The sequence below is a fragment of the Microbispora sp. H10830 genome (genome assembly GCF_014161375.1).
Classification (GTDB): domain Bacteria; phylum Actinomycetota; class Actinomycetes; order Streptosporangiales; family Streptosporangiaceae; genus Microbispora; species Microbispora catharanthi.
In genome coordinates this window covers 1-57,671 of record NZ_JABBWX010000028.1, presented here as the reverse complement: position 1 = coordinate 57,671, position 57,671 = coordinate 1, and the positions used below count along the sequence as shown (strand labels likewise).

The 57,671-nt window shown below is 70.1% G+C and carries 38 protein-coding genes (1 of these 38 running past the window's edge); 15 read left to right on the top strand and 23 right to left on the bottom strand.

Features of this window, described 5'->3' with window-relative positions; genetic code table 11:
* Positions 1 to 2,898: the 3' portion of a discoidin domain-containing protein gene (locus HHX35_RS44295; RefSeq protein WP_182903878.1), read on the top strand. The gene continues 579 nt to the left of window position 1, outside the view; only the last 2,898 of its 3,477 coding nucleotides appear in the window; its start codon lies beyond the left edge, outside the window; it ends in the stop codon at positions 2,896 to 2,898.
* Between the two features lie 8 nt (positions 2,899 to 2,906).
* Here the strand turns inward: HHX35_RS44295 and HHX35_RS40390 are convergent, their stop codons facing one another.
* A complete protein-coding gene (locus tag HHX35_RS40390) occupies positions 2,907 to 3,809 on the bottom strand; it encodes an MBL fold metallo-hydrolase (RefSeq protein WP_182903877.1) in 903 nt (300 codons plus the stop codon).
* Positions 3,810 to 4,090: 281 nt separating this feature from the next.
* Positions 4,091 to 5,092 carry a zinc-dependent alcohol dehydrogenase family protein gene (locus tag HHX35_RS40385; protein ID WP_182903876.1) on the bottom strand — a complete coding sequence of 334 codons (1,002 nt, stop codon included), beginning with the start codon at positions 5,090 to 5,092 and terminating at the stop codon, positions 4,091 to 4,093.
* Positions 5,093 to 5,182: 90 nt separating this feature from the next.
* On the opposite strand from HHX35_RS40385, the gene HHX35_RS40380 reads away from it, so the two are divergent.
* Complete coding sequence (locus tag HHX35_RS40380) at positions 5,183 to 5,500, top strand: helix-turn-helix transcriptional regulator (protein ID WP_182903875.1); 318 nt, start codon at positions 5,183 to 5,185, stop codon at positions 5,498 to 5,500.
* Here the strand turns inward: HHX35_RS40380 and HHX35_RS40375 are convergent.
* Both HHX35_RS40375 and HHX35_RS40370 read right to left on the bottom strand, forming a co-directional pair.
* Positions 5,479 to 6,369: a MurR/RpiR family transcriptional regulator gene (locus tag HHX35_RS40375; protein WP_182903874.1), complete on the bottom strand. Its 891-nt coding sequence runs from the start codon at positions 6,367 to 6,369 to the stop codon at positions 5,479 to 5,481. The two genes, HHX35_RS40380 and HHX35_RS40375, sit on opposite strands and share 22 nt — an antisense overlap.
* A 146-nt stretch (positions 6,370 to 6,515) precedes the next feature.
* On the bottom strand, positions 6,516 to 7,976 hold the full coding sequence (locus HHX35_RS40370) for a M14 family zinc carboxypeptidase (RefSeq protein ID WP_182903873.1): 1,461 nt from the start codon (positions 7,974 to 7,976) through the stop codon (positions 6,516 to 6,518).
* 880 nt (positions 7,977 to 8,856) lie between these two features.
* Between HHX35_RS40370 and HHX35_RS40365 the strand changes: the two genes are divergently transcribed.
* From HHX35_RS40365 to HHX35_RS40355, 3 genes are read left to right on the top strand one after another with little or no spacing between them, the layout of a single operon-like run.
* Positions 8,857 to 9,462, top strand: coding sequence for a DUF4956 domain-containing protein (locus HHX35_RS40365; protein ID WP_310739641.1), 606 nt, complete (start codon positions 8,857 to 8,859; stop codon positions 9,460 to 9,462).
* Positions 9,459 to 10,289 carry a polyphosphate polymerase domain-containing protein gene (locus HHX35_RS40360; protein WP_182903871.1) on the top strand — a complete coding sequence of 277 codons (831 nt, stop codon included), beginning with the start codon at positions 9,459 to 9,461 and terminating at the stop codon, positions 10,287 to 10,289. Before HHX35_RS40365 ends, HHX35_RS40360 begins: the two co-directional genes overlap by 4 nt.
* Positions 10,280 to 12,469: a CotH kinase family protein gene (locus tag HHX35_RS40355; RefSeq protein ID WP_220506459.1), complete on the top strand. Its 2,190-nt coding sequence runs from the start codon at positions 10,280 to 10,282 to the stop codon at positions 12,467 to 12,469. The genes HHX35_RS40360 and HHX35_RS40355 overlap by 10 nt, the downstream gene beginning before the upstream one ends.
* A 222-nt stretch (positions 12,470 to 12,691) precedes the next feature.
* Here HHX35_RS40355 and HHX35_RS40350 read toward each other — a convergent pair whose 3' ends face one another.
* Positions 12,692 to 14,731, bottom strand: a complete 2,040-nt coding sequence (locus HHX35_RS40350; RefSeq protein WP_182903870.1) for a PQQ-binding-like beta-propeller repeat protein — start codon at positions 14,729 to 14,731, stop codon at positions 12,692 to 12,694.
* A 13-nt stretch (positions 14,732 to 14,744) separates the two neighbouring features.
* A complete protein-coding gene (locus tag HHX35_RS40345; RefSeq protein WP_182903869.1) occupies positions 14,745 to 16,088 on the bottom strand; it encodes a hypothetical protein in 1,344 nt (447 codons plus the stop codon).
* A gap of 469 nt (positions 16,089 to 16,557) precedes the next feature.
* On the opposite strand from HHX35_RS40345, the gene HHX35_RS40340 reads away from it, so the two are divergent.
* Positions 16,558 to 16,827 carry a hypothetical protein gene (locus HHX35_RS40340; RefSeq protein ID WP_182903868.1) on the top strand — a complete coding sequence of 90 codons (270 nt, stop codon included), beginning with the start codon at positions 16,558 to 16,560 and terminating at the stop codon, positions 16,825 to 16,827.
* Here the strand turns inward: HHX35_RS40340 and HHX35_RS40335 are convergent.
* The gene (locus HHX35_RS40335) at positions 16,818 to 17,354 is read right to left on the bottom strand and encodes a hemerythrin domain-containing protein (protein WP_182903867.1); all 537 of its coding nucleotides are present in this window, start codon (positions 17,352 to 17,354) and stop codon (positions 16,818 to 16,820) included. The genes HHX35_RS40340 and HHX35_RS40335 overlap by 10 nt on opposite strands.
* A gap of 300 nt (positions 17,355 to 17,654) precedes the next feature.
* On the opposite strand from HHX35_RS40335, the gene HHX35_RS40330 reads away from it, so the two are divergent.
* Both HHX35_RS40330 and HHX35_RS40325 read left to right on the top strand, forming a co-directional pair.
* A complete protein-coding gene (locus HHX35_RS40330) occupies positions 17,655 to 20,282 on the top strand; it encodes a multicopper oxidase domain-containing protein (protein WP_182903866.1) in 2,628 nt (875 codons plus the stop codon).
* On the top strand, positions 20,279 to 20,716 hold the full coding sequence (locus HHX35_RS40325) for a hypothetical protein (RefSeq protein WP_182903865.1): 438 nt from the start codon (positions 20,279 to 20,281) through the stop codon (positions 20,714 to 20,716). The genes HHX35_RS40330 and HHX35_RS40325 overlap by 4 nt, the downstream gene beginning before the upstream one ends.
* 16 nt (positions 20,717 to 20,732) lie before the next feature.
* Here the strand turns inward: HHX35_RS40325 and HHX35_RS40320 are convergent, their stop codons facing one another.
* Positions 20,733 to 21,749 (bottom strand): LacI family DNA-binding transcriptional regulator, encoded by a 1,017-nt coding sequence (locus HHX35_RS40320; RefSeq protein WP_310739638.1) that lies wholly within the window; start codon positions 21,747 to 21,749, stop codon positions 20,733 to 20,735.
* A 485-nt stretch (positions 21,750 to 22,234) separates the two neighbouring features.
* On the opposite strand from HHX35_RS40320, the gene HHX35_RS40315 reads away from it, so the two are divergent.
* Positions 22,235 to 23,827: a cellulase family glycosylhydrolase gene (locus tag HHX35_RS40315; RefSeq protein WP_182903863.1), complete on the top strand. Its 1,593-nt coding sequence runs from the start codon at positions 22,235 to 22,237 to the stop codon at positions 23,825 to 23,827.
* Here the strand turns inward: HHX35_RS40315 and HHX35_RS40310 are convergent.
* From HHX35_RS40310 to HHX35_RS40285, 6 genes are all read right to left on the bottom strand, one after another.
* Positions 23,818 to 25,449 carry a nitronate monooxygenase gene (locus HHX35_RS40310; RefSeq protein WP_259405848.1) on the bottom strand — a complete coding sequence of 544 codons (1,632 nt, stop codon included), beginning with the start codon at positions 25,447 to 25,449 and terminating at the stop codon, positions 23,818 to 23,820. The genes HHX35_RS40315 and HHX35_RS40310 overlap by 10 nt on opposite strands.
* A complete protein-coding gene (gene narI / locus HHX35_RS40305; RefSeq protein WP_182903862.1) occupies positions 25,446 to 26,198 on the bottom strand; it encodes a respiratory nitrate reductase subunit gamma in 753 nt (250 codons plus the stop codon). Before narI ends, HHX35_RS40310 begins: the two co-directional genes overlap by 4 nt.
* The gene (narJ, locus tag HHX35_RS40300; RefSeq protein WP_310739637.1) at positions 26,195 to 26,902 is read right to left on the bottom strand and encodes a nitrate reductase molybdenum cofactor assembly chaperone; all 708 of its coding nucleotides are present in this window, start codon (positions 26,900 to 26,902) and stop codon (positions 26,195 to 26,197) included. Before narJ ends, narI begins: the two co-directional genes overlap by 4 nt.
* Positions 26,899 to 28,536, bottom strand: coding sequence for a nitrate reductase subunit beta (gene narH / locus HHX35_RS40295; RefSeq protein WP_182903861.1), 1,638 nt, complete (start codon positions 28,534 to 28,536; stop codon positions 26,899 to 26,901). Before narH ends, narJ begins: the two co-directional genes overlap by 4 nt.
* On the bottom strand, positions 28,536 to 32,267 hold the full coding sequence (locus tag HHX35_RS40290) for a nitrate reductase subunit alpha (RefSeq protein ID WP_310739636.1): 3,732 nt from the start codon (positions 32,265 to 32,267) through the stop codon (positions 28,536 to 28,538). The genes narH and HHX35_RS40290 overlap by 1 nt, the downstream gene beginning before the upstream one ends.
* Positions 32,268 to 32,383: 116 nt before the next feature.
* Positions 32,384 to 33,667: an MFS transporter gene (locus HHX35_RS40285; RefSeq protein ID WP_220506458.1), complete on the bottom strand. Its 1,284-nt coding sequence runs from the start codon at positions 33,665 to 33,667 to the stop codon at positions 32,384 to 32,386.
* 604 nt (positions 33,668 to 34,271) lie between these two features.
* Here HHX35_RS40285 and HHX35_RS40280 point away from each other — a divergent pair.
* Positions 34,272 to 34,730 (top strand): hypothetical protein, encoded by a 459-nt coding sequence (locus HHX35_RS40280; RefSeq protein ID WP_182903860.1) that lies wholly within the window; start codon positions 34,272 to 34,274, stop codon positions 34,728 to 34,730.
* Between the two features lie 222 nt (positions 34,731 to 34,952).
* On the opposite strand, the gene HHX35_RS40275 is transcribed toward HHX35_RS40280, so the two are convergent.
* From HHX35_RS40275 to HHX35_RS40265, 3 genes are all read right to left on the bottom strand, one after another.
* Positions 34,953 to 35,975, bottom strand: coding sequence for a DUF4331 family protein (locus tag HHX35_RS40275; protein WP_182903859.1), 1,023 nt, complete (start codon positions 35,973 to 35,975; stop codon positions 34,953 to 34,955).
* Between the two features lie 63 nt (positions 35,976 to 36,038).
* Positions 36,039 to 36,944 carry an SDR family oxidoreductase gene (locus HHX35_RS40270; protein ID WP_182903858.1) on the bottom strand — a complete coding sequence of 302 codons (906 nt, stop codon included), beginning with the start codon at positions 36,942 to 36,944 and terminating at the stop codon, positions 36,039 to 36,041.
* Between the two features lie 52 nt (positions 36,945 to 36,996).
* A complete protein-coding gene (locus HHX35_RS40265; protein WP_182903857.1) occupies positions 36,997 to 37,752 on the bottom strand; it encodes an SDR family oxidoreductase in 756 nt (251 codons plus the stop codon).
* 454 nt (positions 37,753 to 38,206) lie between these two features.
* Between HHX35_RS40265 and HHX35_RS40260 the strand changes: the two genes are divergently transcribed.
* Entirely contained in the window at positions 38,207 to 38,962 is a 756-nt protein-coding gene (locus HHX35_RS40260) for an SDR family oxidoreductase (protein ID WP_182903856.1), read from the top strand.
* Positions 38,963 to 39,025: 63 nt separating this feature from the next.
* Here HHX35_RS40260 and HHX35_RS40255 read toward each other — a convergent pair whose 3' ends face one another.
* Entirely contained in the window at positions 39,026 to 41,758 is a 2,733-nt protein-coding gene (locus HHX35_RS40255) for a helix-turn-helix transcriptional regulator (protein ID WP_182903855.1), read from the bottom strand.
* A gap of 230 nt (positions 41,759 to 41,988) precedes the next feature.
* On the opposite strand from HHX35_RS40255, the gene HHX35_RS44980 reads away from it, so the two are divergent.
* Positions 41,989 to 44,706 (top strand): AAA family ATPase, encoded by a 2,718-nt coding sequence (locus HHX35_RS44980; protein ID WP_182903854.1) that lies wholly within the window; start codon positions 41,989 to 41,991, stop codon positions 44,704 to 44,706.
* Positions 44,707 to 44,873: 167 nt separating this feature from the next.
* On the opposite strand, the gene HHX35_RS40245 is transcribed toward HHX35_RS44980, so the two are convergent.
* From HHX35_RS40245 to HHX35_RS40225, 5 genes are all read right to left on the bottom strand, one after another.
* Positions 44,874 to 46,346 (bottom strand): M48 family metallopeptidase, encoded by a 1,473-nt coding sequence (locus HHX35_RS40245; RefSeq protein ID WP_182903853.1) that lies wholly within the window; start codon positions 46,344 to 46,346, stop codon positions 44,874 to 44,876.
* Positions 46,347 to 46,506: 160 nt separating this feature from the next.
* Positions 46,507 to 46,959, bottom strand: a complete 453-nt coding sequence (locus tag HHX35_RS40240) for a hypothetical protein (RefSeq protein ID WP_182903852.1) — start codon at positions 46,957 to 46,959, stop codon at positions 46,507 to 46,509.
* On the bottom strand, positions 46,956 to 47,114 hold the full coding sequence (locus tag HHX35_RS40235; protein WP_182903851.1) for a hypothetical protein: 159 nt from the start codon (positions 47,112 to 47,114) through the stop codon (positions 46,956 to 46,958). The genes HHX35_RS40240 and HHX35_RS40235 overlap by 4 nt, the downstream gene beginning before the upstream one ends.
* Before the next feature lie 210 nt (positions 47,115 to 47,324).
* Positions 47,325 to 48,065, bottom strand: a complete 741-nt coding sequence (locus HHX35_RS40230) for a VOC family protein (protein ID WP_182903850.1) — start codon at positions 48,063 to 48,065, stop codon at positions 47,325 to 47,327.
* Between the two features lie 136 nt (positions 48,066 to 48,201).
* Positions 48,202 to 49,809 carry a serine/threonine-protein kinase gene (locus tag HHX35_RS40225; protein ID WP_182903849.1) on the bottom strand — a complete coding sequence of 536 codons (1,608 nt, stop codon included), beginning with the start codon at positions 49,807 to 49,809 and terminating at the stop codon, positions 48,202 to 48,204.
* Positions 49,810 to 50,459: 650 nt separating this feature from the next.
* On the opposite strand from HHX35_RS40225, the gene HHX35_RS40220 reads away from it, so the two are divergent.
* The 3 genes from HHX35_RS40220 (at position 50,460) to HHX35_RS42890 (ending at position 57,280) form a co-directional block, all read left to right on the top strand.
* Positions 50,460 to 53,351, top strand: a complete 2,892-nt coding sequence (locus HHX35_RS40220; RefSeq protein ID WP_182903848.1) for a glycosyl hydrolase family 95 catalytic domain-containing protein — start codon at positions 50,460 to 50,462, stop codon at positions 53,349 to 53,351.
* Between the two features lie 201 nt (positions 53,352 to 53,552).
* The gene (locus tag HHX35_RS44975; RefSeq protein WP_220506457.1) at positions 53,553 to 56,246 is read left to right on the top strand and encodes an RICIN domain-containing protein; all 2,694 of its coding nucleotides are present in this window, start codon (positions 53,553 to 53,555) and stop codon (positions 56,244 to 56,246) included.
* Positions 56,247 to 56,908: 662 nt separating this feature from the next.
* Entirely contained in the window at positions 56,909 to 57,280 is a 372-nt protein-coding gene (locus HHX35_RS42890; RefSeq protein ID WP_220506456.1) for a hypothetical protein, read from the top strand.
* Positions 57,281 to 57,671: the final 391 nt, after the last annotated feature.

The window sequence follows — 57,671 nt, the reverse complement described above, 5'->3', positions numbered from 1 at the left end:
GCGGCGGTGGACGGCGACCCCGGCACCCGCTGGTCGAGCGCCGCCGCCGACCCGCAGTGGCTCCAGGTCGATCTCGGCTCGGCCAAGACGATCTGCAAGGTCGTCCTGACCTGGGAGGCCGCCTACGCCACGGCCTTCAAGATCCAGGTCTCCGACAACGCCTCCACCTGGACCGACCTCTACTCCACCACCACCGGCACCGGCGGCACCCAGACCCTCGACGTCACCGGCACCGGCCGCTACGTCCGCGTGTACGGCACCGCCCGCGCCACCGGCTACGGCTACTCGCTGTGGGAGTTCGCCGTCCACACCAGCGGCGGCGGCACCACCGACCCGCCGAGCGGCTCACCCATCTCCGCGTACAAGCAGGTGACGGCCTCGTCCTGGGAGGGTGGCAACGCTCCGGCGGCGGCGCTCGACCGGCGGACGACGACTCGCTGGTCGAGCCAGTACTCCGACGACCAATGGCTGCGGGTGGACCTCGGCGGGGCCGGGCACATCTCCGGCGTCTCACTCAACTGGGAGTCCGCGTACGCCACCGGCTACCGGATCGAGGTGTCCGCGAACGGCACGTCATGGACGCCGATCTACACCACGACCACCGGCAGGGGCGGCGTCGAGAACCTGAACGTCACCGGCGACGGCCGCTACGTCCGTTTCGTCGGCACGGCGCGGGCGACGGGCTACGGCTACTCGCTCTGGGAGTTCCAGGTCTTCGGCACCGTGGACACGGCGGCCACGACCGCTCCCCTGCTGTCCGCGCCCACCAAGGCCCCGGCGACCGCCGGCCAGTTCGCGCTGTCCGCCCCCGCCGACAAGGCCATGATCACCGACACCCGGCGGCCCGCGTTCTCCTGGGCGGCCGTCTCCGGCGCGGTGCGCTACGAGGTCTGGCTGAACGTCAGCCGCACCGACTACGACTTCACCGCCTCGGGCAACCTGATCGACCTCTACACCAAGGTCGCCGAACCGAACGGCACGAGCTACACGCCCACCTGGGACATCCCCGACCGGTGGACGTACAAGTGGTATGTCGTCGCGGTGAGCGGCTCGGGCGCCAGGACGACGTCGAACATCCGCGCCTTCAGCCTCTACCTGCCCGACATCGAGCAGGTCGCCGACGGCGTCCCGATCGTCAACGGCGCCCGCGACCTCGACAGGAACGGCACGATCGAGCCGTACGAGAACTGGCGGCTGCCCGTCGAAACCCGAGTCAACGACCTTCTCGGCAGGATGACCCCCGAGGAGAAGGCGTATCAGATGTTCTACAACGCCCAGACCTACCCGCTCTCTGGCTGGCACTTCGGCCCGGCGTTGCCGAACGACCTGCACGCCGTGCTGCTGGGCGCGTCCGGAACCCGGCTCGGTATCCCGCCCGTCTCGGCGGGCGACACCATCGCCGGATACCAGACCACCTATCCGCTGCAGAGCACGCTCGCGGCGGGCAAGGACTACGCGCTCGACTACAGGCTCGGCGACATGCAGCGCCGCGAGGAGCTGGAGGTCGGGGCGCGCGGCGTGCTCGGCCCGCTCGCCGAGGTCGGCACCAAGGTCCTCTACCCGCGCATCCAGGAGGGCAACGGCGAGAACGCCGACGTCGCGGCCGCCCAGGTCCGCGCGCTGGTGGCCGGACTCCAGGGCGGCCCCGAGCTCAACCCCGCGTCCGTGCTGGCGACCGTCAAGCACTGGCCGGGCGAGGGCGCGGGCGGCGAGGCGGGGATCACCTACGACGCGGTGACGATCAAATACCACATGATCCCGTTCAGGGCCGCGATCGAGGCCGGCGCCGTCAACATCATGCCCGGCTACGCCGGGAGCTCCTACCTCGACCCGGGCGGATCGGGCGCGGGCGACAGCAAGCCGATCCTCGACTACCTGCGGACCAACCTCGGCTACACCGGTCTCATCACCACCGACTGGCTGCCGTCCTCGGTCTGGGTCAAGGCCGCGAACGCCGGCTCCGACGTGATGGGCGGAGCCGACCCCGGAGCCACCGGGTTCACCATGGCGACCTTCCTCGGAGGAGTCCCGATCGCGCGGATCGACGACGCGGTGACCCGGATCCTGCGCCTGAAGTTCACGCTCGGCGTGTTCGAGCGCCCGTACGGCGACCCGGTGAACGGTCCCTACCGCTTCCACCAGCCGTCGTACGTCGCGCTCGCCGACCAGGCCGCCCGGGAGTCCATCACGCTGCTCAAGAACAACGGCGTGCTGCCGCTGAAGCTCAAGGCGGGCGACAACGTCGTGGTCGCCGGTCCCCGGGCCACCGACGGATCGGCCTGCTGCATCTGGACGAGCTTCTTCCACCAGGAGTACGGCTCGCAGACCCTCCTCGACGCGGTCAAGGCGCGGGCGGCCACCGCGGGCGTCAACGTCTACCAGGACACCGGGCCTTCACCCAAGCTCGCGATCGTGGCGGTCGGCGAACCGACCTACACGCACGCCACCGCCTGGGTGAAGGAGCAACCCCAGGTGCCCGCCGACCAGCTGGCCGTCATCCAGAACTTCAGGAACCAGGGCATCCCGGTGGTCGTCGTGCTGACCCTCCCCCGGCCCATCGTCATCAGCGAGTGGAACGGCCTGGCCGACGCCATCGTGGTGACGTACCGGGGCGGTGAGGAGATCGGCCCGGCCACGGCGGGCCTCCTGTTCGGCGACTACACGCCGCGCGGCCGCCTGCCGTGGCAGCTCCCGCGCAGCCTCGACCAGATCCTCAAGCCGGGCGGGGGCGACGTGCTCGCCGACGCCGTCGAGGACTGGAACCTCCCCTACGACCTGGGCGCGACCGCCGCCCAGCGGTCGGAGATCCGGGCCCGCATCGACGCGGGCCAGACCGTCCCCACCACCTACGGCAACCCCCTCTACCCGTACGGAGCCGGCCTGCAGGGCTGGTCGTGACGCCCGCTTCAGACTGACGTGGGCAGCGGCCCGCCGTGCCAGGTCATGGCGTCGCCCAAGGCGGCGAGGAGATCCACCTCGCCGCCTTCGGCCTCGGCGTAGGCACGGTGCAGGTTGAGCACCAGCCGCTCGGCGTCCGCCCATCCGGCGAACTCGCCCAGGTCGGCCGCCTGCGCCGCGGCCAGCGGGGTGAGCCCGTTCTCACGTCCCGCCCGGGCGGCGTCGAGGACGAAGCGGTAGTACCGCTCGTGCGCGGCCAGGATCTCCGGCAGCTCGGAGGCGGTGGCGAGCGGCCCGTGTCCCGGCACGACGTGCTCGGGTTCGAAGGCCGCCAGCCAGTCCAGCGACCGCAACGCCCCCTCGAGCGACCCCATCAGCACCAGCGGCGTGAGCCCGTTGAACAGCAGGTCCCCGGCGAACAGCACCCGTTCGCCGGGAAGCCACGCCACCACGTCCCCGGGGGTGTGGGCGGCGTGGCCGGGATGCCGCAACTCGACGCGGCGCGCCCCGAGATGGACGGTCAGCTCGGAGGTGAACACCACCGACGGCGGGCGGCGCTTCACGTGTCCCCAGTCGGGCACCGGCGTCCACACCGGCGGGCAGCCGTCGATGATCGGATCGGCCAGCAACGCCTCTCTCATCGCCGCGTGCCCGAAGACGACCGTGTCACCCGGGAGCAGGCTGTTGCCGTAGCAGTGGTCCCCGTGCTGGTGGGTGTTCACCGCCATCCGGACGGGGGCGCCGCCGGTCGCCTCGGCCACCGCGCCGAGAAACCGCCGGGTGCGCGCCTCGGTCGCGCAGGTGTCGACGATCAGGACGCCGTCGTCGCCTGCCACGGCTCCGGCGTTGTTCACCCACCAGGTGCCGTCCGGCTGCACCCAGGCGAAGATCCCCGGCCCCACCTCGTGCAACCCTGCCTTCTGCGACCCTGCCTCTTGCGACCCTGCCCCGTCGGCCCGCTCCACCACGCGCTCACGATTCCTCTCCCCGGCGTCCTACCCAGGGGACCCTATCGACGGCCTCCGTGCCACCGTGAGCCGGCCGCGGCCGGCCGCTCCAGGCCGGCCCGCGTCAGCTCCGGCCGTACAGAGCCGCCAGGTCGATCAGGTGCACATCATCGATGTGACCGATTCCCATCGTGTCGTTCCATGTGGCTTCGCCGATGGCCAGAAGCGGCGGTTTGCCGCCGTGCTCACTGATGCACGGTGAGCACGATCTTGCCGATCTGGGCGCCGGACTCCATGTGCCGGTGGGCCTCCACGACCTCCTCCAGCGGGAACAGGCGGTCCACCACCGGGCGGAAGGCGCCCGTACGCAGGCCCGAGGTAACGAAGGCGACGCCGCGGCGCAGCCGCTCCGGGTCCCTGGTGATCTCCAGCACCGTGTACGTACGCATGTTCAGCGCGGGCATGCCCAGGTCGAACCCCGGATAGGGCGTCGGCTGCCCGCTCTGCGCACCCCACAGCAACAACGTCCCGCCGGGCGCGACCACCCTGGCCAGTTCCGCGACGCCCGGCCCGGCGACGGCGTCGAAGACGTACTCGGCACCCCTGCCGCCGGTCAGCTCGAGCACTCGCCCGGCGACGTCCTCCTCGTCGGAGACGACGACCTCGGCCGCGCCCTCCTCGATCAGCCGCCGCCGCTTGGCACGGGTGCGGGTGACGGCGATCGGCGTGGCCCCGATGCGGTCGGCCATGTGGATCGCGGCCAGGCCGACGCTGCTGGACGCCGCGTTGATCACCGCCACGTCGCCCGCCCGCATCCCGGCCACCTCCGTCATCGCGCCGTAGGCCGTGAGGTAGGGCATCCACACCGCCGCTCCGGTGACCTCGTCCATCCCGTCGGGGCGGGACAGGAGCGCGGACGCCGGCACGATCGCCTGCTCGGCGTAGACGCCATAGTCGTTCTGCGAGAAGAAACCGGGCAGGACGCTGACCGCCTGCCCCTCCGCGAACCCGGCCACCTCCGGGCCGACCGCCTCCACCACACCGGCGGCCTCGGTGCCGAGCGTGGCGGGCAGGTGCTTCACCGGCTCGATGTACCGGTCGCGCCGGAACAGGATCTCGGCCCTGTTGACGCCGATCGCCTCGACCCGGATCCGCACCTCACCGGGCCCCGGCTCGGCCGGCTCCAGGTCGTCCAGCCGCAGCACCTCGGGCCCGCCGATCTCGTGGAACCGCACCGTCTTCGCCATGTCGTCGTCCTCCGCTCGTCGGTTCGCGATCCACTGTGCGACGAAAGTACGACCGATGTCAAACTTCGACCGAAGTCGTACTATGGGGTCATGGGACGTACGCCGCCGCATCCAGAGGTGTCGCAGTTCGACCTCCAGCAGGTGCTGGAGGCCCTCGTCGATCCGGTACGCCGGAGCATCGTCGCGCAGCTCGACGCCTCCGACGCCGACATCCCCTGTGGGGGCTTCGACATTCCGGTCAGCAAGTCCACCGCCACCCACCACTTCAACGTGCTGCGCGAGGCGGGCCTGATCCGGCAGCACTACGTCGGGACGTCGCGGATGAACTCCCTGCGCCGCGCCGAGATGGACGAGGTGTTCCCCGGTCTGCTCGACGCCCTCACCCGTCAGCCGGTGAGGAAGACCTGACGCTCCGCGGCCCTATCGTCGAACGCCTCCAGCCGGGCCTGTCCCTCGGCGGCGAGGGTGTCCAGCATGGTGTGCAGCAGCGCGGTGCACAGGACCGTCGGGGCGGCGTGGGAGTCGAACGCGAAGCCCGAGCTCACCGGGGCGAGCAGGACCTCGTCCGCGAGGTCGGTGAGCCGGCCCACCGGCTGGTCGGTGACGAGGGCGACCTTGAGCCGGACCCGCCGCGCCCAGACGAGGCCCTGCTCCAGCTCACGCGGATAGCGCGGCAGGCCGATGGCGAGCACCCACGCGGCACCCGACTCCGCCGCTCTGCTCAGCCGGTCTTCCAGGATCGAGCCCGGCACGTCCAGCACGCGTACGTCCGGGAGCACCTTCTCGGCGAGGTAGCCGAACAGATGCGCCAGCGGCGCGGAGATCCGCAGGCCCATGACCAGAAGCGGGCTCGACCTGGCCAGTTGACCCGCCACCCGCCGCAGCTGGCCGGGATCGGCCAGGCCGTCGCGCAGCCTTTCGAGGTCGCGGATCTCGGAGTCGACCAGTTCCTGGATCTCGTTGTAGCGGTCATCCGTCGCGACCGGCGGCCGATCGCCGAAGACGGACGTGCGCAGCGCCTCCCGGAACTCCGGGAACCCGCGGAACCCGAGCGCGGCGGCGAAGCGGGTGACCGACGGCTGGCTGACGCCGGCGCGCGCGGCGAGGTCCGCGCTGGTGAAGAAGACGGCCTCCTGCGCGTTGTCCAGCAGGTAGCGCGCGATCCGGCGTTGTGACGGCGAGAGGCGGTGGCCGTCGAAGAGCGTCCGCAGGTTCGCGACGATCCGGGCCGCGTCCAGCACGGCGAGCGACCGGCCAGGCTCTGGGACGTGCCTCATCCTGGAACACTTCCCTTCTTCGTGGAGTGACGGACCCGGCCCCGTGGCCGGTCGCCTCACTCGTGAATCGCGAAGCGCCTGCCGGATGCAACGCCGCCGGGCGGCCCCCGTGGGGACCGCCCGGCTACGCCGCGTCGTGATGTCGGTCAGTTCTTCGGGCCGTTGCCGTCGAACCTCGTCTTGCACTCCTGCAGCCGCACGTCGACCTGCTCTCCCCGGTCGACGGTCACGTGCACCGTCTCGAGAACCTCGCCGGTCGGGCGGGCGCAGGTGAGCGTCCAGCTTTCCTTGATGAAGTTGCCCGGCCCGGTGGCGACGACGCCGGTCTCGGTGTAGGCCGGGGCCGGCCGTACGGACGGATTGACGTGCCAGGCGAACTTGCCGTTGGCCGGGGTGACCAGCGTCGACTCCAGATGGGTGGGGACCCTCTGGGGCGGATCGACCACGTTGTTCGCCTGCCGGATCGGCGCGGTCCACAGGTCGAAGTCCTTTGTGATCTTCAGGACCGCGCCCTTCGGCGCCTTGCCGGCGATGACCGAGTGCCCCGCCGGGTCGGCCGCGTACTCCAGGGCCACCATGAACGCCTCGCGGTTCGACTTGCCCTCGTAGCGACCCGTCCCGGTGTAGTCCTCGATCACCTCGGAGTAGGTGTTGTTGGTCGACTGGGTTTTCATGATCTCGAAGGTGAACCCGAGGCCGCGTGTCGCGTAGTACGACCAGTCCGGGGTCTCGCCGGTCGTCTCGTAGTCGAAGCCCGACTTCATGCCCGTGTAGCCGTTCTCGGCCGTGATCGCGTCGGTCAGGGCGGCGTAGACGGCCTCGTCCGGGGTGTCGCCCGCGCGCTTCTCCAGCGGCGGGCGGAGGACGGTGTGACCGGAGGTGTGATTCGTGATCAGGACGGTGACCTGGTTGTTCTTGGTCAGGTCCATGACGTTCTGCACTTCGGGCTCGGAGCCGGGCCCCGGGCCCCGGGTCGTCGCGTTCGAACCGGCGTTGCTGCCCCAGCCGAAGGGGTAGTTGCGGTTGATGTCGACCCCGGCGCTGCTCGCGCACGCCGGGGACAGGCCGCAGCTCGTACGCCGGTTGATGACGAATCCGTCGACGTTGACGACCGGGACGAATATGACCCGCGCCTTGTCGAGCAGGCGCGTGACCCGGGGGTCCTTGCCGTCGTTGTCGATCAGGTCGTAGGCGAACTCCATCGTGTGCTCGCCGGAGGGCCATTCGTTGCCGTGGTGGACGCCCATCATCAGCAGGACCGGCTTGCCGTCGGCGGCGCCGACGTCGTGGGTGACCTCGATGCCGTACACCTCCCGGCCCTGGCGGGTCTTGTGCGGCAGCGTGATGTGCTTGACGAGGCCGGGGTGCCGGGCGCTCAGCGCCACCATCTCGTCGTTGTAGTCCGTGATCGTCCGGTAGGTGGTGCGTCCGCTTGGCAGGCTCGGCGCCTGCTGCTGGACGATCGCCTGGGGGTCCGCAGTGGCGGCGGCACCGGCGCCGGCGGCCGGAATGCCGAAACCTCCCAGAAAACCGACGCCCAGCGCCAGCGTGAGAACGCGTTTCCCGAGGACAGAGGCAGTGGAGGGGGACGTGCCTCCTGAAGACATGCTGAAACCTTTCTCAGCCGCGGGCGAGCGGGAAACGAAAACGCATCCTTTTCTCCGGGCCGTCTTTCGGCAGTACGCGACACCCCCGAACAGCCGCTGACTGCAAAGTTTCAGTAAGTCTGCGGGGTGAATGTGAGCCTGTCAACCACTGATCGGCGGCCTTTTCCGCACATACGGAAAATGCGTCGGTGATTTTCCGCACCCGCACATGACGCCCAAGGTGCGGGGAAACCGAGTTTTCGTTTCGCGGCGCGCGCGTCCTTCGAGCAGCCGTCATCCGCGGCTCGGGCCGGCGTGCCGGGCGGTCGACGAACTCGACGCCACACGCCTATAGGTCTCGGGGAGAAAGTCCTCCGCGGGGAGAAAGGTCTTCGCGGGGCGCGGGCCGGGATCCCACGCGCACGGCGAGATCGGCCGTCTCGCTTTCCCGATGCCGGAGGCGTTCGACAACGCGGGGCCCGTCTCGCCGTTCACAGGCGCGCGCAGGGCCGGGTTCGCGGCAACGCCACCACGACCGGGTGGGCGGCGGGGAGCGGCGATCACCGTTGGACGGCCCCGACGCCGGCCATCCGGTAATCAAAGGCACCCGATTTTCCGAGCCGGGAGGGTGAAAGTTTCACTGAGATGCGTGCCCCTCCGGATCGCCCTTCACTCTCGACGAACCGACGGCCTACACGCCTTTGTCAAGGTCGACCAGGGAGCTTCTCCCGCTTCCGACACGATCGCGTGTCAGATGTTCATTGACTCGACACTTGCGATTCACCTATTGTTCCGCACGGGCTCCCGAAACTTTCTTTTCTTATTCGAAAGTTTCGATCGGCCTTGTGTGAGGAAGCGGGCGTGCCCTGCCCACCCCGGCGGCGACTCAGGAGGAACGAACGTGTCGGCACAGCTCGTCCTGTTCGCGATCGACATCTGCGCGGTGGTGTTGCTCGTCTTCGGGCTCTACTTCCCACGACACCGCCGGCGCGACCTGGTCGTCTCCTACCTCGGGGTCAACATCGGCGTCCTCGCGGTGGCGAGCGTGCTGAGCGCGGGCAACGTCGGCGCCGGGCTCGGGCTGGGAATGGCGCTGTTCGGCGTGCTGTCCATCATCCGCCTGCGCTCGACGGAACTCGACCAGCACGAGGTCGCCTACTATTTCTCGGCCCTCGCGCTGGGCATCCTCGGCGCGGTGAGCACCACCTCGGCCTGGCTCAGCGGCGGCATGATGGCGCTCATCCTCGCGGTGATGTTCCTCGGCGACCACCGGCGGCTGTTCCGGCACTACCGGCACCAGATCCTGGTGCTCGATTCGGCCTTCACGGACCATGTCGCGCTCGTCGCGCATCTGGAACAACTCCTCGACGCCCGGGTGCACGCCGTCACCGTCCAGCGGCTCGACCTGGTCAACGAGACCACCGTGGTCGACGTCCGGTACGCGCTGACCGACCGGGCGCTGACCGCCGAACCCGAGGCGCCCGCACACGCCGGAGCGCGCCGATGACCACGACGCCCATCGGGACCGCCCTGGCGCGACTGGCCCCCGTCGGACTCGACGAGCTGGTCGACCGGGCCGCGTTGCAGACCAGGGTGGACCGCAAGTACCTGGTCCCGGCGGAGGCCCTGCCCCGTCTGCTGGAACGGCTCATGCCGTACGCCCAGGTGCTGGACATCGACGGGGGACGCACCTTCCGCTACCAGTCGGTGTATTTCGACACCCCTCAGTTGGCCAGCTACCACTGCGCGGCCTATCGCAGGCGCCGGCGTTTCAAGGTGCGCACCCGCACCTATCTCGACTCCGCCCAATGCTGGCTGGAGGTCAAGATCAGCGGCGCGCGGGGCAGCGTCACCAAACACCGGCTGCCCTACGACCCGCGGGACCGCGGCACGGTGGACCCCGGGCGCGACTTCGTCGACGAGGCACTCGCCAGCGAGTCGATCGGTCCCGCCGCCAGGAGCTCCCTCGACCCGGTCCTGGTGACCGAATACCACCGCGCCACCCTGCTGCTGCCGGACACCGCGAGCCGGGTCACCCTCGACACCGGACTCGCCTGGCGGCACGGAGACTCCGCGCTGCGGCTGCCCGGCCTCGCCGTGGTCGAGACCAAGAGCGCCTCGGCCGCCACGCCGGTCGACCGCGTGCTGTGGCGGGCCGGGATGAGACCCGCCCGCATCTCCAAGTACGCCACCGGTCTGGCCGCGCTCCGCCCCGACCTGCCCGACACGCCGTGGCGGCGGACGCTGCGCCGGCACTTCCGCGGCACCGCGTCGCCGATGGACCCGGCGCCGGACCTTTCCCACCGCCCCGAACAGGAGGCATCGTGCGTCTGACGCTCCGCAGCACCGGCGTCACGGCGGCCCGCCGCGTCACGAGGACCGCGGTCACCGCCGTGCTCCTCACCGGGCTCCTCGCCGGGCCCCTCAACGCGTACCTGTCGTCGGCGGGCGCCGGATCGGCTTCCGTCACCGGGTCGGCCGGCCGCGCCGCGAGCACCGCCGCCACGACGTCCGCGACCGCCGATGCCGCGGCGGCGGCCGCCGCGGCGGACGACCTGACCGGCGACATCGCCTTCTCCACGCCGAGCGGCACCTTCCAGGGACAGGTGTCGGTGTCGCTGAGCACCGCCGTCAGCGGCGCACAGATCCGCTACACCACCGACGGAACGCCGCCCACCGCGCAGTCGGCGCTCTACGGTGGCCAGCCGCTGCAGTTCACCCGCACCACCCAGCTGCGCGCACAGGCCTTCGTCGGCGGCACGGCGTCCGGGAAGCCCGGAACGGCCATGTACGTCGCCCAAGCCACCACCACGGCCCACGACCTGCCGCTGGTCCTGATCGACTCGTACGGCAAGGGCAAGCCCGGCCGCGATTACCTCGACGCCGCCACCATGATCTTCGATCCTGGCAGCGGTGCGACGACGTCGCCGGCCGCGGCTCCGGCGGTCGCCACCCGCGCCGGAGTCCACCTGCGGGGGCAGTCGTCGGCCTCGTTCGAGAAGGCGCCGTATCGCCTCGAGTTCTGGGACAACGACAACGACGACGCCGACTACCCGGTGCTGGGGATGCCCGCCGACTCCGACTGGGTGCTGCGCGGGCCGTTTCCGGACAAGTCGCTGATCCGCGAGGCCTTGGTCTACGACCTCGGCAAGGAGATGGGACTGAAGGTTCCCCGGTATCGGTTCGTGGAGCTCTACCTCAACACCGACGCCGGTCCGGTGGGCGCCGACGACTACATGGGCGTCTACATGCTCGCCGAGACGATCAAGAACTCGAAGAACCGCCTCGACCTCAAGAAGCTGGACGAGGACGACACGACCCTGCCGAAGCTCACGGGCGGATACATCTGGAAGTTCGAGTGGATGGCCGCGGAGGAGCCGACGCTGCCGTGCAGCGGGTCGTCGGCCACCTGCTGGACCTACCTCGAAGTGGTCGACCCCTCGCCGCTGCAGCCGCAGCAGAAGGACTGGCTGCGGGGCTACATCCAGGAATTCCACAACGTGCTGCACTCGCAGAACTTCGCCGACCCGAACACCGGCTATCGGGCGTACATCGACGTGGGTTCGTTCATCGATCAGCTGATCATCTACGAGCTGAGCCGGAACATGGACGCCAACTACCGCAGCGCCTACTTCTACAAGGACCGGGACACGAAGATCTTCGCCGGCCCGCTGTGGGACTACGACCTCACTTTCGGCGTGGGCGGGTTCTTCCAGAACGACCAGACCGCGGGCTGGCAGTATCAGCAGACCCGGCAGCCGCTCGCCAACGACTGGTTCGCCCAGCTCATGCGGGACCCGGCCTTCGTCGACCAGGTCAAGGCGCGCTGGCAGGCGCTGCGCCGCGGCGTGCTGTCCGACTCCGCGCTGCAGAGCAGGATCGACGCTCTCGCCCAGCCGCTGACCAACGCCGCGCAGCGGAACTTCCAGCGCTGGCCTAACCTCACGACGCGCACCATCGGCTTCTTCAACACTCCGACCGCGTCCACCTGGCAGGGTCAGGTGCAATACCTGCGCGACTGGGCGCTGCGCCGCGCGGCCTGGCTGGACTCGACGGCGGGGTGGGGCGGTGCGGTCACCTCGCCCAGCCCCAGCCCCTCGCCCAGCCCCAGCCCCAGCCCGAGCCCCAGCCCCTCGCCGAGCCCGTCGCCCAGCGCCAGCCCGAGTCCCAGCCCCTCGCCGAGCCCGTCGCCCAGCGCGAGCCCGAGCCCATCACCATCCGGCGCGTGCTCGGCGACGTTCCGGGTGGTCAACTCCTGGCCCGACGGCTTCCAGGGTGAGGTCACGGTGCGCGCGGGCAACGCGGCGATCAACGGCTGGACCGTGAACTGGACCTGGCCCGGTTCGCAGACCGTCACCCAGCTGTGGGGAGGCGTGCGCTCGGGCTCCGGCTCGAACGTCACGGTGCGCAACGAGTCGTGGAACGGCTCGCTCACGGCCAACGCGACCACGACCTTCGGCTTCGTCGGCGGAGGATCCTCGGCCACCCCGGCGGTCACCTGCACCAGCCCGTGAGTGAAGCGAATCGACGAGGTCCCGTCCGTCGGACGGGACCTCGTGCCCTGTCGCACTCAGGAGGCATCAAGCGCCCCCTGGCCGCGTGAGGCACCACGGGCGGTGTCACCTCGTTGGCGGCCACCGCGCGGTGGACCTCGGCATGCGGGTGCGCCACCGGAGCGATGTCGGCGGCCGTCAGCAGCCCCCGCTCCGCGAGCCGCGCAGCGCTCCCCGGCCCGGTCAGCCCTCCTTGGTGTCGACGTAGACGACCGCGTGCTTCACGGCGACCGAGGTCCACGGCACGATGACGACGGCGCCGTTCCGCTCGAAGACCCGTGCGTCGTCCCCCTCGGTGCCGTACTTCTGCGGGAGCTGAGCCACCTCGGCCGCCTTGCCGGTGGCCGCGTCCAGGCGGACGAGCCGGGGAGGCAGGTCGCGCCAGTCGCCGACCTCCAGGGCGAGCAGGCCGTGGTCGTCGGCGCGGACGAGATTCAGCATCGTGGGCTGCGTGCCGGACGACTCCCACACCTTCTTGCCGGTCTTGAGGTCGAAGGCGAGCGCCTTGTCGCTCGATCGCGCCTTGTTCGGCACGTTCTCCGGGAAGGTCGTGAGGTAGAGACGGTCGCCGTGCACGGCGTAGCGGCGCTGCTCGAACATCCCGTCCACGAACGCCACCTTGTTCATGGCGAGCATGTCCACCTTGCCGGTCGTGAACTCGCTGAGCTTGCCGCCTCGATCGTCGAGAACGAGGAAGGTGCTCTTGTCGCCCTCCTCCTGCCGGACGACCAGCGGGTCGGCCGACAGCACCAGGCTCATCAGGCTGAGATCGCCCATCTTGTAGCGCCATACGGCCTTGCCGCTCTTCGGGTCGAGCACCTGCACGAAGTTGCCCGAGCCCTCGAAGCTGCAGTCGAGGAGCAGGGCCACCCGAGTGGCCGCCGTGTTCATGTCCTTGATGTGGCAGCCCTGGGGAAACTGGGCCGTCCACTGCTTCCCCCCATCGGACAGGCGGTAGCCGGACAGGACATCGTGCGCGTACACCACGGCGACATCGCCCGCGTCCATGATCCGGGGCACCGTGAGCGAGTTGGCCAGCCGGGACTTCTCCGCCGGGATCTTGATCTTCCAGGTGATCTTCCCTGTCGCGGCGTCGATCCCGGCCAGGTGGTCGCACAGCTGGTCGCTGCCGTACGCCACGGCGCCCTTGCCGTTGGCCAGGTCGGCGGTGGCGCCGCAGAGCTGGTCGCCGGGCGAGGGGGTGCCCCAGGCGCGCTTGCCCGAGGTCAGGTCGTAGGCGAGCACCCCGTCGCGCTGCACCCGGATCACCGTCTTGTCGGTCAGCCAGCCCGCGAACGAGAGCCCCTGGGTGAAGTCCATGCTGTCGGCACTCGCGAGCGGGACGGACCATTCCCCCGCGCCCCCACCGGAATCGGTGCCGGAACCGCCGCCCGCGACGAACCAGGCGGTTCCCGCGCCCACCGCCAGCAGCGCCACCAGCCCGAGCGCGACGAACAGCGCCGTCTTGCCCTTGCCGCCGGGCGCCTGCGGCTGCGGCTGCGGCTGCGGTGGAAGCCCCTGGGCGGGCTGCCCCGGAGCGCCATAGCCCTGGCCCTGGCCGGGGTAGCCCCCCTGCTGACCGGGGTAGCCCGGTTGGCCCGTGTACCCCTGCTGGCCCGGATGCCAGGGCGTCTGACCCTGCCCGGGCGGAGCGGCCTGGCCCGGCTGCGGCTGCGGCTGCGGCTGCCCCCAGGGCTGCGGGTATCCCTGACCCGGCTGACCCTGACCCGGCTGGCCCTGACCCGGCTGGCCCTGACCCGGCTGCCCATACGGCGCCGGTGCGCCGGGGGCACCCGGACCCCAGGGCGCGGCTTGGCCGGGCGGGCCGTACGCCGGGGGGGCCGGGGCCTGCGGAGCCGGCCCGGCCTGCTCACCCCACTGCCCCTGACCACCCGGCTGCCCGTACCCCGGCTGCCCGTATCCCGGCTGGGCGGGCGCGGCCTGGCCATAGGCCGACTGACCGTACCCCGGCTGAGCGGGCGCGGCCTGGCCATAGGCCGGCTGACCGTACCCCGGCTGACCGGATGCGGCCTGGCCGGGTGCGGGCTGATGGCCCCAGTTTCCGGCGTCACCCGGTTGTCCCTGGCCGAGGTAGGGCTGTTCCTGTCCGCCGTAGGGCGATCGGCCCGGGCCGTAGGGGTACGGCGAGGGCGGCGTAGGCGGAGTGGGCGGCGTAGGCGGGGTGGGCCCGCCGTACGGGTCCCTGTTGTGCTGATCCGTCATGCCTCTCCCCCGATCACGCGAGCTGGGCGCGGACGTAGCCCGCCCACTGCCGCTCGAAGTCCGCCCTCGTCACGCCGAGCGCCTGGAACAGGGCGGCTTCGCTGTCGTCGCCCGGCGCCCGGTATGCCGCGACCACGCCCTCGACCAGCTTCCGCTCGCCGTACTTCTGGGCGATGAACCGCATGGCCAGGTGCCCCATGAGGTAGTTGACGCTGGTCATCTGCTTGAAGTCCCAGAGGGCGTTGGTCGGCAGCTTCCCGTCGAACGGCATGGCGAGCTGTCCTGCCACGTAGGCGCGGCCTTCACTGACACGCCGGTTTCCGTTGATCGGCCGGCTGCGGCCGGCGACGTACTCGGCGAAGCCCTCGGTGATCCAGTTCGCCCTGCCGAACAGAGCGAACTGCGCGCTGTCGAGCCCGGCGACGAGCGAGTGCGCCAGCTCGTGCTCGGAGATCTCCATGATCCCCTGCTCGTTCCTGAAGAACTCGGACGTCGTGTCCATGACGACGCGAGTGCCGCCGATCTTCACGGTGTCGTTCCCGATCCCCCATCTCGGCATCGGGATCGAAACGCCGGCCTCGTTCGCCTTGGCCGTACGGAACAGCTTGCCGAGCTGGGCTTTCCCCTCGACCAGCGCCACCACGAACCCGGTCGGCACCGCCGCGTCCGGATCGCCGTTCTTCTCCCAGAAGGCGAGATCGCTCGCGGCGGCGGCGGAGACGGTCGGCGCGACGCGCCGGGCCAGGGCGGCGTCCTGCGGCCTGGCGAGGACGAGACTGGCGCCCGCCTTCGCCACCACGATGTCCGGCCAGATGTCCCACGGCCCGGGGAAGTACATCGTCTTCGACACCTCGCCGCTGATCGTCGGCGGCGCGCCCTGCACCTTCGTCACGACAAGGGGCGCGTTCGCCGACGCCTTCTCGATGGTCCAGCGATACCACTCGGACACCGGGCGCAGGTCGATGCCGGCGAACCGGTGGACGAACGCGACGTCCTGCGTGAACTTCACGCCCCGCCCGAAACTGTCCTGAGCCCGGCCCTGGCGCCGCAACACCTGGTAGGACTTCTCGGCCAGCGGCATCTTGCGCAGGTTGGCGAAGACTCTCGCCTGGTCGCGGACCAGAGCGGCGTTCTTCTGGTCGAAGATCGAGGTGAACGCCTTGGCGTCACCCGAGGCCAGCGCCCTGCTGTGCGACTGGACCAGCTTGCTGATCTCGTCGTCCTTCACGACGACCGTGTTCGAGTCGGTGGCGGCGTCGCCCGTGGTGTCGTCGCCTGAGCCGCCGCCCCGCAGGACCAGGCCCACCCCCGCACCCACCGCGACGACGAGGACGAGGGACAGGATCCCGAGCGTCACCCACAGCCCGGTCCTGCGTCCGGGCGCAGGAGGGGGAGGGGGAGGGGGAGTCTGCCACTGCTGTGGCGGAGGGCCGTACTGCCACTGCGGCGGAGAGGGAGGTGGAGACTGCCACTGCGGCGGCGGCTGCGGCGGATACTGCTGGTGATAACCGGGCCCCGTCGTCACTCTTGCCCCGTAAATGCTCAGAGTTACCGAAAGGCGTAAAGCGTATCAGTGGTCAAGAAGCGGGCACCGGCGCTTCCCCGAATGCGCCACACGCACTCTCGCCATGTCCTCTGAACAGGCGTTTTCGAGCCTCTCCACCGAATGCGCCGGACCCTGGCGGTCAATCCGCGGAGCCGTAGGGCCATTCGCGTGGACCGGCGTGTCAGGAACGAGCCGGGCTCGCACACCACTGGGCGGACATCACCGGCCGGCCTGAGGGAAAGACGGCGTGCCGCTCCCGGGCTGTTCGTGACCTGAGACGGTGCGCACCGGCTCCCCCGACACCCGTTTGATCGTGCTCCGCGGGAACTCCGGCTCCGGGAAGACCAGCGTCGCCCGTGCTGTGCGGGCGGCCTATGGCCGCGGTCTGGCGCTGGTCTGCCAGGACGTCGTACGGCGAGAGCTGCCGCTCCCGCACCAGATGCGGGAGTGGTATCAGGAGCGCGACCTGCTGCCGGACGGGTGCGAGACGGTCATCGGCGAGGACAGCCCGCTGGACGCGTCCGTGCGGCGGGTGCTGCGTCAGGCGTGACGCGCGCGGACGGTGCCCGCCCAGGTGAGAAGGTCCAGGTTCTTCTCCAGAGCGGCCTCGCGGATGGCGAGGATATCGAGCACGTCGTCCTGCGGCAGCGTCTCCACCATGATGGACAGGCCATCGCAGTCACTGACGTGCGGAAGGATCTGCCGGGTCAGCTCGATCCCGCGCTCGGCCTGGGCCTGATCGATCTGCCCGTGGTCGGTGAGCTGCGCGAGCTCGCGAACGTTGCGAATGGCGCCGTCGTGATCGGCGACCAGCTTTCTGACGTACTCCTCACCGAAAATGGGCACCAGCCGCGGATACATCGACTCTTCCTCGTAGCGGAAGTGCGGGCCGGTGGCCTCGGCGATGGCGGAAACGATATGGCGAGCCGTCGTCACATCCTGTGCGGTGAAGGCGTCGACCAGGGCGAACAGAAGGTTCCGGACCTCGCGGTGCTCATCACGGAACGTCTCACGGAAAACTTCGGAGATGGCCAAGGAAACCCCACCCAGCTGATAGGCGCCATAGGGCGGCACCACTTGTTCGGACCGCAGACAGTACAGTCGCGGTCCCTTCCGTCTCCCCAGTGACGAAGGTCCCGTCCTGGCGGGGCGATTGTCGGTCCTCACCCGCCAGGAACGTACTGAGGACTTTGGTCCCTTCGATCGTGGGCTTTACGGCCGTCCTCCAGACCGTGGGCGTTCCATAGCGTGCTCATGACCCGTAGTCGAGGCTCAACCATCGGCGGGTGGTCTGCTCGGAGTAGTCGCACTGCCGGCATTCGCGGGATGCGCCGTGTCCGTCGTCGCGGCCTCGATTGTGAAGGTGGGGAAACCGATATGGGGCCCGTCACGGTGGTGATCGGGGAGAAGGGCGGCACGCAGCCCCCTGCGCCGCGGGCGTCATGGCATCTGCGCGCCAACGCGATCGTCGTCGCCTGGATCGCACTGGCGATCGCGGCGGCGCTGTCGCCGGGCGTGTTGCCCGCGCCGCGGTGGCTGGTGATCCATGTCTTCCTGCTCGGCGCGGTCACCACCGCGATCGTGATCTGGAGCGAGCATTTCGCCGCGGCGCTGCTGCGCGTGGGAGCGCCCGGCCGGCGGTGGAGCATCACCCGGCTGGCCGCACTGAACGCCGCGACCGTCGCCGTGCTGTACGGCGTGGCCGCCGGGCCGTGGCCTGTAGCGGCGGCCGGGGCCGCGGCGGTGGTCGGCGTGGTCGTCTGGCATGCCACAGTGCTGGCCGGGATGCTCAAACGGGCACTGCCCGGCCCGTTCCGCCATGTCATCGGCTGGTATCTGGCCGCCGCGGGTGCGCTGGCGGTGGGTGGCGCCTTGGGGGGGCTGCTCGCCGCGCACGTGGGGAACGGCCCGATGCACGAGCGGCTGCACGCCGCGCACGCCGAGACGAACCTGTTCGGCTGGGTGGCCCTGACGGTGCTCGGCACGCTGTTCACGCTCTGGCCGACGGTCCTGCGGACGCGGCTTTCCCCGCTGACCCTGCGCTGCTCCCGCCTCGCGCTGCGGCTGGCCGTGGCGGGCCTCGGTCTGACACTGCCCGGCCTGCTGCTGGGGCTGCGCTGGGTCGCGGTGGCCGGGCTGACGGTGTATCTGGGCGCAGCGGCCGTCGCGCTGACACCCGTGGTGGAGACACTGCGACGGCGCCGCCCGCAAACGGGAGCGGCCTGGACGCTGGGCGCCGCAGTGGCCTGGTTCGGGATCGCGCTCGTCGCCGATCTCGTGGTGGTCGCCACCCATTCCGCCGACGACCTGCCGGCGGCTCTTGAGCCGCTGCTGCCGCTGGTGCTGGCCGGATTCGCCGCCCAGGTGCTGCTCGGTTCGCTCATGCACCTGCTGCCCGCGGTGCTCGGGGGCGGGCCGGTCCGCTTCAAGGAGAACGCGGCCCTGCTGGAGCGGGGCTGGCCCTACCGTCTGGCGGCGGCGAATCTCGGAGTGCCGCTTGTCGCGCTTCCGGTTCCCGAACGCGTCGGCCTGCTCGGCTGGGTGCTCGTCCTCACTCCCGCGGTCGCCTTCGTCGCGCTGGCCGTGACCGCGCTCGTGCGGGCGCGTCACCCTCGGGGCCGGGTGTCGCCCGTTCCCCTCGGCGTGGTCGCCGGCTGCCTGCTCACAGCCGCCGCCGTCGCTGCCGCCGTGTCCGGAGGTGCCGGGCCGGGCCGGCTGGAGGTCGTCCCCGGCGTACGGAGAACGGTCGAGGTGACGCTCGCCGCGATGCGCATACGGCCCGCCGTCATCAGCGCACCCTCCGGCGCCGTGCTGACGCTCCGCGTGACCAATGCCGACGCCCAGCGACATGACCTGAGGCTGTCCACCGGAGACCACACCCCGATGCTCGGCCCCGGCGAGACCGCCGTGGTGAAGCTCGCCCCGCTGGCCGGGACGGTGGACGGCTCGTGCACCGTCGCGGGGCACCAGGCGGCCGGCATGACCATGCGCATCGTGCCCGCTCCGGCGGCCGCGAGCGCCGAACTCGCGGAGACGGGGCACGCGGCCATGGGCCATTCCGGCACGCAGACGTCCGGCACACAGACAGGCGGCACACAGACAGGCGGCACACAGACAGGCGGCCGCGGCACGACCCTCGATCCCGGCGCGCCGATGTCGCCGGGGTGGAAACCGTACGACGCCGCCCTGAAGCCCGCGGCGGGAGGCAAGGAGCACCGGGTCGAGATCCGGGTGAAGGAGACCGATCTCGAGGTCGCGCCGGGAGTGCACCAGCGCATGTGGACCTTCGACGGCTCCGTTCCCGGCCCGACACTGCGCGGCAAGGTGGGAGACGTGTTCGTCGTGACGTTCGTCAACGGCGGGACCATCGGCCACGGCATCGACTTCCACGCCGGAGCCGTCGCCCCCGACGGGCCGATGCGCACCATCGACCCGGGGCAGCGGCTCACCTACCGCTTCCGCGCCGACCGGGCCGGAGCGTGGCTGTACCACTGCTCCACCATGCCCATGAGCCTGCACATCGCGAACGGCATGTACGGCGCCGTCGTCATCGATCCGCCGGACCTGCCGACGGTGGACCGTGAGTTCGTGCTCGTCCAGGGCGAGCTCTACCTCGGGCGGCCCGACCAGGACGACCTGGTCACGCGGATCCTTGAGGGCCGGCCGGACGGATGGATGTTCAACGGCACCGCCGCCGGTTACGACCACGCTCCCCTCACGGCGAAGGCCGGCGAACGGGTGCGCATCTGGGTGATCGCCGGCGGTCCCGCGTCGGGAACCGCCTTCCACCTGGTCGGCGTGCCGTTCGACACCGTCTACAAGGAAGGCGCATACCTACTCAAGAGGGGTGATCCGGGTGGCGCCCAGGTGCTGGACCTGGCCCCGGCGCAGGGCGGCTTCGCCGAGCTGGTGTTTCCCGAACCCGGGCACTACCCCTTCGTCGACCACACCATGCCGCGCGCCGAGTCCGGCGCCCACGGGATCTTCGCGGTGAGCGCGCCATGACCTGGTGGTCGGTCGTCCGCTTCCTGCACGTGCTCGGCGCGGCCCTGTGGGTCGGCGGCCAACTGGCGGTCTCGCTCGTCCTGCTGCCGCCGGCCCGCCGCCTGCTCGACGCCGAGCGGCGGGCCACCGTGCTCGGCGCTGTCGGGCGGCGGTTCGGCCTCTTCACCGTCACCGCGTTCCTTCCCGTCCAGCTCGCCACCGGGATCGCCATCGCCGCGCACAAGGGCGTCACCTGGGCCGCGCTGGCGCAGCCGGGTTACGGACGGATCCTGGCCGCGAAACTCCTGCTGTTCTGCGCGGTGATGCTGACGGCCGGGCTGCACGGCTGGGCCAGCGGCACCGGGCGGCCGGCCGCCGCGCGGGCGCTCGCCACCGCCGCGCTCGTCGGCTCGCTCGGCGTCGTACTCCTGGCCACAGCCCTGCCGGCCACATAGCTCAGGCGCCGGTCGGTCAGGCCGGCGGTGCGGTGGTGCTCGACCGGACGACCAGACGCGCCGTGCTCACCTGCCGCGAGCCGGGGGAACGGTCGTCGATCGTGTCCGCCAGCACCCGTGCGGTCTGCACGCCGTACGCCTGGATGTCCCACGAGAGCGCCGTCAGCGCCGGTCGTACCATCACGCACAGCTGCGAGTCGTCACCGGCCACGATCGACAGCTCGTCCGGCACGGCGACGCCCATTTCCTGTGCCACGTTGAGCGCGGCGGTGGCCATCACGTCGTTGTCGAAAATGATCGCGGTCGGGCGGTCGCGCCGGGACAGCAGCGTCCGCGTGGCCCGCATGCCTTCCTCCCAGGTGTAGTCGGTCTCGACGACCTGTGGTTCACCGAGGCCGTGACCGAGCACCGCCTGGCGGAAGGCCGCGATGCGTACTTGGGTGTGCTCCAGTGCGGACAACCCCGCGACGCGGGCGACGCGGCGGTGTCCGAGCGCCACGAGGTAGTCGACCGCCGAGACCACGGCTGCCGCGTCGTCGGTCCACACGGCGGGTATATCCGTGTCCGGCCGGGGCCGGCCGACCAGAACGGCCGGGATCTGGAGTTCCTCGAGCACCGGGATCCGCGCGTCCTCCGTCCACAGGTCGGTGACGACCATGCCGTCGACGCGCCGTTCCGCCCAGCAGAGCCGCATCGCGTCGATCGCGGCGCGGTGGTCCTCGACGACCTGCAGAAGCAGAGCGGTGCGCCGCCCGGACAGTTCGCGTTCCAGGCCGGCGATGAACCGCATGAAGAACGGCTCGACACCGAGCGTGTCCGCCGGGCGGGCGATGATCAGGCCGACGCTGTGCGCCCGGGACCCGGACAGGGACCTGGCCGCCACGCTCGGCCGCCAGCCGATCTCGTTGGCGATGTCGAGGATGAGTCTGCGGGTTTCCGCGGACACCCCCGGCCGGCCGTTGAGCGCGTACGACACGGCGCCGATCGAGACACCGGCCCTTGCCGCGATCTCGGCGATAGTCGGCCGCTTCACCGCATCCCCCCTCTGCATCCTGACCATTTTGTTGCCGCTGTTGGAGGAGGAACAGCACCGGATCGCTTTTCCATGTCTCTGCCGGAGAGTCGGAGACGTCCCGCAACGACACCAAGGATTCTTAAGCGCTTAAGTCACCACGTTGGCGGGGTCCTCCTGGCGGCCGCCGAGGAACACGGCGACCGTCCGGCGCGCGGCCGGCGTCCGCGGACGTACTGAAAGTTTCTCGGTACGCGCACGTCATCAAGGACGTGAGCACCGTCTGCTCCAACCCTCGGACGCTTCGGCAGCCGCTGGCGGACCAGCACGTCCGGATCGGCTTTTCGCGTGGTGTGACGACGAGGAATCGTTTCCGTCGCTTTCCGTGTCCGGCCCGCCTCGCACCCCCTGCAGGGAGACGGCCTTGACTTAAGCCCTTAAGTGACCCACCGTTCTCCCACAGCGCTGCTCTCGACGGCCGTCCGGTTCTCAGTAAGGAGGCTTCGATGCAACTTCGTGTCAAATTCGCGGCAGCCGCGGCAGCAGTGGTGGCTGCAGCAGGCGTGTCCGCGATAACCGTCCCCGCCGCGGCCGCCCCCGCAGGGTGCTCGGTGCAGTACAAGGTCGTCAGCGAGTGGCAGGGCGGCTTCCAGGGTGACATCGCGATCACCAGCCTCGGCGGCTCGCTGACCGGCTGGACGTTGGAGTTCGACTTTCCCTCGGCTGCTCAGGGCGTGAGCAACGGCTGGAACGCCGACTGGTCGCAGTCCGGCGCGCACGTCACCGCCAAGAGCCTGAGCTGGAACGGCAACGTCCCCTCCGACGGCTCGGTGTCGATCGGCTTCATCGGCAAGTGGAGCGGGAGCAATCCGGTTCCCGGCGCGTTCACCGTCAACGGCGTCACCTGTACCGGCGCGTCCCCCAGCCCCAGCCCCAGCCCCAGCCCCAGCGCAAGCCCCAGCGCAAGCCCCAGCGCAAGCCCCAGTCCAAGCCCGTCTCCGAAACAGAGCCCATCCCCATCCCCGAGCCCCTCCCCGTCTCCCAGCCCCCAGCCCGGCGGGCCGGCCCCGCAGCTGCATGTCTCGGGCAACAGGTTGGTGACTTCGGCCGGCAAGCCGTACCGGCTGCTGGGCGTCAACCGCTCCAGCGGTGAGTTCGCCTGCATCCAGGGCCGGGGCATGTGGGACGGCCCGGCGGATCAGGCCTCCGTCGACGCGATGAAGCCGTGGAACATCCACGTGGTACGGGTGCCGTTGAACGAGGAGTGCTGGCTGGGGACCGCCGACGTGCCCTCGGGCGGGACCAGCGGCGCGGCCTATCAGCAGGCGGTCAAGGACTACGTGAAGCTGCTGGTCACCAACGGGATCACTCCGATCGTGGAGATGCACTGGAACTACGGTCAGTACACGGGGGCGGGTGCGGGCTGCTCGGATGTGGCGGCGACCTGCCAGAAGCCCATGCCCGACGCGAAGTACGCGCCGACGTTCTGGACCCAGGTGGCGAACGCCTTCAAGGGCGACAACGCCGTCATCTTCGACCTGTTCAACGAGCCCTACCCGGACGCGGCCAACAACTGGTCGGACGCCACGGCGGCGTGGACCTGCCTGCGTGACGGCGGCACCTGCACCGGAATCGGCTACCAGGTCGCCGGCATGCAGGACCTGGTCGACGCGGTCCGCGCCACCGGGGCGACCAACGTCATCATGACGGCCGGTCTGACCTGGACCAACGACCTTAGCCAGTGGCTGAAGTACAAGCCGCAGGACCCGACCGGCAACCTGATGGCCTCCTGGCACTCCTACAACTTCAACGGGTGCGTGGACACCACCTGCTGGAACAACACGATCGGCGCCGTCGCCGCGCAGGTGCCGGTGGTGGCCGGCGAGATCGGCCAGAACACCTGCGCTCACGACTACATCGACAAGGTCATGAACTGGGCCGACGCGAACGGTGTGGGCTACCTCGCCTGGACCTGGAACGCCTGGGGAATCTGCGACAGCTCGGGCAACGTCCTCATCACCGACGCCAACGGCACTCCGACCAGCACCTTCGGCGAGGGATTCAAGGCCCACCTGGTGACGCAGAACCCCTACGCGTGATCCCCTGTCCCGGCCACAGGTGATTCACCCGGGCCCAGCCACCCTTCGGCTGGGCCCGTCGCCGATCCACAGGATGCGGCGGACGCGGACGTCGACGAGGCACTCGCCCCCTTCAGGATGCGGTCCACCACATCGGCGGCCGAGTAGTCGTCCGGCAGCCCGTCGAGGAAGCCGGTGTCCTGGCCGAGGGTGAGCAGCGGGGGTTCCGGATAACCGTCCGGTCGGTGCTGCCCGAGACCGATCGCGGCGAGCAGGCCGTTGCACAGGCACCGGCGCTCGGTGGTCTCCTCCGCGCGACCGCCCTTGCGGACGTAGGTCTCCACCGGTTCCGCCGGGCAGCGGTAGCCGACCCCGCCGTCCGGCTTCTGGTAGGGCGTGCGCAGGTAGCCCAGGTCGCACAGCCGGGACCGCTCCGCGTAGACGCCGGCGTCGGACAGCGTGCCGGGGATATGGGCGACCTTGAAGGGGAACCCGGCAGGGGAGGCATGAGGGTCGTTGCGGACCTCAAGTGTGCCGTCGGCGGCGCGGCGCAGCAGCCGCCGCCTGAGCTCGTCGTCCAGGCCGGACTCCCGGCAGAGCGCGAACGCCGACCCGACCTGGATCCCGGCGGCTCCCGTCTCCAGCGCTCCGGCGAGCCCGTCGGGCGTGCCGTACCCGCCTGCCAGCCAGAACGGCAGGCCGAGCGCCGCGACCTTGCCGGTGTCCACCTCGTCGCGCGGGCCGTAGACGGGTTCGCCCGCCTCGTCCAGCCGCAACCGGCCGCGCGGCGGCGCGCTGTGGCCGCCCGCCGACGGCGACTCGATCACGAATCCGTCCGGCCTGGTGGCGGCCGAGCGCGCGAGGTAGGCGGCCAGGACGTGCGAGGAGACGATCGCCAGCAGCCGGGGCCGCGCCGGAGGGGCGATCGACCGGCCGAGCAACGCCGCCGGGTCGAGGCCGACCGTGTGCGGCGTCTCACCTCCGGCCACGGTCACCGAGATCTCCGCCGCGCGATGCGCCGCGAGATCGTCGAGCAGCCGCGGAATCTCCGCCGGGATGCCGGCGCCCATCAGCACATAGTCGACCCCGGCGAGCATCGCCCCGTAGACCGCGGCCGGCGTGGCCATCTGGATCTTCTCCAGGTAGTTGACCCCGACCAGGCCGTCGTGCCCCTCCTTGGCGAGCAGGACCTCGGCGAAGTTGGCGACCACGGCCAGTTCGTCCGCGGCCTGGCTACGTCGCAGCCCCAAACGCGGCACCGGCCGGTACGGCCTGCCGCTGCCGGCCCCGCCGGGAACGAGATAGCGGGCCAGGATCCGCTCGGCCATCTCGGGGACCGGAAAGCGGGCCAGCGCCCGGCGCAGATGCCCTCCGGGATCCCCCTGCTGCAGCCGTCGGGCCAGCGTGACGTCAAGCGCCGTGCCCGACACCACACCGAGCTGGCCGGCGCTCGCCACCGCACGTGCCAGCCGCCATCCGGACACCCCCACGCCCATCCCGCCCTGTATCAGGACGGGATGGGCCACTCCTGCGAGCCCGGTCCGCGCTACCGGGAAGCCTTCCGTACGGCGATCGGCGTCGGACGACCCGTGTCCGCCCGCGCCGGCCGGAAGCGCCGCCGCCTTCCCCGTGATGGACCTCATCCGTGGCTCCTCTCGTATGCCGTTCGGAGGGCCGTCTCGCGTACGGCGGCCGGCGCGGGCGGCGAGGCCGGCACGAGCCCGCGGCGCGCGCGGTAGACGACGTACGGGCGCCACAGGTAGGCCAGCGGCGCCGACCAGACGTGAACAAGCCGGGTGAAGGGCCACAACGCCAGGAACAGGAAGCCGCCGATGGCGTGCAGCTGATAGACCAGCGGCGCGCCGATCATCAGGTCGCTGCGCGGGGAGAACCAGAACACGCTGCGGAACCAGACGGCGATCGTCTCCCGGTAGTCGTACCCATGGCCGAGCAGGTTGACGGCGACCGTGGCGGTCATGCCGAGCGCGATCATGGCCGCCAGGGCGGCGTAGAGCACCTTGTCCATCGGGGTGGTCGTGCGCCGGACCCGCCCGTCGGCGAAGCGGCGGGCGATGAGCAGGACCAGTCCGGCGACGAGCATGGCGCCGGTCAGCGTGCCGCCCCAGACCGCGGTCAGGTGGTAGAGGTGCTCGGGGATCCGAAGCGCCGCGGTCACCGAGGCCGGCACCAGCAGCCCCATGGCGTGCCCGCCGATGACCCCGAACGCGCCGAGGTGGAACAGCGGCGACCCCAGGCGGAGGATCCGGCTCTCCAGCAGCTGGCTGGTGTGCGTGGTCCAGCCGAACTGGTCGTGGCGCCACCGCCACACGTGACCGCCGACGAACACCGCCAGGCACAGGTACGGCAGGACGATCCAGACGACGGTGTTCATCGGGCCTCCGTCGATGGGCAGGTGGGATAGGGGGCGAGGCCGACGCCGTCGAGCCCGCCCGAGGCCAGGAGGTCCGGGCCGAGGGAGTCCAGGCCGACGGACTCGACGGGCGGGCCGTCGAGGGCCAGTTCCGCGACGGCCTCCCGGTCGGCGTCGGTCAGCTCGGGCAGGACGGCGGTGACGGCGTCGAGGAGCAGGTGGTACGGCGTGCCGAGGTCGGCGAGGGCGGCGCGCAGCAGTTCGATGCCGCGCCGGTGCTGGCGCAGCGGCGCCTCCCCTTCGCCGGGGCCGACCGTGGCGGCGAACTCGAGCACGACCGGCAGCAGGTCGGGCAGTTCACCGGCGGCCAGCCGCAGGCCGTGGGCACGGTAGCGCTGCTTGAGGATGAGCAGCGCCATCCCCCGCTTGCGGGTGTCGCCGTGCAGGTAGTACGTCAGGTAGAGGCCAGACCGGCGGCGCAGGTCGAAGGTCTGCACGTAGTGCCGCTGCACGTCGATCGGCTCGGTGCCGGTCAGCCAGGCGAGGAACTCCTCGGCCTGCCCGCGCAGCCGCGGGTGCTCGATCCGGCCGGCGGCGCCGCGCAGCTCGTCGCGGGCGCCGAGCAGTTCCGCGTCCGGGTAGGTGAGCAGCACCGACGCGAGCCGGAACAGCCGGGTCCGGTCGGCCGCGGTCACCGGGGCGGCGTCGGTCGGCGGCGCGGTCACGACCGGCCCCGCGACGGGTCGACGGACAGGCCGATCCGCCCGTCGGGCCGCCGCGACACGAGCCCCCGCCGGCCGGCGTGCACGTCGTCGTCGCCGCCGACGAGGTGGAAGCGCTCCACGGCGGCCGGGCCCGATCCGCCCATTCCCCCCATGCCGGGGCCGCCCTCGCAGTCGAGCGAGCAGCCGCCCGTCGTGGCGGCCTGCGCTTCGAGGGCGGCGGCGTCCTTGCTGTAGGCGGCCGGGATGACGTACCGCTCGTCGTACTTGGCGATCGCGAGCAGCCGGTACATCGACTCGACCTGCTCGGCGGTCATCCCGATGCCGTCCAGGAGGTCCTGCGCGACCGTGCCGTCCAGGGTGCGGGCCCGCATGTACGAACGCATCGCGGCCAGCTTCATCAGGACCCCGGCGGCGGCGTCCGCGTCGCCGGCGGTGAACAGTTCGGCCAGGTACTCCACCGGGATGCGCAGGTCCCTGATGGTGTGGAAGACGTCGTCGGCGTCGGTGTCGTCGCGGCCCGCGGCGCCCGCCGCGTCGAGCACAGGCGACAACGGCGGGACGTACCAGACCATCGGCAGCGTCCGATACTCCGGGTGCAGCGGCAGCGCGATCCGATACTCGCTGATCAGCCGCCACACCGGGGACAGCTTCGCGGCCTCGATCCACTCCCCGGGCATGCCGGCGTCGCGGGCGGCCTGCTGCACCGCCGGGTCGTGCGGGTCGAGGAAGACGTCGCGCTGGGCGTCGAGCAGGTCGCGCTCGTCCGGCACGGACGCGGCGGCGAGGACGGCGTCCTCGTCATAGAAGACGATGCCGAGGTAGCGCAGGCGCCCCACGCACGTCTCCGAGCAGATGGTGGGCTGGCCGGCCTCGATGCGCGGGAAACACAGGGTGCACTTCTCGGCCTTACCTGTGGCGTGGTTGACGTACACCTTCTTGTACGGGCACGCCGACACGCACATCCGCCAGCCCCGGCATTTGTTCTGGTCGACCAGGACGATGCCGTCCTCCTCCCGCTTGTACATCGCGCCGGACGGGCACGCCGACACACAGGCCGGGTTGAGGCAGTGCTCGCAGATCCGCGGAAGGTGGAACATGAAGGTCTTCTCGAACTCGAACCTGACCTTCGCCGCGGCCTCGGCGGGCATCCGGGTGATGTTCGGGTCGCGGTCGGCCCGCTCGTGCGCGCCGCCGAGGCCGTCCTCCCAGTTCGCTCCCCATTCCACGGCCGTCGGCTCACCCGTCAGCGCGGAGTACGGCCGCTTGACGGGCGTGTCGGAGAGGCCGCCGGGCGCGTTCACCAGGATGTCCTTGTCGAACGTGACCGGCTCGTAGTAGTCGTCGATCGACGGCAGGTCCGGGTTGGCGAAGATGCGTGCCAGCCGCTTCACCCGGCCGCCGGAGCGCAGGGTCAGCCGGCCCTTGCGGTCGAGCCGCCACCCGCCGTGCCAGCGATCCTGATCCTCGTAGTGCTTGGGGTAGCCGATGCCGGGTTTGGTCTCGACGTTGTTGAACCACACGTACTCGGTGCCCTCGCGGTTGGTCCAGGTCTGCTTGCAGGTGACGGAGCAGGTGTGACAACCGATGCACTTGTCGAGGTTCATCACCATCGCGACCTGCGCGCGGATCCTCATCAGTACTCCACTTCCTGGGAACGGCGGCGGATCACCGTGATCTCGTCGCGCTGGCTGCCGATCGGCCCGTAGTAGTTGAAGGCGTAGGTGAGCTGGGCGTGCCCGCCCGCGAGGTGGGTGGGCTTGACCAGCAGCCGGGTCATCGAGTTGTGGTAGCCGCCGCGGCGGCCGGTCTTCTCGGCCTTGGGCACGTTCACCGTCCGCTCCGGCGAGTGGTACTGGAACACCGTGCCCTCGGGCATCCGGTGGCTGACGACGGCGCGGGCGACGACGACGCCGTTGCGGTTGTGCGCCTCGATCCACTCGTTGTCCCTGACACCGATCTTCGCGGCGTCCTCGACGCTCATCCAGATCACCGGCCCGCCCCGGGACAGCGCGAGCATCAGTTCGTTGTCGTGGTACATCGAGTGGATCGACCACTTGGCGTGCGGGGTCAGGAAGCGGACCGTCACGCCGCCGTCGACGAGCTCGCCGGGCTTGCCGAAGTGGCGGGCCATGTTCAGCGGCGGGCGGAAGGCGGGCAGTTGCTCACCGAGCTCGGCGACCCAGTCGTGCTCGACGAAGAAGTGCTGCCGCCCGGTGAGGGTGTGCCAGGGCTTCGACCGTTCGACGTTGAGGGTGAACGGCGAGTAGCGGCGGCCGCCCTTCTCCGATCCGGACCACTCGGGGCTGGTGAACACCGGCTGCGGCGCGGCCTGGGTGTCCGGGTAGGAGATGTGGTCGGTCTCGTGGCCCTCGATCAGGTCGGCGAACCGCTGCCCGGTGCGCAGTTCCAGGGCGGCGAAGCCGGCGGCGGCCACCCGCCCGTTGGTGGTGCCGGACAGCGCCAGGATCGCCTCGCACATCCGGTCGGCGGTCGCGAGCGACGGGCGTCCGGCGAACGGGCCGTCGGTGACGACGCCGTTCTGGTGGGCGAGGTACTCGATCTCCGGGGCGACGTCGACGGTGATCGCCTTGGTGGTGGTGCCGAGGGTGTCGAGCAGCGGGCCCACCGCGCGCATCTTGGCGCCGATCAGCGTGTAGTCGCGTTCGATCTCGACGAGCTTCGGCATCGTCACTCCGGGCAGGGGCGGGCACTCCCCCGCTTTCCAGTCCCGCACCCGGCCGCCGGGCATGGCGAGCTCGTCGGGTGTGTCGTGCTGCAGCGGCACCGCGAGGACGTCGCGGCGTACGCCGAGGTGGGTGGCCGCGAGCTCGCTGAACCGGTCGGCGAGGGCGAGGAAGGTGTCGTAGTCGGTGTGCGCGTCCGCCGGCGGCTCGACGGCCGGGCTGAACGCGTGCACGAACGGGTGCATGTCCGTGGTCGAGATGTCGTGCTTCTCATACCAGGTGGCGGCCGGCAGGACCATGTCGGCGTGCAGCCCGGTGTTGGTCATCCGGAAGTCGATCGCGGTGAGCAGGTCCAGCTTCCCGGTCGGCGCCTCGTCGCGCCAGACCACGTCGCGGGGCCGCAGCCCGGGGTCGCACTCCTGCGCGCCGGCGAGGGAGTCCACTCCGAGCAGGTGCCGCATGAAGTACTCGTTGCCCTTGCCCGAGGAGCCCAGCAGGTTGGCCCGCCACAGGGTGAGGCAGCGGGGGAAGTTCGCCGGGTCGTCGGGATCCTCGGCGGCCGCCTTGAGCCGTCCGGCTTCGAGCTCGTCCACGATGTACCGCTGAACGGTGTGACCCGCCTCGGCCGCCTCGTCGGTGAGGTCGAGGGGGTTGCGGTCGAACGCCGGGTGGCCGGGGCTCCAGCCCATCCGCTGGGCGGCGGCGATCGTGTCCGCGAACGTCATACCGGTGAACCGGCCGGTGCCCAGCGGCGAGGACAGCTCGTCGGCGGGCACCCGCTCGTAGCGCCACTGGTCGGTGTGCAGGTACCAGTACGGTGTGGCGGCCTGGTGGCGCATCGGGCGCTGCCAGTCGAAGGCGAAGGACATGTGCTGCTGGCCGGTCAGCGGCCTGGCCTTCTCCTGACCGACGTAGTGCGCCCAGCCACCGCCGTTGACGCCCTGGCAGCCGGTCAGGGTGACGAGCGCGATGAAGGCGCGGTACGTCATGTCGGAGTGGAACCACTGGTTGGCGCCGGCGCCGAGGACGATCAGGGAGCGGCCCCGGCTGCGTTCGGCGTTGCGCGCGAACTCGCGGGCGATCCGGGCGGCGAGCGCGGCGGGAACCCCGGTGATCTGCTCCTGCCAGGCGGGGGTGTCGGGCTCGCCGGCGTCGTCGTACCCGGCCGGCCAGCTGCCCGGCAGGTCGCCGCGGCGCACGCCGTACTGCGCCATGAGCAGGTCGAACACGGTCGTGACGAGGTGTCCGCCCATCCGCGTGACCGGTACGCCCCGGCGCATCGTGGCGCCGCCTTCGGTGTCGCCGACGTCGAACCGGGCCAGCTCGACCTCGACGGCGTCGCCGGTGAGCCCGAGCAGGCCGAGTGCGGGCACGACCTCGCCGAGGTCGAGGTTCCACCGGCCGGCGTCCCGCTCGCCGTAGCGGAACCCGAGCGAGCCGTTCGGCACGACCGGCTCGCCCGTACGCTCGTCGATGAGCACCGTCTTGTGCGCCGCGTCCGGACCGTGCTCGTCCTGGTCGTCGTCCTCGCCGTCGCCGAGGTCCTGCGCGGTGAGGAAGCGGTCGGGCGTCCAGGCGCCGTCGTCACGCCGCCGGAGCGTGACGAGGAACGGCAGGTCGGTGTAACGGCGGACGTAGTCGGTGAAGTAGGGCACCTCGCGGTCGCGGAAGAACTCGGTGAGGATGACGTGACCCATGGCCATCGCCAGGGCGCCGTCGGTGCCGGGGTGCGGCGCGAGCCAGTCGTCGGCGAACTTGACGTTGTCGGCGTAGTCGGGGCTCACCGCGACGACCTTGGTGCCCCGGTAGCGGGCCTCCGCGAGGAAGTGCGCGTCCGGGGTCCGGGTCACCGGAATGTTGGAGCCCCACATCATCAGGTAGGTGGAGTTCCACCAGTCGCCCGCCTCGGGCACGTCGGTCTGGTCGCCCCAGATCTGCGGGGACGCGACCGGCAGGTCGGCGTACCAGTCGTAGAAGCTCAGCAGGGTGCCGCCCAGCAGCGCGTGATATCGGGTGCCCGCGGCGAACGACGCCATCGACATCGCCGGGATCGGGGAGAACCCCACAACGCGGTCCGGCCCGTACATCTTCGTCGTGTAGACGTGGGCGGCGGCCGTCATGGTGATCGCCTCGTCCCATGAGGCGCGCACGAAGCCGCCGCGGCCCCGCTGGCTCTTGTACGCGCGTGCCTTCGTCGGGTTCTCGACGATGTCGGCCCAGGCGAGCACCGGGTCGCCGAGGCGCCTCAGCGACGCGCGGAACATCTCGGCCAGCACCCCGCGCACGTACGGGTGCCGCACACGGGACGGCGAGTACTCGTACCAGGAGAACGACGCGCCGCGCGGGCAGCCGCGCGGCTCGTAGTCCGGCGCGTCCGGACCCGTCGTCGGGTAGTCCGTGGCCTGGTGCTCCCACGTGATGAGGTCGTCTTTGACGAACACGTTCCAGGAGCACGAGCCGGTGCAGTTGACGCCGTGCGTCGACCGGACCACCCGGTCGTAACGCCACCGGTCGCGGTAGAACGTCTCCCAGGTGTTCGGGTCGATCTGGTGCAGGGTCCGGCCACCGTCGCCGACCGTTTCCTTCGTCAGGAAACGACGCGCGGCCAGCAGCGGCGCCGCACCGGGCACCGAGTCCGTGGCGGGAGAACCGGCGGCGTCCTGGGGCGGGCGTGGCGACACGGCGGTGCACTCCTTCGATGGGGGAAGATCGATGCGACGCGCGGCGCGTCGCGTATGCCAGGTTCCTCCGACGCGGGGTGGCACGGCAGGTGCCGGCCGTCCCGGTCGGGCGGGACTTAAGTCCCGCGATGGCCTGTGGGCTCGGCGGCAGCCGTTTCGGGAACGAGGAGACGCGACCCGACGGCACGGCGGGCCGTCCGGGCGACGGCGGTGGTGTCCAGCAGCAGGGCGGCCAGCGCGACCAGGGCCAGCAGCGCCAACCCCAGGGCGTAGGTGCCGTACCGGCCGTAGATGAAGCCCATCAGCAGTGGCGGCACGAAGCCGCCGAGGCCGCCCGCGGCGCCCACGATGCCGGTGACCGAACCGACCTTGTTCGCCGGGGCGAGCAACGCCACCAGCGCGAACGTCGCGCCGCTGCCGGCGCCGAGCGCGGCGGCCATCGACAGGAACGCGACCGTGCCGAGGGGCGCAAGCGCGGGCGTGAACGCCTGGACCGCGGCACCGGCCACGACGACGAGCAGCGAACCGGCGAGCACCCTGGTCGGTGCGATCCGGTCGGACAGCCATCCGCCGACCGGGCGCATCAGCACCGCCAGCAGCACGAACCCGGCCATCCGATCGGAGGCGTCGGCCTGGGCCAATCCGTACGCGGTCTTCAGGTAGGCCGGCAGATAGACCGAGAACGCCACATATCCGCCGAACGCCACCGCGTACAGCGCCGAAGCCTGCCAGGTCACCCGCAGTCGCAGCGTGGCCGCAAGCCGGTGCGCCAGCGACTCCGCCGGCACCACCCGGCCCGGCGCGTCCCGCAGCAGCAGGACCGCCACCACCGCGTACGCGACGAGCACGGCGGCGGTGACCGCGAACGGGGTCGCGGTGCCGCCCGCGTCGGCCAGCTTGACCGTGGTCAACGCGCTGATCGCGGTGCCGCCCATGCCCGCGCCGAACACGCCCACGGCCAGCCCGCGCCGCGTGGGCGGGAACCAGGCGTTGACGAACGGCACGCCGATCGCGAAGGCCGTGCCGCCGACGCCGAGGAAGAAGCCCCCGGCCAGCAGCCCTGCCAGCGACGTCTGCCCCGCCAGCCCCAGGTAGAGCACCGGCACGACGGTGGCCAGCGAAACCAGCGGGAACATGACGCGGCCGCCGTACCGGTCCGTCAGCGCACCGACCGGGATACGGCCGAGCGACCCGACCACCACCGGCACCGCCACCACCAGCGCCTGCTGGAAGGGGGTCAGGTGCAGGGCCTCCTTGAACTTCGGCGCCAGCGGGCTGAGCAGCGCCCAGGCCCAGAAGTTGATCGCGAAGCCGACCGTGGCCAAGGTCAGCATCAGCGCCGGACGCCCGCCGGCCGCTCGGGCGTCCGGCTGTACGGCCGGCGCGTCCCCCGCACTCATGGTTGCCTCCACTGTGTATCCGCTCCGGACGCGGCGATCGAAAGCGTCACCGCTGAGCTCACACAGCGTCTCCGGCCGGTAGATCAGTGAGACAGGGACCTTGGACCTCTCTGCGAGGGCCCCGCGTCACCCCTCACCTCCGCCGGCCGGTCACGAGGATCGGGGTCGCGGCCGCTGACCCGGTCCGGACGGTTACTCGCCGGCTGGCGGCCAAACGAAGATCAGGCCGACGGCGGTCCGCTGAGCGAACCGGAACGTCGATCCGCCGGTCGATCTGAATGAAGATGTGACGGCGGTAAGCAGGCCGGGATGAGTACCAGACATTGGTGAGGGAAGCCCGATGCATCGTCGATCTCGCATTTCAGCGTTCGCCGCTGGTCGTTCCGTTACACACAGGTTTCTGATCGTTCTCCTGTCGCTTTCCCTTCTCGCCACAGCATGTATGGACGAGGATTTCGGGGGAGGCTCGAACGCCGCGGAGACCGAGAAGGGGCAGGTTCAGCAGCCGAAGACGTCCAAGAAACCCAAGGGCCCGGTCTGCCCCGCTCCGGGGCCCATCACGAGGTCCCAACTCCCCGCTTTCCCATCGGCGGACGGGGTCAGTGTGATCACTCAGAACCCCTGCGTCAGCATCGCGGGCCTGGCCGAGGATGCCCTCGGTTTCATCCCCGAAGGGCGCTCCCAGGAGTTCAAGGAGTTCCGTGGCGGGCTCGAGCGGTTCATCACCAGGGTGAACGCGGTCAACGACGCGGCGGAGTGCGCCTATGAGACCGACCATCTGGCGATCGGGGTGTACCACCACGACAACACCCCATGGTCGATCGGCATGGTCGCCGTCGTCCGCGGGGACCTGGACGCGCTGGTCGACAGCGGAGTCTGCTGGCTACTGAGGAGGCTGCCGTTCGAGGTCACCACAGGGCTCGCACCTGACGAGATCCGTCCCGATTTCTGCGCCGACGCCGTCATCAGGAGAAGCAACGGCTATCGCTTCACGATCCTGTGGATCGGCTCGTCGAATGTCATGTGCGGGAGCCTCGCCACCCTGTACAGGGGCACCACATAAGGAGGCCGAACCTCTACGAAACGCACCCCCGGAATCCGCACATCTGTTTCGTGGGTTCGGGGGCCCTGACGGTCGAAACCAGTGACTCCGACCGCCTGGCTACGCGCCTTACGCCGTCAGTGGTGTCAGCCAGACCATGCGGGGCGCCGGATAGATCTTCAGGGTCCCGTTCTTGACGATCTCGGCGGAAAACCGCCCGGAGTCGTCGAGGGGGACGACGGGTCATGCCGGGATGACGTAGGGGAAGGCGCTGCTGCGCTGCCCGCCGGCCACGCTCTGCGTGAGGCCCGAGGGCACGGCCGTGCCGGTGACGAGGGACATCATGACCTCGGGCGCGTTGTCGGCCATCGTCCGCCCGTTGCGTGCCGCGAAGCCGAACGTCGCGGGCGTGCCGACCACGTACGGCAGAACGTCGGGGAACAACTCGCGGGCCACGATCTCGCCGTAGCCGCGAGGGTCGTCAGAGGCGCCTGCGGCCCCGGCGACGGCGGCGACCAGGCCGGCGATGTGCCCGCCGTCGGCGGCGAAGTCCTGTGACGGATGGCGGGTGTTGGCGGGGTTGGAGAAGTCGGTGTCGCCGGGCCAGAAGATCGGCCACATCATCGGGTACCCGGCGCGGTTGACCTGCCGCCAGCCGCCGGCGTCGGTGGCGAGCTTGGTGGCGCACCACACCCCCACCCGGGCACCGGGCCGCAGCCGCGCGTCCGCGTGCGGGACCTCCAGCACGATCGACTCCACCGTCGTGCCGGCGAAGCTGTTCCGCGCGGCCTCAGGCCGCCACTTCGACAGGTCTGCCGCGATCCCCTTCGCCACTGCGCCGTTGACGATGGCCAGCAGCGACAGGTCGATGTAGAACGAGTCGGCGGCCCGACCGGCCCAGACCCGTACGCCGCCCCCGGCGGCCGGCTGCCCGGTCCGGCCCTCCAGCACCAGGTCCCCGGCCGCCGAGTCCTCCCGCGCGTCGGCACCGGTCAGCGCGTGCAGCCGCAGCGCCTGCTGTCCGTCCGGGCCGGGCTCGCCGAACGAGAGCCGGTAGGTCAGGTCCTCGAACGCGGCGCCGTCGAAATGCACCTTGAACTCATAGCGAGCCTCCGGGTGGAAGCCCGGCTGCGCGTAGACGCCGGTGATATCGGAGTTGACGTCCATGACGAACACCGTGCTGCCCTCCCCCGGGAACACATACAGGTCGTCGATGAACAGCTGGCCGTTCTGCGCCGCCAGCGGCGTATCGAGATGGTGAGACACGAAACGTCCTTCCAGCTACGTTGTGGTTGTCCTGCGGGCTGAAGCGGGCCTTGGCCGGCGCGTTCATTCGGCCGGCAGCGCGGGGCCGAGCAGGTCTTCCAGCTCGACCCGCCGGTAGAACTCGCGCCGCACGAGGTCGCCGACCCGGTTGACGGTTTCGGCGCCGTCGTCAGCCGGGTCGATGTGCACCCGGAACGGTCGCCGGCCCTTGGGTGTGTCGACCACCCGGACGATGGCCCGCGCCACCTCCGCCGGATCGGCGTCGGCGGGGGCCAGGTCGGCGAGTTTCCTGGCGACCTGGTCCATCAGGCCGCCGTAAAGGCCCTCGTAGGCTTCCGCCACTTCCGGGCTGGCCGGGTGGCCGGCGTTCGCGAAGTGGTTCGTGCCGGTGGTGAACGAGCCGGGGACGATGATGACGGTGTCGATGCCGAACCGGGCGAGCTCGGCCGCGTAGGAGACGGCGAGGGAGTCCTCGGCCGCCTTGGCCGCGAAGTACGGGCCGAGGTATGGCGGAGTGCCGCCTCTGGTGCTGCTGGAACCGACCCAGACCACCAGCCCGTCCCCCTGGCTGCGCAGGTGGGGCAGCACTGCCCGGTTGAGCCGCTGGGTGGAGACGGCGTTCGTGTCGTAGACGCCGGCCAGCTGCTCGGGCGTGAACGCCTCGAGTGGCCCGAGGACCATGTGCCCCGCGTTGTGCACGACGACGTCGACCCGGCCGTGCTCGGCGATGATGGCGGCGACAGCGGCGTCGACGGAGTCCTGGCTGGATACGTCCATCTCGATGGGACGCAGGTCCACCGAGCGGGTCTCCGAGTATTCGGATGCGTCGCGGGCCGCGGCGGTGTTGCGGCCGGCGATGTCGCGCATCCCGGCGTACACGACATGCCCGGCGTCAGCGAGGCCTCGGACGGTCATGGCGCCGAAGCCGCTGGACGCCCCGGTGACGATCACGATCTTCTTGGACGGCATTCGTCTGCTCCTTCGGGTTGGGTGCGGGTGTCACTGCGTTGGGGTGGTCGGCTTAGACGACACCGCCGTTGGCGTAGAGCACCTGGCCGTTGACCCAGCGGGCCGGCCCGGCCAGGAACGCCACGACCTCGGCGATATCGGCGGGGACACCGAGACGTTCCAGGGGCGCCATCGCGGCCAGGCGGCCGATCGCCTCCTGGTCCTTTCCGTCGAGGAACAACGGAGTGGCAGTCGGTCCCGGGGCCACCGCGTTGACGGTGATGTCCCGGCCGCGCAACTCCCTGGCCAGGATCAGGGTCAACGCGTCCACTGCGCCTTTGCTGGCGGCGTAGGCCGCGTAGGTGGGCAGGGCTATCTTGACCATCGAGGAGGAGAAGTTGACGATCGCACCGCCGGACCGGACCCGGCGTGCCGCCTCCCGGCTGACGACGAAGGTGCCTCGGATGTTGATGCGGTGCATGCGGTCAAGCACCGCCAGATCCAGTTCGGCGACCGGCGAGAGCAGCATGATGCCGGCTGTGTTGACCACGACGTCGACACCGCCGAAGGCCGACTCGGCCGCCTCGAACAGCGCCGCGACCTCGTTCTCGTCTCCGACATCGGCTCGCGCACAGATCGCGCGGCCGCCACGACCGGTGATCGTCTTGGCCAGCGACTCGGCCTCGCTCGGCCGGCCGGCGTAGTTGATCACGACGGCACATCCGTCGTCGGCGAGACGCTGACAGATCGCCTGGCCTATGCCGCCAGAACCTCCGGTCACCACCGCCACCCGGTCACGTGCCGGGCGTACTTCCTGCTGATCGGTCATGGCTTGCCTTTCTCTCTCGTCCGCGGTGCGGGACGAATATCGTTCGGTTCCCGGCGACCGATTGCCGCGTTCGGTTGCTCGAGACGCGTTCATCGTGTTCCGGGCGGGCCCGAGCCCTCTTCCGCCAGACGACCGGTCCGGCCACGGGTCCGGAGAACGAAAGCAGGCATCGTGTTGCGAGCGGGCCTGAGCCTTCTTCCGTCAGATGACCGGTCGGATCCCTGATCCGGGGACCGACAGCAGGACAGCGCAACGATGTTCTGCCTCGCCCGGCGGCCCAGGCCGGCCGCGAGTGCAGCGTCCGACCTGACTTACGGCGGGCCGACGACGCTTGCAATCCCGTTCTCACGCGGCGACGAGCCGGCCGACAGGTCGTGTGACAGAAGACCGCGCGGCCACGGCAGGCCCACGATGGCCAACGCCTTCCAGGCGACGCGAACGAAAGGACAGACCCATGCCCGACAATGCTCTGAGGGGGAAGACCATCCTGGTCACGGGTGGTGCGAAGAACCTCGGTGGCTCGATTTCACGTGACCTCGCCGCCGCCGGAGCCGCCGTGGCCGTCCACTATCACAGCCGCTCCGACGAAGGCCTCGCCGAGGACACGGTGGCCGCCTGCGTCGCGGCGGGAGGTGACGCTTTCGCGATCGAAGCCGATCTGACCTCGGTAGCGGAGATCCGCCGGGTGCTCGACTCGGTGATCAGCCGCTACGGCTCGCTCTACGCCACCGTGAACACGGCGGGGCTTGCGAAGGGCCACTCGATGACCGAGGTCACCGAAGACGAGTACGACGCTCACTTCGCCGTCAACGCCAAGGCCGCGTTCTTCGTCATGGCCGAGACCGCCAAGCGGATAGACGATGGCGGCAAGATCCTCAACTTCGTGTCATCCCTGCTGGCCGCCTACACCGGCCGGTACTCCGTGTACGCCGGCAGCAAGGCCCCGGTGGAGCACTTCACCCGGGCATTGTCCAAGGAGCTGGCCGGCCGCCGAGTCTCGGTCAACAACCTCGCTCCCGGCCCCATGGACACGTCGTTCTTCTGGGACGCGGCCGCGCCCGGCGAGGATGCCTTCTCCAAGGCTCAGACGCCATATGGCGAGCTCACAAAGGTCGAGGACGTCGTTCCGTGGGTCCGGTTCCTACTGACTGACGGATGGTGGCTCAACGGCCAGACCGTCTTCCTCAACGGCGGTTTCGCCACCCGTTAGCCGCTTGACGTGGCACGCGGGGCCGCCGGGGGCCGGCCCCGCGTCGCCCGGATGGGCGCGCGGCTAGTCGCCGCCGAGATCGGCCAGGCGCAGCTGGCCGCGGGATGTGATGCCGAGCTTCGGGAAGATCCGGTGGAGGTGATAGCCAACGGTCCGGTGAGATAGGAAGAGTCGCATCCCGATCTCACGGTTGGTCATCCCGCTTGCCGCCAGTTTGGCTATCTGCAATTCCTGTGGGGTGAGTCCGTCCAGGGTGTCAGGCGCCGGCCGGGCAACCGCTTCGCCTGCTGCCCGAAGCTCGACGCGCGCGTCCTCGCCGAACGCCCTGATGCCCAGCGCGTCAAAGCTCTCCATGGCCGCCCGCAGCGGAGGGCGGGCCTCGATGAGGCGGCGCCGGCGCCTCAGCCACCGGCCGTAGGCCAGCAGGAGCCGTGCCCTGTGGAACGGCCAGCTCGACAGCTGGGTCTTGAGGGCCCGCTGGAAGAGGGGCTCGGCTTCGTCGTCGGGAGCGACAAGAGGGTGGGCATAGGCGGCCATGGCCTTCAGGTACGGCGCGCTCGTCTTCTCGGCCATGGCGTCGAGCTGTGCGAAGTGGCGTTCCGCTTCATCGTCACGGCCGGCGCGAGCCGCCGCCTCGATCAGGTCCGCGATCCCCAGGTAGCCCACGAATGGGTGATAGGCGATGTCGGACGGGTCCAGGACCCGAGCCAGCTGCTCGAACGCATCGCCGTGCAGGTTGTTGACCATGGCATATCGTCCCCGGGCAAACTGGGCGAAGCCGAGAATGGACTGAGCGCCCACCGACAGCAACTCCGCCTCAGTCGCCCGGATGAGCTCGTTCGCGGTTTCATAGTCCCCGCGCTCGCTGGCCAGCGTGGCCGTGGCCAGGTCGGCGACCAGCGCCCAGCGAGGCCGACCGGCATCGCGGGACAACCGGCTGGCTTCGTCCGCCGCGGTCGCCGCCAGCCGGTGCTTGCCGAGGTGTATCGCCGCCCACGCCTGGGACGCCAGGGCTTCACCGAGCAGTCCGAGGCGACCTTGCAGGCGAAGGCCGTCGACGGCCGCGCACAGGAACGGCCAGGAGAGGTCGAAGGCCCATATGGCGGTCATCGAGGCTCCCAGCGCGTGCTGCTCGGCAGGGTCGTCCACCGTCTCCGGCACGATCTCGGCCATCGCGCCGACGACCCACGCCGCCTCTTCCACCGGGTCTGCGCAGGCCGCGATGGAGAGGACCATGGGGTCGCTGTCGCTTCTTTGGAGGCGCTGCGCCGTCTTGACGACAAGGTCACGCGTCTCCTGGGCCGGGTTGCCGTACCAGCAGCCTATGGACAGGGGCCACAATGCCCTGAGCGCGAGCGCGGCGCCGTCGCTCTCGGCGCCGGCCAGCTGGTCTGCCACGTCGGCGAAGGCCCGAACCCGCTCCGGACTGAACCAGCTCTCCTCGTTGAGGGCCTCCATCCACAGCGTGAGGCGAAGCCGTTCTCCTTCCTCGAGCTTCGCGGATTTCGCCTCTGCCAGCTGCCGGCGCGCGACCGCGGCGTCGCCGAGGTCGAAGTTGATCTCCGCGGAACGCAGCAGGAGGCGACCCCGGTTCGTGTTCGGGTCGCTCAGCAGCGCTGCCCGTCGCAGTGCCTCGGCTGCGGCACGCGGAGCTCCCCTGTCGAGTGCCATGAGGGCGGCTGCTTCGAGGTCGAGCGCCACGTCGTCGTCTGGACCGGGGCTGGCCGCCGCCCTGTGCCATGCCCGGCGTTCCTGGTGGTTTTCCAGCGCCCTCGCCAGCGCCGCGTGCGCGGCCAGTCGTCTCGACGGGGTGGCCGCCTGGTAGACGGCGGAACGGACGAGGGAATGCCGGAAGCGCACTTCATGCCCGTCCAGCTCGATCAGCCCCGCCATGACGGCGGGTTCCAGGGAGCCGACCGAGGGGGCCGTCCCGTCGAGGAACTCCGCGGCCCTGAGAATCTCGGCGAGGTCGCCTTCGTCGTCAGCCGCGGCGATCAGCAGAATGGTCCTGGCCGATTCCGGCAGCCCCGAGGCACGGGAGAGGAACGTGCGCTCCACGCGGCGAGTGGTCGGCAGCCACGGCATCAGTGTCCGCGAGATGCCTCTGTCCTCGCTGAGCGCTGCCGCAAGCTCGACCAAGGCCAGCGGATTGCCGGCGGCCTCGGCCAGAAGGCGGCCGCGAACGGCCTGGTCGAGGTCCGGCGCGCGCGCATCGAGAAGTGCCGTCGCCGCGTCGTCATCCAGCCCCGCGAGCGGCAGCTCGGGCAGGCCCGCGTCGTCCAGCACGGTGTCATGCCCTTCACTCACCGCGAGCACCATGACCGCCCGCTCCGTGTCCAGCCGTCTGGCGATGAAGGCGAGGACCTCACTGCTCGGCCTGTCGACCCACTGGGCGTCGTCGATCACCACGATGACAGGCGACTCTTCGGCCAGGCCGCTTATCAGCTCCAGTGATGCCAGTCCGACCGAGAACATCTCCGGTGCGACGCCCTCAGCCATCCCGAATGCCGCCAGCAGCGCCTGCCGCTGACGGGCCATCAGTGATGAGGCGCGGCTGAGGACCGGCCGCAGCAGCTGATGCAGCCCGGCGAAGGGAATCGACGCCTCCGACTGCACGCCGACCGCTGACAGGGCGCGCCAGCCCTGCTCGACCGCCGCGTCCCGAGCCTCGCCAAGCAGGGCGGTCTTCCCGATGCCGGCCTCTCCCCGCAGCACCAGGGCACCACCTGCCCCAGCCAGAGCGCGGGAAGTGAGATCGGACAACAGCTGCAGCTCGACGTCGCGCCCGTAGAGCATGGCCCCTTCCACCCCAGCTTTCCTCGACCACCTGTACGCAGAACACCGCGAACATCAGGCAGGTGACGTGGCCGTGGCACCGAACCGTCACGTCGCCGACGCTACCGACGGCGGGGACCCGGCGGCATAGGTCAAGTGACCATCGGACGGCCGCCTGCCCTGGCGATCCGGCGGACGGCGTAGCCAACCCGGCACCGGGAACGCCCAGGTCAGCCGCTAGCCTTCGATCTGTGGGACTCATCGGACGCAGCGAGGAGACCAGCCGGCTACATGACCTGATCGACGCGGTACGCGAGGGCGGTGCGGCGCTCTTACTTCGCGGTGAGCCCGGTATCGGCAAGACGGCCCTGCTCGCGGAGGCTGCCGCGGTCGCACGCGCGTCCGGCCTGCGCGTACTGAACACGGTGGGCGTGGAATCCGAGGCCCACCTGCCCTATGGCGGGCTGCACCAGCTCCTGTGGCCGGTGCGCGACCGGTTCGGCGTGCTGCCGGCCCGGCAGAGGGAAGCCCTGCGGGCGGCGCTCGGCTTGACCGATGCGACGGCGCCAGAGGGCTACCTCGTCGCCCTCGCCGTCCTGAACCTGCTCGCCGAGGTGGCCGAGGCCTGCCCTGTCCTGATCCTCGTCGAGGACGCGCACTGGCTTGACCCGTCGACCGCGGACGTGCTGGCGTTCCTCGGCCGGCGGCTGGAGTCCGAGCCGATCCTGCTGCTTGCCTCGGTCCGCACCGGCATCCCCGCCCGGCTGGACGAGGCGGAGCTGCCGGACATGGTCATCCCGCCGCTCTCCGCGAAGGACGCCGCCGCGCTGCTCGACGCCACCGCGGCGGACCTGCCCGGCGCGGTGCGTCGACGGCTGCTCGCCGAGGCCGCGGGGAACCCCCTGGCGCTGATCGAGCTGGCCGCCGCGGTGGACGGCACGGACGGCGCCGCCATCCTCACGAGCCCGTGGCTGCCGCTCACCGCCAGACTGGAGAGCGCGTTCATGCAGCGGTTCGCCGCGCTGCCGGCAGCCACGCGGGCGGTCCTGGAGGTCGCCGCGATCAACGACAGCCCGGACCTCGCGGAGACGCTGACAGCCGCCGATGCCCTCACAGGGCTGCCCGTCACCGTCGCCGACCTCAGGCCGGCTGTCGATGCCCGCCTCATCGGTCCCGATGAGAGCCGGCTGACGTTCCACCACCCGCTCGTCCGCTCCGCCATCCATCACCTGGCCAATGCGGACCGGCGCCGTGACGCGCACCGCGCTCTGGCCGGAGTGCTGGCCGACCAGCCCGACCGGAGAACGTGGCACCTGGCGGCTGCGAGCGAGCGGCCGGATGAGGACATCGCGACCGCCCTTGAGGCGGTCGCGGTCCGGGCGCAGCGCCGGGGTAGTGGTGCCACGGTCGTCGCCGCCCTCGAGCAGGCCGCGCGGATGAGCCCGGATCCGGACCAGCGGGCCGACCGGCTCCTGCGGGCGGCAGACGGCGCGGTCGAGCTCGGCCGCCCGGAAATCGTCGGCCGGCTCCTCGACGAGGCGGCGAAGCTCGACCTGTCGGGCCAGCGGCGCGCCCGCCTGGTCTGGATCAGGGCCGCGTTCGACGACGGCCTGCGTGACCGGGCCACGGACGCCACAGCGCTCGCGGACCTCGCCCAATCCGTCGCAGCCGACGGAGACACCGACCTCGCGGTCCGCATCCTCTGGAGCGCCGCGCTGCGATGCTTCTGGACCGAGCCCGGCATGGCGGCCAGGGACCGGATCGTCGACGTGGCCGAACGACTCCCGCTCGACCCGCTGGACGCCCGGCTGCTCGCCATCCTCGGTTACGCGGCCCCAATCGCCCGCGGCGCGGTCGTCATCGAGCGCTCGGAGCGGCTGCTCGCGCAAGCCGTCCTCGACCCGCAGGCCGTTCGGCTCGTGGGCAGCGTCGCGGTGCTCGTCGGCACCTTCGACGTCGCGATCGCGCAGTCCGCCGCGTCGCTGGCCGGCCTCCGGGATCAAGGCCGCCTGCAGCTCCTGGCCCGCGCGCTCGCGGCGCAGTCATGGGCGGCAGCGCAGCTGGCCGACCTCGCGGTGGCCCTACCCGCCGCCGAAGAGGCGGGCAGGCTCGCCGGCGAGACCGGCCAGCCGTTCCTACGCGGCCTCATCCTCGCCACGCAGGCGAAGATCGCCGCCTTGCGCGGCCACTTCGACCAGGCCCGCGAGCTGGCAGCCGAGGCAGAGAAGCTCGGCACGCCGGTCAGCGCGCGAAACGTGCTCGCCACAGCACAGCACGCGCGCGCCCTGGCGGCGCTGGGCGAGGGCGACTACCCGCAGGCGCTCGCCCGGCTCCTGCGCATGCACGACATGACCGATCCCTCCCATCAGCTGGCCCTGAGCTGCCACACAGTCGCCGACATCGCCGACGCGGCCAGCCGCAGCGAGCGTCCCGGCGACGCGGCCGGCGTGCTCGCCCAAATGGAAGCAGCCGCGAAAACCACGACATCGCCGTCCCTGCACGACGGCCTGCGCCTGGCCAGGGCCCTCCTGGCGGGCCAAGACGAGGCAGAGGGCCTCTTCCACGCCGCTCTTGCCGCAGACCTGACCCGGCGGCCGTTCATGCGGGCGCGCACGGAGCTCGCCTACGGCGAATGGCTCCGCAGGCAGCGCCGGGCCACGGACTCCAGGCAGCACCTGCGCGCGGCTCGGGACACATTCGACGCGCTCGGGACGTCACCGTGGGGCGAGCGCGCCCGCGGTGAGCTCCGCGCCGCCGGCGAGCGCAGCAGCGAACGGCAGGCCGCCACCAGCGACATCCTCACCGCACAGGAGTTCCAGATCGCGCAGATGGCCGCCGAGGGTCTGACCAACAGGGAGATCGGCAAGCGCCTCTACATCTCGCACAGGACGGTTGGCGCCCACCTAGCCAAGATCTACGCCAAGCTGGGCACCACGTCCCGCGTCCAGCTGCACACCGCACTCGAATAACACCGTCTCCGCCACGAGCGCGGCCACGACCGGTCCACGAGACGTCGGCAGAAGTGAACCCCGATCCCCTCAGACAAACACATGTTCTGCGTGCCACGACATGAATCAGATGCATGACCAGAGGTGGTCGGCGCGCCCGGGGACGACCGGCGGGCTAGTGGCCTGCGTCAGGGGGTGACGGGCGTCCGCGGCCGCAGCGACACGCCAATCTGCGCGAACCACTGGCGCAGGCCTGGCACCTGCGCGGGATCGGCCGCGACCCGGGCCGCGTACTCCTCGACGTCGACCTCCTTGCCCGTCGCGTCGCGCAAGGTGGCGGGGCCGGTCCACGACAGCGTCCACCGGGCCCTGCCGCTACCGATCAGCACGCCCTCGACGGCGCGGGCGAGGACCTTGGCCACCAGGTCCGGCGACGGCCGCCACCCGAGGCGGACGAGCTCCTCGTGGAGGGCGGCGGCCTGGCCGCGGGCCAGCGCCTCCAGGGCGGCGTCCAGGGACGGCTCCGGCCCGCCCGCGACCCGCTGGCCCGCGGCCGACAGGTCCCGCAGCGCCTCGTCGTTGACACCCACGTACATGCCCTGGGCGACCATCTCCTCCCAGGGCAGCGGGCGCAGCTTGAGCGCCTCCTCCGTCCAGAAGGTCTGCTCCACAGCGCGCGCGGCGACGGCGGGGTCCCGCAGGAGCGCCAGCGCGGGACGCGGGTCGCGGGCGTGCGGGACGTCCTGCAGGACGGCGAGCGCGGCCAGCCGCTCCGGCAGGCTCGGGTGGGAGTCGTACGGCCCGGCCTCCTCGCCGCCTCCGTCCGCCTGGACGATCTTCGTCCGATGCGCGTCGGCGAGGGCGTGGAAGCCGCCGAACAGGTCGGCTGGACGACTGCCCGCCATGCCGGTCATGCCGACGTACCGCTCCATGAACAGGTCCCAGACGTCCGCCGTGCCGTGCACCTTGCGCAGCGCGGTCCCGGCGGCCTCACGGCTCGCGACGGCGGCCGCGAATCGGTCGGCCTCCAGCTCCTGCCGGCGGGAGACGGCCTGGGAGACCCGCAGGAACAGCCTGGCGTACAAGGAGAAGAGCTTCTGGATGAAGGCGTGGTTCCGCAGGGAGGCGACCGCCGCCAGCACCGCGATCCTGCCGCGATACACCGGCGCGCCCAGCCTCGTGTGCGCACCGCTGTAGTGGCCGAGCTCGTGTCCCAGCACCGCGCGCATCTCGTCCACCGAAAGCGTCATCAGCAGGGGCAGACCGACGTACATGACGCGCCGGCCCGCCCGCAGCCCCAGCCAGCTCGTGTCCTCCCTCACCGCCGCGTTCACCTCGGCGACCAGCCGGATCTCGTCCGGCGGGCGGGTCCCCACCCGTGCGGCCAACTCCTCGACCGTCTGCCAGAGCACCGGCTCGTCCCCGCGCCCGACCGCGACGCCCGGCTCCTCCTGGCGTCCGCGGCGGTTGACCAGGATGAGACCGCGCAGCAGCGCCAGGGCGGCCAGGGTGAGCACGATCGCGATCTTCGCCGAGCCTGCGGTGACGTGCCGCAGGACGGCGACGTCGACGAGCACCGTGGCCCCGAACACGGCGGCAACCAGCACATAGAAGCCCGCTAGCAGGCCGAATGCGATCGTCGCGCGAAAGGCGGTGACCATGTCATAACTCCGGTGGCGGTGGGGACGAGAGGCCGAAATTAACGAATCTTGTCGGATTTGTCATCCGGAGCGCGAAAGACAGTGGGGCCCGCGCACCTGCCGGTGTACGGCAGATCCTCACGTCCACAGCCGACCTCACCGCCTGAGGTTCCTTACGGCATCACCCGGCGCGGGTGAAGTCCATGCTCCAGTTGGTCTCCCAGGTCTGGCCGCCGTCGTAGGAGAAGGCCTGCTCCCAGTGGCACGAGTCGGGCGTGATCCCCGACCAGATGAACCGGACGCGGATCGGGCGGCCGTCGTCGGTGTCGTCGGCGTAGAAGGTGCCGACCCCGTCGACGAAGCGGCCGACGACCGGGACCGGATCCAGACCGCGCCTGCTGTTGATCCAGTAGATGGACCACTCGTCCCGCTCGGCGTCGTACGTCCGGACCGTCGCGCCGTCGAAGTCCCTGGTGGGCAGCGTGAGCGTGTCGAAGCTGCCCGCGCCGTCGAAGAAGCCGTACGCGACGCAGCGCCCGGGGAACTCCTCCCACTCGTCGCTGCCGACACCTCGCTTCAGCAGCCTCCGGTTGGCCACGTCCCACGTGCCGACGAAGAAGTCGAAGTCGTTCACAGTCCCGCCCCTTCCGGCCGGTTGCCGGCCAGGTAGTCGCCACGGTCCGGAGATTCGCCCCTCGGCTCGAATGCCCGCCCGGGCCGGTCGTCGTGATGCCGGTCGTCGACCGCGATCGGGTCGAGCAGCCGCGTGATCTTCTGGATGAACGCCATGCCCGGGACAGTACGGCCCGTCCACTGACACGTATCGTCAGTGGATGATGTCGCCCCGCCCTTGTGGACAGTGAGCACGCCTGCGTTGAAGACGAACATCAGCCCGGCGTCCCACGGCGGTGCTGGTGGCACCCATTCGACACATATGGGCTGGACCAACCGGCGGCACCCGGCGCGAAGGCGCGGTAAGGAGGCGACGTGGGCTCCGCGTCAGGCTGGAGCGAGTACGCAGAACTCGTTGCCCTCAGGGTCGGCGAGGACGACCCACGACGCATCGCCCTGGCCGACGTCGGCGAGCGTCGCACCGAGGGCCTGCAGCCGGGCGACCTCCGCCGCTTGATCGCCACCGCGGTACGGCATCAGGTCGAGATGGACGCGGTTCCACCAGGTCCTCTCGCCGGGCGTTGTGCGGAGGAACTCCAGATACGGCCCGACACCCTTGGCCGAACGCAGCACCGCGTGATCGTCTGTCACCTCGTGCGGGGTCCAGTCCATCGCCTCGCCGTAGAACCGGGCCATGGCCCGCGGGTCCGCGCAGTCGACCACCACCGCGGCGATCGGCCCGGTGTCCCGGTAGATCTCCCGAGGCTCCAGCACGCAGAACACATTGCCCTCCGGGTCGGCCAGAACCGTCCACGGGACGTCGCCCTGGCCCACATCGGCGGGCGTCGCGCCGAGCTCCTTCAGGCGCGCGACCAACTCCGCCTGATGGGCCGCGGAGGTGGTGGCGAGATCGAGATGCACGCGGTACTTCACCGTCTCGGGGTCCGGGACGGTGACGACACAGACGCAGACGGCGACGGAGTCGGGCCAGACGAAGCCCAAGGGGCCAACGCCTGTCACAGTGGGTCCCTCGCTGAAAACACCCCAGTCGAGCGCCTCCGCCCAGAACCGGCCGAGCGCCGAGTTATCCCGGGCCTTGAAATTCAGCAGACCAAGTCGCAGCGCCATACCGCCCAACCCTATGTTCAGCAGATCAACCGGAGTGAACCCGCGCACCTCCGGCTCGACTGGCGGTGACGGGCATAGAAGCCCAGAGCCCTATAGGGAACAAACGACCAACACCGCCTGCCGGCATGCGGAGCGGTCAGTCGCTGACCAGGAGACCCTGGAAGGTGACGTCGCCTTCGTCGCCGTCCCATTGATAGGCGAGCCCTTCGCCGGTCTGGATCAGGGTGATCCTGCCCGCGGCGCACTTGTCCAGCCGGAAGACGAGTGCCGTGCCGGAGCTGCGCGTCAGCGTCAGACTTCCCCGGCATGAACTGTTGGTGTCCTTCCAGCTTCCGGTGCGCCTGCCCGGCTCCAGCACGATCTGGACGTCGGTCTCGCTGGTTCCCACGAACTGGTCGGGCTCGATATGGCCTCCCCAGGTGCCGGCGAACGCGGCCGGAACCGTCCCGCCCGGCGTGGTGGACGGCACGGGAGTGGCCTTCGGAGTCGCTGTGGCATCCCCCGCGGCGTCGTCCGTCGTCACCGTGTCGTCCTGTCCCGCGCCGGCGTCGTCCTGTCCCGCGCCGGCGTCGTCCTGGATCGCGCCGCCGTCGGCCGTGACGGTCTCCCCCGGCGTGGCGCCGGCGGGCGGTGCCGGTGAGCCGGCGGTGTGCGAGACGGTCGTCGTCGTGGCGGCGGTCGACGGAGTGGCGGCCTTGTCGCCGGACAGCAGGCGCGGCCCCAGCAGAGTGGCGGTGACCGACACCGCGGCCACGGCGGCCACCGCCCCGGCGACGATCCCGGTGCGGGAAGCCCGCCGACGGCCGCCCGCCCCGGTGGCCTGCGGGTCCGGCGGAATCGTCCCGGCCGGACCGGGAGCCGGGAAGGCCGGGAGGATCGCGGTCGTCCCGCCCTGCCGTACGCCTTCCGGCCTGGTGGTCGCCGCGGCCGCGCCCGCCTTGAGCGGGTCGGGGGCGGACCCGACGAGTTCCAGCAGCAGGTCGCGGGAGGCCGGCCGGCGCGCGGGATCCTTGGCGAGGCACCGTTCGACCACCCCGCGCAGCGGCCGGGGCAGTGCCGAGACGTCGGGCTCGGCGGTCAGGATCCGGTGCATGACGGCGGGGACGCCGGCGGCGCCGAAGGCCGGACGGCCGGTGGCGGCGAAGACGATCGTGGCTCCCCAGGCGAACACGTCGGAGGCGGGCGTGGCGGGGTCCCCCGCGATCTGCTCGGGAGCCAGGTAGGCCGGGGTGCCGACCGGGCCCGCCGTGATCGTGTCACTCGCGCCGTGCCTGGCGATGCCGAAGTCCACCACCCGGGGGCCGTCCGGCCCCAGCAGCACGTTGGCCGGCTTGAAGTCCCGGTGCACGATCCCGGCCGCGTGGATGGCCGTCAGTGCCGTGGCCGTGCCGACCGCGAGGCGTTCCAACTCGCCGCCCCGCAGCGGACCGCCGGAATCGACCCGCTGCTGCAGAGACGGCCCGTCGATGAACTCGCTCACCACGTACGGCATCCGCCCATCGACCACCGCGGTCAGCACCCGGGCGGTGCAGAAGGGCGCGATGCCGCGCATCGCGTCGAGCTCGCGGACCAGCCGCTCCTTCACCGACGAGTCGAGCCCCGACTTGAGCACCTTCACCGCGACCGATTCACCGCGGGGCGACCGGCCGAGGAACACCACCCCCTGCCCGCCCTCGCCGAGCCGTCCCCTCAGTGTGAACTCACCCAGTACGCGCGGGTCATCAGGCTCCAGGGGGGTGACCATGACACCGAACCCTAGCGACGCGGGGGCGACCGACCCCAGTGCACAAACAAACCCCCGAACCCGTGGGTTCGAGGGTTTCCGATGTCCTGCGACATCACAATGGTGCCCCTGCGAGGCACAAACCAGATCTGCGCGCGGGCTGCCCGGTCGCCATACGGCCGAGGACCGAAGGACTGGGTGCTGGCGGGTGAGCCGGTTCGACAGGGCGACAGAACCCTTCCACGGCTACCAAAGATAGGATGACTCCTCGCGGCCAGTCGCGCCCACGGATGAAGAGGAAAGCAACCGACGGTAGGCGTACACCTCGCGGTCGCCGTCCTGGCGCTCAACCTCGTGCCGACGAAAGTTTCATTCAGCTCCCGCAAAAGACGTCGGCCGTCCCGTCGGCGCGACGGGTTACGCGGCGCTCGCGATTGTCTCCTTGACCCAACACATCAGACGTCATACGTTGCACGAAACCGAGCCTATTCATGGGATGTCCTCCGGACAAACCCCTGTGTTCTTGCCTTCGGAGGCACCCCTTTGACTGCATGCCCTGCATCAGCGTGTCCCGTCGAGTGGCGGCCGTACCGCGGCGGCGGACCAGCCGTGGCGGTACGGGCGGTGCTCGACCGCAAGCATCACCCCCCGACTCACCACCAGGAGCTTCAATGAGCGTGCCGCTGAATCGTCGACACTTCATCGCGACCACTGCGGCGACCGTCGGCGCTGCCGTGCTCCCCTCGGCGATCTCGGCTGACCGGGCCGCTGCCGCCGTGCCGCCGCAGCTGACGCTGCCGCAACGCGGCATCTACGACACGGCTGCCGCCGTGAGTTGGACCGATGCCTTCCTGAGCGGCAACGGCGAGTACGGGGCCATGCTCTACGGCGCGCCCACCCTGGAGAAGGTGGTCTTCACGCATCATCGGTTTGTGATGCCCAACGGCACCCGTAACCTGACTCCGCCGGTGCTGTCGGGCCGGTTGCCGGGCGTCAGGGACAAGGCGCTTGCCGGTGACTTCAACGGTGCCACCAGTGACTTCACCTCCGGCTGGTCGTTGCGCTGGACCCAGACCTTCCATCCGGGCTACGAGCTGCGGATCAGCACCCCGGGAATGACGACGGTCAGCGATTACACCCGGATGACCGATTTCAGGACCGGGGAGGTCACCTCGACGTGGACCGACAGTTATGGTGCGTGGACGCGCCGGGCTTTCGTCTCCCGAGCCGACCGGGTGATCGTCCACGAGCTCACTCCCGCGCCGGGGCGGACGATCGACACCACGCTGAGCGTCAACACGGCCCTGAGCGGCGTGCCGGGGTCCGTCGGCTTCACCACCCTGGCCACGGTCGGCAACGGTGACGGCTATCTGAACCTGCGGGGCACGTACCCCGCCGGGCAGGGGGCGTTCGGCTATGAGGGCGTCACCCGCGTGGTCGCGACCGGCGGTTCGGTACGGGTGAGCGGGTCGGCCATCGTCGTGGCCGCGGCGACCAGACTCGTGCTGCTGACCAAACTCGACCGCTACGAATCGTCCACGGCGTGGGACGCGAAACCACTGCACACGGCGCTGGGCGCGCAGAGCGCCGACTACGCGACGTTGCTCGCGCGGCATGCCGCCCTGCACACCCCGCTGTACGACCGGTCACGCCTCGACCTGAACGTCAGCGCCGCCGATCGGCAACTGTCGACCAGTGAGCTGATCGCGCGGCAGAATTCCAACCGCAACGTCATCGACCTCGCGTTGCTGGAGCGGATGTACGACTCCGGCCGTTACCTGTTCCTCAGCTCCAGCGGCGTCCTGCCACCACGGCTGACCGGCCTGTGGACAGGCGCCTGGGACGCGGCGTGGGCCGGGGACTTCACCACCGACGCCAACGTCAACTTCCAGGTCGCCGGCGGCAACGTCCTGTCCCTCACCGAAGCCATGGACGGCTACTTCAACCTGATCCTCGGACAGATCAACGAGTGGCGTACCAACGCCAGAAACCTCTACGGCACTCGCGGCCTGCTCGCTCCCTCCCGTACCGACGGCGAGTACGGCAAGATGCTGCACTTCGACAGCGGGTTCCCCGGCCACACCTGGATCGGCGGCGCCGACTGGCTGCTCTATCCACTGCTCGAGTACTACCAGGTCACCGGTGACGCCACCTTCTACCGCACCAAGCTCGCCCCGGTCCTGATCGAGCTCGCGTTGTTCTATGAGGACTTCCTCACTCGCACCGACGCCAACGGCAAGGTCGTCTTCGTGCCGTGCTTCTCCATGGAGAACAGCCCCGGCAACACCGGCAGGCAATTGTCGATCAATGCGACCGGCGAGATCGCCGCAGGCAAGCACGCGCTGCAGGCCGCCATCGACGCCGCCGACTTCCTGGACACCGAGCAGGGCCCAGGCCAGGGCGTGCAACGCTGGACCGCCTTGCTGGCCAAGATGCCCGACTATCGGATCAACGGCGACGGGGCGCTCGCGGAATGGTCGTGGCCCAGCCTGAGCGACCGGTACAACCACCGTCACATACAGCACATGTACCCGGTCTGGCCGCTGCACGAGATCAACCCCGAGGACAAGCCCGACCTGATCCGCTACGCGAGCCGTGCCCTGGATCTGCGGGGGGACGAGGGCGGGGAGGCCCACGGGGCGATCCACCGCAGCCTCGCCCGAGCCCGGCTCAAGGACGGCGCCGGCGTGTACGGCAACCTGCGGAAGATCCTGGGCAACAACATGGTCTTCCGGTCGTTGATGACCTCGCACAACCCGAACCTGTCGATCTACAACGCCGACGCCGCCAACTCGCTGCCCGCGATTCTCGCCGAGGCGTTGATCTACACCAGGCCCGGCGTCCTGGAGTTGCTGCCCGCGCTGCCCGACCAGTTCGCCAAGGGCACGATCACCGGCGTGCGCGGCCGCAACCGCATCCGGATCGAGTCGCTCACCTGGGACATCAGCGCCCGGACCGTCACCGCCACCGTCGTCTCCGACGTCGCCCAGACCGTGACGCTCATCTGCCGGCGCGGGATCACCTCCGTGACCACCAGCGCAGGCGTCGCCACCTCGCCGTTGGGCAGCCATGCCCGGCAGGTGTCACTGACTGCGGATACGACGACCCAGATCACCGTCGAGCTGGGCGCCGGCGGCCCGTCCAGCGGCGTCGTCCGTCTGGTCAACCGCAAGAGCGGCAAGGTGATGGACGTCTACGGCGGCTCCACCGCCGACGGCGCCGCCGTCGTCCAGTGGCCATGGACCGGCGGCGCCAACCAGCAGTGGCGGATGACGCAGAACTCCGACGGCTCGTTCCGGCTGACCAGTGTCGGCAGCGGCAAGACCCTCAGCAGCCCGAACGCCAACCAGGGTGCCGCCCTCGTCCAGATGACCGACACCAACGGCACGAACCAGCGGTGGAAACTCGTCCCCGCGGCCACGAGCGGCTACTACCGGCTCGTCAACGTCGGCAACGGCCTGTGCGCGGACGTCGAAGGGGGCTCCACAGCCGACGGCGCCCGGATCATCCAATGGCCCGAGAACGGCGGCACCAACCAGGAATGGCAGATCGTCACCGTGTGACACCGGGGACCCTGCCGCGTTCCGTCGCACTACCCCGCTATCCGGCCCCTCGGCCCGCAAAGGTGCACGGCCCTGCGATCGACGTCCGCAACTGCAAGACAGAGGCGCCCCGCCCGCGCAATGGCACATCCCGATGAGTTCTGCCAAGGCGGGGTGATCTCGTGGCGAAAATCTGCTCGGAACCAGCGAAAGGAACAGAGCGTGAAGTCAGCCCTGTCCACCACTGAGAAGGCGTTAGCAGCGCTCGCGGTGTTCGTTGCCGCTGTGTTGCTGCCGACCTTCGCAGGCACTACGCCGGCCTCGGCAGCGGCCCAGGCAACCTACTACGTCGCCCCCGACGGCAATGACGCCGACCCTGGAACGATCACGTCACCGTTCAGAACCCTGCAGCGCGCGAGGGACGTCGTTCGCACGGTGAACGCCAACATGACAGGCGACATCTACGTGTACCTCCGCGGGGGGAACTATCCGGTCAGCAGCACAATCGACTTCACGCCGGCCGACTCCGGCACGAATGGTTACCGGGTCATATACGCCGCGTACCAGAACGAGACCCCGATCCTCAGCGGAGGCGTTCAGGTAACCGGATGGACGCAGCACAGCGGTAACATCTGGAAAGCCCCGCTGAATCGCAGCAACAAGCTCCGTGCGCTCTATGTCAACGACAAGCGAGCGTACATGGCTTCGAAGACAATAGGCTCGCAGGGATGCTACGGAACTTACACCATCACGGCAGGGCAGGCGTCCTGGGCGTGGGAATCGGGTTCGCAGTGCGCGGGGGCGAAGTACAGTCTGGGCGACTTTCCCGCTATCGCCGCCAATCAGGACGACATCGAAATAGAGACGTCGACGACCTGGACCACGGCCATCGTGGGAGTCCGGCAGGTCACCTCTGACGGCACGAACCGCATAGCTCTGTTCCAGCAGCCGGGAGCGGCCATCGCCCAGGGCGCCTTCAACGGGAACGCCCAGGTCGGCGGCACCCACAAGGTCATGAACGCCTACGAGTTCCTGGACACGCCGGGCGAGTTCTACTTCGACAAGACGAGCAAGACCTTGTACTACTACAAGGCGAGCTCGGAAGACATGGCGACCGCGGCGGTCTGGGCACCGAACAACGTGTCCACCCTTCTCAGGGTCGCCGGCACGTCCACGAGCAACCGCGCCCGGAACATCACATTCTCCGGCCTCACGGTCCAGCACTCCGACTGGAACCTGTTCAACGTGGCCGGCTCGGTGCTCAAACAAGCCCAGCAGGGCAACCTCGGCGCACTCGCCTATGCCAAGCAGAACTTCCACGTCTATTACTACCGCAATGTCGACCTGGCGCCCGGCATGATTCAGATCGAGAACGCCGACGGGCTCGTCCTGCAGAACAACCGGATCCAGCACACCGGCGTCGACGGAATCACCTTGGCCAACGACGTGGTGAACACGCAGTTGATCGGGAACTACACGAACGACATCGCCGGATCCGCCATCTCTGTGGGCCATCCCCAGCATGTCTACATCGGGGACTACACCTCCACGAATCACGAGAAGTATCCCGTGGGGGTCGAAGGAGCGCCCAAGAACATCGAGATAAAGAACAACTACATCTACGACAGTGCTGTTCTGTTCAACGGGCACAGCCCCATCTCGGCGTACTTCGCCGACGGCTTGACCATCCAGCACAATCGCATCGAGAAAGCCCCGTGGTCCGGCATAACGCTCGGCTGGGGGTGGTGGAACTTTGACGGATCGTCAGGCTCGATCCAGCCCAACCGGCCGACCACCACGGCGAAGAACAACAACATCAGCTACAACCACATCATCGACACGGTGCAGCGCCTGGGCGATACGGCTCCCATCTACACGCTGGGCAGCCAGCCGGGAACCACGATCAGCAACAACTACCTGCAGGGCGTCCCGGCCGGTCACAAGTACGGACTCCACCCGGACGAAGGCTCTGCGTACATAACTTTCCGCGACAACGTCCTGAGCGTGGACAAAAATGTCACGTGGCTCATCAACTCCGACGACTTCGGGCGTAAGCATGATCTGAGCATCACGCAGACATACGGCCCTATCAACAAAGTCTCCAACAAGAACCTGCTGAACAGCACGATCCAGGACATCCTCGTATCGTCCGACTACGTCTGGCCGTCGCAGGCGTATGGCATCGCCGTGAACTCCGGACTCGAGGACGCGTACAGGAACATAATCCCCCAGAGCAATCTTTCTCTGCCGGACTACGTCCTGCCCGCCAGCACGTTCGTCGGCGCCGGTGTGACATCGATTCCCATCCGGAGCACGGGCGACGCGAGCAAGACGGTCTGGCTGGCTCCCTCGGGTACGACCTCCTTCACCGCCGGCAACACGATGACCAGGGCAAGCGGAACCTCGACCTCCATCGCCGTTCCGACGTCGGCCGGTGAGTATCGGCTCTACGTGGTGGACGCCCAGGGGAATCGATCGGCTGAGTCGAAATCGCTCGTCAGGCAAGGAAGCGGCGGGAGCGGCCAGCAGAGCGGCTCGATCGTGGGCGGCCAGTCGGGTCGATGCGTGGACGTCAGCGGCGGCACTGCGACCAACGGCGCTCAGGCGCAGCTGTGGGACTGCAACGGACAGACCAACCAGCGGTGGACGTACACGTCGGGCAAGCAGCTGCAGGTGTTCGGCAGCAAGTGCCTGGACGCCTACGGCCAGGGCACCTCGAACGGCACACAGGTGGTGATCTGGGACTGCAACGGACAAACCAACCAGCAGTGGAACCTGAACTCCAACGGCACCATCACCGGTGTGCAGTCCGGGTTGTGCCTGGACGCCAACGGCGCCGGCACCGCCAACGGTACGAAGATCATCCTGTGGTCGTGCAACGGCGGCGCGAACCAGCAGTGGAGCCTGCGCAGCTGATATGAGGTCCTACCGGGCCGCGGACGGTCATACGCACCGCCCGCGGCCCACCGTGCCGACGGTCGGGATTCCGTCCGAAGGCGTTGCAGCCCTCGTGCAAGATGGGGACGACGATGCGGTCTCCGGGCTTGATCTCGTCACCGCGATACCCTCGATCGACTCCCGCGAGCTCTAGCATCCATCACCCGTCGTGTGCGACACGGCGGCGGCGACCGTGATCGCCAAGCGTTCCTGCTCCGCTGGGACGGCAGGGCCTTTCGTCCACAGCCAACCTCGCCGGATGTCGGTTCCGGTTGAAGCCTGGCTCTGACACTAATTTCGTGATCTTCCCGCGTTCAGCTGCCAGTGCTGCTGATCATGCTGGGTGACGATCTCGGAGATGCTCGCGGTCCTCTTCCCTCACCTGTCCGGCCTGCAGATCGACGGCGTGTATGCCGACGGCGCCGCCCGGGACGCAGCGCCGGTCACCGTCCCACCTGCAAATGAGCCCGCTCATCCCGAGCGGCGGTCCGGCCGTCTGGCCGGGCGGACCCGCCACAGATATGCCCTCATCCACCAGGTGCCCGCACAAGCCGCGACCATGTCCGCCCTGGGCGGGGCGAAGATCTCCACGCATCGTGCCCCGTTCGTCGCGGCGCGGCGCGGAGCCGTACGACCAGGACGTGGAGCAGTTCGAGGGTGATCGCGGCGACCGAGGGCGCGAAAGTGAGCTGCCGGACGTGGGCGTTCGCCCATCCCGGCAACCAGTCCAGCAAGAGGTGCGGATCGTGGAGGAGGTCTCCGATCACGGTTGGGCCTCCCCCGAGAGACGACTGGCGGAGCCGGTCAGCGACCACCTCCCGCTACGCCATGCACGTCACCGCCCATCCCCGCGTCACCGGCCCGATCGTGCGCGACAACCTTCCGCCAGGCTCGTCGACGATCTCCATGTCCGCGTGGTCAACGCCACCGCCGGAGAGCTGATCCGCGAGCTGATCACCGATCCCACCCGCGACTACCAACCCCAGTACACAAAGAAACCCCCGAACCCGTAGGTTCGAGGGTTTCCGATGTCTTGCGACATCACAATGGTGCGCCCTGCGTGGCACCAACCAGATCTGCGCTGGCTCCACCAGCGGTGATATCCGGACGAAGGCTGACCGTCGAAGCTCGCGTCAGTTTCCGTAGCTGACCACATCCATCACCCGTGGTGCGCGGCACGGCGACGACCGCGATCCCCAGGCGTTCCTGCTCTGCTGAGATAGCAGAGCTTCGGCCATACCTGCTGCAGCATCGCAGTCAAAGGCTCCCAGCCTACGGGGTGATGTCCCGCTGAGTGGTGTAACTCGCTGCTGATCATGTGGGGTCGGCGAGTTGTGGGTTGGTGTGACTATGACGCGGCCAGGGCGGTGTGCGCCAGGGGTTCGGCCGGATCGTCTGCGGGTG

What these genes read in the sequence shown, in the direction of transcription:
- HHX35_RS40385 (WP_182903876.1), bottom strand. Translation starts at nt 5,092, where the DNA reads ATGGCGAAGACGGTGCGGTTCCACGAGATCGGCGGGCCCGAGGTGCTG.
- HHX35_RS40380 (WP_182903875.1), top strand. Translation starts at nt 5,183, where the DNA reads ATGGGACGTACGCCGCCGCATCCAGAGGTGTCGCAGTTCGACCTCCAG.
- HHX35_RS40375 (WP_182903874.1), bottom strand. Translation starts at nt 6,369, where the DNA reads ATGAGGCACGTCCCAGAGCCTGGCCGGTCGCTCGCCGTGCTGGACGCG.
- HHX35_RS40370 (WP_182903873.1), bottom strand. Translation starts at nt 7,976, where the DNA reads ATGTCTTCAGGAGGCACGTCCCCCTCCACTGCCTCTGTCCTCGGGAAA.
- HHX35_RS40360 (WP_182903871.1), top strand. Translation starts at nt 9,459, where the DNA reads ATGACCACGACGCCCATCGGGACCGCCCTGGCGCGACTGGCCCCCGTC.
- HHX35_RS40350 (WP_182903870.1), bottom strand. Translation starts at nt 14,731, where the DNA reads ATGACGGATCAGCACAACAGGGACCCGTACGGCGGGCCCACCCCGCCT.
- HHX35_RS40330 (WP_182903866.1), top strand. Translation starts at nt 17,655, where the DNA reads ATGGGGCCCGTCACGGTGGTGATCGGGGAGAAGGGCGGCACGCAGCCC.
- HHX35_RS40325 (WP_182903865.1), top strand. Translation starts at nt 20,279, where the DNA reads ATGACCTGGTGGTCGGTCGTCCGCTTCCTGCACGTGCTCGGCGCGGCC.
- HHX35_RS40315 (WP_182903863.1), top strand. Translation starts at nt 22,235, where the DNA reads ATGCAACTTCGTGTCAAATTCGCGGCAGCCGCGGCAGCAGTGGTGGCT.
- HHX35_RS40310 (WP_259405848.1), bottom strand. Translation starts at nt 25,449, where the DNA reads ATGAGGTCCATCACGGGGAAGGCGGCGGCGCTTCCGGCCGGCGCGGGC.
- narI (WP_182903862.1), bottom strand. Translation starts at nt 26,198, where the DNA reads ATGAACACCGTCGTCTGGATCGTCCTGCCGTACCTGTGCCTGGCGGTG.
- narH (WP_182903861.1), bottom strand. Translation starts at nt 28,536, where the DNA reads ATGAGGATCCGCGCGCAGGTCGCGATGGTGATGAACCTCGACAAGTGC.
- HHX35_RS40285 (WP_220506458.1), bottom strand. Translation starts at nt 33,667, where the DNA reads ATGAGTGCGGGGGACGCGCCGGCCGTACAGCCGGACGCCCGAGCGGCC.
- HHX35_RS40270 (WP_182903858.1), bottom strand. Translation starts at nt 36,944, where the DNA reads ATGCCGTCCAAGAAGATCGTGATCGTCACCGGGGCGTCCAGCGGCTTC.
- HHX35_RS40265 (WP_182903857.1), bottom strand. Translation starts at nt 37,752, where the DNA reads ATGACCGATCAGCAGGAAGTACGCCCGGCACGTGACCGGGTGGCGGTG.
- HHX35_RS40260 (WP_182903856.1), top strand. Translation starts at nt 38,207, where the DNA reads ATGCCCGACAATGCTCTGAGGGGGAAGACCATCCTGGTCACGGGTGGT.
- HHX35_RS40255 (WP_182903855.1), bottom strand. Translation starts at nt 41,758, where the DNA reads ATGCTCTACGGGCGCGACGTCGAGCTGCAGCTGTTGTCCGATCTCACT.
- HHX35_RS40245 (WP_182903853.1), bottom strand. Translation starts at nt 46,346, where the DNA reads ATGGTCACCGCCTTTCGCGCGACGATCGCATTCGGCCTGCTAGCGGGC.
- HHX35_RS40235 (WP_182903851.1), bottom strand. Translation starts at nt 47,114, where the DNA reads ATGGCGTTCATCCAGAAGATCACGCGGCTGCTCGACCCGATCGCGGTC.
- HHX35_RS40230 (WP_182903850.1), bottom strand. Translation starts at nt 48,065, where the DNA reads ATGGCGCTGCGACTTGGTCTGCTGAATTTCAAGGCCCGGGATAACTCG.
- HHX35_RS40225 (WP_182903849.1), bottom strand. Translation starts at nt 49,809, where the DNA reads ATGGTCACCCCCCTGGAGCCTGATGACCCGCGCGTACTGGGTGAGTTC.
- HHX35_RS40220 (WP_182903848.1), top strand. Translation starts at nt 50,460, where the DNA reads ATGAGCGTGCCGCTGAATCGTCGACACTTCATCGCGACCACTGCGGCG.